Annotated in this window: 60 protein-coding genes (1 of these 60 running past the window's edge); 36 read left to right on the forward strand and 24 right to left on the reverse strand. The window is 35.4% G+C overall.

Annotation, left to right across the window (positions count from 1 at the left end; translation table 11 throughout):
• The 7 genes from ABN099_RS08055 to ABN099_RS08085 all read left to right on the forward strand — a co-directional run.
• The coding region (locus ABN099_RS08055) for a DUF637 domain-containing protein (RefSeq protein WP_349463134.1) at positions 1-3,001 on the forward strand (3,001 nt) is incomplete at its 5' end.
• Positions 2,998-3,522 carry a hypothetical protein gene (locus tag ABN099_RS08060; protein ID WP_349463135.1) on the forward strand — a complete coding sequence of 175 codons (525 nt, stop codon included), beginning with the start codon at positions 2,998-3,000 and terminating at the stop codon, positions 3,520-3,522. The genes ABN099_RS08055 and ABN099_RS08060, both read left to right, overlap by 4 nt.
• A 48-nt stretch (positions 3,523-3,570) precedes the next feature.
• Entirely contained in the window at positions 3,571-4,098 is a 528-nt protein-coding gene (locus ABN099_RS08065) for a hypothetical protein (RefSeq protein ID WP_349463136.1), read from the forward strand.
• Between the two features lie 487 nt (positions 4,099-4,585).
• Positions 4,586-5,383 carry a hypothetical protein gene (locus ABN099_RS08070; protein ID WP_349463137.1) on the forward strand — a complete coding sequence of 266 codons (798 nt, stop codon included), beginning with the start codon at positions 4,586-4,588 and terminating at the stop codon, positions 5,381-5,383.
• Positions 5,384-5,386: 3 nt separating this feature from the next.
• On the forward strand, positions 5,387-5,893 hold the full coding sequence (locus tag ABN099_RS08075; protein WP_349463138.1) for a contact-dependent growth inhibition system immunity protein: 507 nt from the start codon (positions 5,387-5,389) through the stop codon (positions 5,891-5,893).
• A gap of 65 nt (positions 5,894-5,958) precedes the next feature.
• Positions 5,959-6,486 (forward strand): hypothetical protein, encoded by a 528-nt coding sequence (locus ABN099_RS08080; RefSeq protein WP_349463139.1) that lies wholly within the window; start codon positions 5,959-5,961, stop codon positions 6,484-6,486.
• A 141-nt stretch (positions 6,487-6,627) separates the two neighbouring features.
• Complete coding sequence (locus ABN099_RS08085; RefSeq protein WP_349463140.1) at positions 6,628-6,960, forward strand: hypothetical protein; 333 nt, start codon at positions 6,628-6,630, stop codon at positions 6,958-6,960.
• Between the two features lie 118 nt (positions 6,961-7,078).
• Here ABN099_RS08085 and ABN099_RS08090 read toward each other — a convergent pair whose 3' ends face one another.
• On the reverse strand, positions 7,079-7,519 hold the full coding sequence (locus ABN099_RS08090) for a hypothetical protein (RefSeq protein ID WP_349463141.1): 441 nt from the start codon (positions 7,517-7,519) through the stop codon (positions 7,079-7,081).
• Between the two features lie 83 nt (positions 7,520-7,602).
• The gene (locus ABN099_RS08095; protein ID WP_349463142.1) at positions 7,603-8,505 is read right to left on the reverse strand and encodes a LysR family transcriptional regulator; all 903 of its coding nucleotides are present in this window, start codon (positions 8,503-8,505) and stop codon (positions 7,603-7,605) included.
• A 79-nt stretch (positions 8,506-8,584) separates the two neighbouring features.
• On the opposite strand from ABN099_RS08095, the gene ABN099_RS08100 reads away from it, so the two are divergent.
• The 3 genes from ABN099_RS08100 (at position 8,585) to ABN099_RS08110 (ending at position 10,575) form a co-directional block, all read left to right on the forward strand.
• Positions 8,585-9,457 carry an HARLDQ motif MBL-fold protein gene (locus ABN099_RS08100; protein ID WP_349463143.1) on the forward strand — a complete coding sequence of 291 codons (873 nt, stop codon included), beginning with the start codon at positions 8,585-8,587 and terminating at the stop codon, positions 9,455-9,457.
• Positions 9,458-9,535: 78 nt separating this feature from the next.
• Positions 9,536-10,324, forward strand: coding sequence for a MipA/OmpV family protein (locus ABN099_RS08105; protein WP_349463144.1), 789 nt, complete (start codon positions 9,536-9,538; stop codon positions 10,322-10,324).
• Positions 10,325-10,338: 14 nt separating this feature from the next.
• Positions 10,339-10,575 carry a hypothetical protein gene (locus ABN099_RS08110; protein ID WP_349463145.1) on the forward strand — a complete coding sequence of 79 codons (237 nt, stop codon included), beginning with the start codon at positions 10,339-10,341 and terminating at the stop codon, positions 10,573-10,575.
• Between the two features lie 146 nt (positions 10,576-10,721).
• Here ABN099_RS08110 and ABN099_RS08115 read toward each other — a convergent pair whose 3' ends face one another.
• The gene (locus ABN099_RS08115) at positions 10,722-11,630 is read right to left on the reverse strand and encodes a LysR family transcriptional regulator (RefSeq protein WP_349463146.1); all 909 of its coding nucleotides are present in this window, start codon (positions 11,628-11,630) and stop codon (positions 10,722-10,724) included.
• Positions 11,631-11,733: 103 nt separating this feature from the next.
• On the opposite strand from ABN099_RS08115, the gene ABN099_RS08120 reads away from it, so the two are divergent.
• Complete coding sequence (locus ABN099_RS08120) at positions 11,734-12,204, forward strand: DMT family transporter (RefSeq protein ID WP_349463147.1); 471 nt, start codon at positions 11,734-11,736, stop codon at positions 12,202-12,204.
• 62 nt (positions 12,205-12,266) lie between these two features.
• Complete coding sequence (locus ABN099_RS08125; RefSeq protein WP_349463148.1) at positions 12,267-12,743, forward strand: hypothetical protein; 477 nt, start codon at positions 12,267-12,269, stop codon at positions 12,741-12,743.
• A 148-nt stretch (positions 12,744-12,891) separates the two neighbouring features.
• On the opposite strand, the gene ABN099_RS08130 is transcribed toward ABN099_RS08125, so the two are convergent.
• The 4 genes from ABN099_RS08130 to ABN099_RS08145 all read right to left on the reverse strand — a co-directional run bounded on the left by ABN099_RS08130 (position 12,892) and on the right by ABN099_RS08145 (position 17,207).
• Positions 12,892-13,431: a toxin-antitoxin system YwqK family antitoxin gene (locus tag ABN099_RS08130; protein WP_349463149.1), complete on the reverse strand. Its 540-nt coding sequence runs from the start codon at positions 13,429-13,431 to the stop codon at positions 12,892-12,894.
• A 593-nt stretch (positions 13,432-14,024) separates the two neighbouring features.
• Complete coding sequence (locus ABN099_RS08135) at positions 14,025-14,342, reverse strand: hypothetical protein (protein WP_349463150.1); 318 nt, start codon at positions 14,340-14,342, stop codon at positions 14,025-14,027.
• A gap of 390 nt (positions 14,343-14,732) precedes the next feature.
• The gene (locus ABN099_RS08140; RefSeq protein WP_349463151.1) at positions 14,733-15,635 is read right to left on the reverse strand and encodes a hypothetical protein; all 903 of its coding nucleotides are present in this window, start codon (positions 15,633-15,635) and stop codon (positions 14,733-14,735) included.
• A complete protein-coding gene (locus ABN099_RS08145; protein ID WP_349463152.1) occupies positions 15,636-17,207 on the reverse strand; it encodes an AAA family ATPase in 1,572 nt (523 codons plus the stop codon).
• A 724-nt stretch (positions 17,208-17,931) separates the two neighbouring features.
• On the opposite strand from ABN099_RS08145, the gene ABN099_RS08150 reads away from it, so the two are divergent.
• A complete protein-coding gene (locus ABN099_RS08150) occupies positions 17,932-19,725 on the forward strand; it encodes an ATP-dependent nuclease (protein ID WP_349463153.1) in 1,794 nt (597 codons plus the stop codon).
• A gap of 322 nt (positions 19,726-20,047) precedes the next feature.
• Here the strand turns inward: ABN099_RS08150 and ABN099_RS08155 are convergent, their stop codons facing one another.
• Positions 20,048-20,464, reverse strand: a complete 417-nt coding sequence (locus tag ABN099_RS08155; RefSeq protein WP_349463154.1) for an SRPBCC family protein — start codon at positions 20,462-20,464, stop codon at positions 20,048-20,050.
• 259 nt (positions 20,465-20,723) lie between these two features.
• Between ABN099_RS08155 and ABN099_RS08160 the strand changes: the two genes are divergently transcribed.
• From ABN099_RS08160 to dhaT, 4 genes are all read left to right on the forward strand, one after another.
• Positions 20,724-21,368, forward strand: a complete 645-nt coding sequence (locus ABN099_RS08160) for a hypothetical protein (protein WP_349463155.1) — start codon at positions 20,724-20,726, stop codon at positions 21,366-21,368.
• A gap of 87 nt (positions 21,369-21,455) precedes the next feature.
• Positions 21,456-21,734 carry a hypothetical protein gene (locus tag ABN099_RS08165; protein ID WP_349463156.1) on the forward strand — a complete coding sequence of 93 codons (279 nt, stop codon included), beginning with the start codon at positions 21,456-21,458 and terminating at the stop codon, positions 21,732-21,734.
• 257 nt (positions 21,735-21,991) lie between these two features.
• Positions 21,992-23,113 carry a cupin domain-containing protein gene (locus ABN099_RS08170; protein ID WP_349463157.1) on the forward strand — a complete coding sequence of 374 codons (1,122 nt, stop codon included), beginning with the start codon at positions 21,992-21,994 and terminating at the stop codon, positions 23,111-23,113.
• Between the two features lie 296 nt (positions 23,114-23,409).
• Positions 23,410-24,573, forward strand: coding sequence for a 1,3-propanediol dehydrogenase (dhaT, locus tag ABN099_RS08175; RefSeq protein WP_349463158.1), 1,164 nt, complete (start codon positions 23,410-23,412; stop codon positions 24,571-24,573).
• A 93-nt stretch (positions 24,574-24,666) separates the two neighbouring features.
• Here dhaT and ABN099_RS08180 read toward each other — a convergent pair whose 3' ends face one another.
• Both ABN099_RS08180 and tehA read right to left on the reverse strand, forming a co-directional pair.
• Positions 24,667-24,897 (reverse strand): hypothetical protein, encoded by a 231-nt coding sequence (locus ABN099_RS08180; RefSeq protein WP_349463159.1) that lies wholly within the window; start codon positions 24,895-24,897, stop codon positions 24,667-24,669.
• A gap of 104 nt (positions 24,898-25,001) precedes the next feature.
• On the reverse strand, positions 25,002-26,000 hold the full coding sequence (gene tehA, locus ABN099_RS08185) for a dicarboxylate transporter/tellurite-resistance protein TehA (RefSeq protein ID WP_349463160.1): 999 nt from the start codon (positions 25,998-26,000) through the stop codon (positions 25,002-25,004).
• Between the two features lie 225 nt (positions 26,001-26,225).
• Between tehA and osmB the strand changes: the two genes are divergently transcribed.
• The 4 genes from osmB (at position 26,226) to ABN099_RS08205 (ending at position 28,253) form a co-directional block, all read left to right on the forward strand.
• Positions 26,226-26,447: an osmotically-inducible lipoprotein OsmB gene (gene osmB, locus ABN099_RS08190; protein ID WP_349463161.1), complete on the forward strand. Its 222-nt coding sequence runs from the start codon at positions 26,226-26,228 to the stop codon at positions 26,445-26,447.
• A gap of 311 nt (positions 26,448-26,758) precedes the next feature.
• Entirely contained in the window at positions 26,759-27,508 is a 750-nt protein-coding gene (ydfG, locus tag ABN099_RS08195; RefSeq protein ID WP_349463162.1) for a bifunctional NADP-dependent 3-hydroxy acid dehydrogenase/3-hydroxypropionate dehydrogenase YdfG, read from the forward strand.
• Positions 27,509-27,608: 100 nt separating this feature from the next.
• The gene (locus ABN099_RS08200) at positions 27,609-27,965 is read left to right on the forward strand and encodes a DUF1283 family protein (protein ID WP_349463163.1); all 357 of its coding nucleotides are present in this window, start codon (positions 27,609-27,611) and stop codon (positions 27,963-27,965) included.
• A gap of 51 nt (positions 27,966-28,016) precedes the next feature.
• Entirely contained in the window at positions 28,017-28,253 is a 237-nt protein-coding gene (locus ABN099_RS08205; RefSeq protein ID WP_349463164.1) for a DUF1161 domain-containing protein, read from the forward strand.
• Positions 28,254-28,569: 316 nt separating this feature from the next.
• Here the strand turns inward: ABN099_RS08205 and bioD are convergent, their stop codons facing one another.
• The 3 genes from bioD to ABN099_RS08220 form a co-directional block, all read right to left on the reverse strand.
• Positions 28,570-29,241, reverse strand: a complete 672-nt coding sequence (gene bioD, locus ABN099_RS08210) for a dethiobiotin synthase (RefSeq protein WP_349463165.1) — start codon at positions 29,239-29,241, stop codon at positions 28,570-28,572.
• A gap of 197 nt (positions 29,242-29,438) precedes the next feature.
• Complete coding sequence (mlc, locus tag ABN099_RS08215) at positions 29,439-30,650, reverse strand: sugar metabolism global transcriptional regulator Mlc (protein ID WP_349463167.1); 1,212 nt, start codon at positions 30,648-30,650, stop codon at positions 29,439-29,441.
• 129 nt (positions 30,651-30,779) lie between these two features.
• A complete protein-coding gene (locus ABN099_RS08220) occupies positions 30,780-31,694 on the reverse strand; it encodes a LysR family transcriptional regulator (protein WP_349463168.1) in 915 nt (304 codons plus the stop codon).
• Between the two features lie 124 nt (positions 31,695-31,818).
• Here ABN099_RS08220 and ABN099_RS08225 point away from each other — a divergent pair, with 124 nt between their 5' ends.
• Positions 31,819-33,081, forward strand: coding sequence for an MFS transporter (locus ABN099_RS08225; protein ID WP_349463169.1), 1,263 nt, complete (start codon positions 31,819-31,821; stop codon positions 33,079-33,081).
• Positions 33,082-33,563: 482 nt separating this feature from the next.
• Complete coding sequence (gene tus / locus ABN099_RS08230) at positions 33,564-34,493, forward strand: DNA replication terminus site-binding protein (RefSeq protein WP_349463170.1); 930 nt, start codon at positions 33,564-33,566, stop codon at positions 34,491-34,493.
• Positions 34,494-34,536: 43 nt separating this feature from the next.
• Here the strand turns inward: tus and ABN099_RS08235 are convergent, their stop codons facing one another.
• Positions 34,537-34,908 carry a hypothetical protein gene (locus ABN099_RS08235; RefSeq protein ID WP_349463171.1) on the reverse strand — a complete coding sequence of 124 codons (372 nt, stop codon included), beginning with the start codon at positions 34,906-34,908 and terminating at the stop codon, positions 34,537-34,539.
• Positions 34,909-35,058: 150 nt separating this feature from the next.
• Entirely contained in the window at positions 35,059-36,456 is a 1,398-nt protein-coding gene (fumC, locus tag ABN099_RS08240) for a class II fumarate hydratase (RefSeq protein WP_349463172.1), read from the reverse strand.
• Positions 36,457-37,037: 581 nt separating this feature from the next.
• Between fumC and ABN099_RS08245 the strand changes: the two genes are divergently transcribed.
• Entirely contained in the window at positions 37,038-38,729 is a 1,692-nt protein-coding gene (locus tag ABN099_RS08245; RefSeq protein ID WP_349463174.1) for a YdgA family protein, read from the forward strand.
• A gap of 104 nt (positions 38,730-38,833) precedes the next feature.
• On the opposite strand, the gene ABN099_RS08250 is transcribed toward ABN099_RS08245, so the two are convergent.
• Entirely contained in the window at positions 38,834-39,772 is a 939-nt protein-coding gene (locus ABN099_RS08250) for a VWA domain-containing protein (RefSeq protein WP_432807496.1), read from the reverse strand.
• A gap of 598 nt (positions 39,773-40,370) precedes the next feature.
• Between ABN099_RS08250 and add the strand changes: the two genes are divergently transcribed.
• Both add and ABN099_RS08260 read left to right on the forward strand, forming a co-directional pair.
• Positions 40,371-41,372 carry an adenosine deaminase gene (gene add, locus ABN099_RS08255; RefSeq protein WP_349463175.1) on the forward strand — a complete coding sequence of 334 codons (1,002 nt, stop codon included), beginning with the start codon at positions 40,371-40,373 and terminating at the stop codon, positions 41,370-41,372.
• Between the two features lie 135 nt (positions 41,373-41,507).
• Entirely contained in the window at positions 41,508-41,960 is a 453-nt protein-coding gene (locus tag ABN099_RS08260; protein WP_349463176.1) for a putative signal transducing protein, read from the forward strand.
• A gap of 78 nt (positions 41,961-42,038) precedes the next feature.
• On the opposite strand, the gene ABN099_RS08265 is transcribed toward ABN099_RS08260, so the two are convergent.
• The gene (locus ABN099_RS08265) at positions 42,039-43,028 is read right to left on the reverse strand and encodes a bile acid:sodium symporter family protein (RefSeq protein WP_349463177.1); all 990 of its coding nucleotides are present in this window, start codon (positions 43,026-43,028) and stop codon (positions 42,039-42,041) included.
• 22 nt (positions 43,029-43,050) lie between these two features.
• Positions 43,051-44,094 carry an oxidoreductase gene (locus tag ABN099_RS08270; protein WP_349463178.1) on the reverse strand — a complete coding sequence of 348 codons (1,044 nt, stop codon included), beginning with the start codon at positions 44,092-44,094 and terminating at the stop codon, positions 43,051-43,053.
• A 140-nt stretch (positions 44,095-44,234) separates the two neighbouring features.
• Here ABN099_RS08270 and ABN099_RS08275 point away from each other — a divergent pair, with 140 nt between their 5' ends.
• From ABN099_RS08275 to ABN099_RS08320, 10 genes are all read left to right on the forward strand, one after another.
• Positions 44,235-44,702 (forward strand): DUF2569 domain-containing protein, encoded by a 468-nt coding sequence (locus tag ABN099_RS08275; protein WP_349463179.1) that lies wholly within the window; start codon positions 44,235-44,237, stop codon positions 44,700-44,702.
• 92 nt (positions 44,703-44,794) lie between these two features.
• Positions 44,795-45,376 (forward strand): electron transport complex subunit RsxA, encoded by a 582-nt coding sequence (gene rsxA / locus ABN099_RS08280; RefSeq protein ID WP_064719850.1) that lies wholly within the window; start codon positions 44,795-44,797, stop codon positions 45,374-45,376.
• A complete protein-coding gene (gene rsxB, locus ABN099_RS08285) occupies positions 45,376-46,002 on the forward strand; it encodes an electron transport complex subunit RsxB (RefSeq protein ID WP_349463180.1) in 627 nt (208 codons plus the stop codon). The genes rsxA and rsxB overlap by 1 nt, the downstream gene beginning before the upstream one ends.
• Positions 45,995-48,427 (forward strand): electron transport complex subunit RsxC, encoded by a 2,433-nt coding sequence (rsxC, locus tag ABN099_RS08290; RefSeq protein WP_349463181.1) that lies wholly within the window; start codon positions 45,995-45,997, stop codon positions 48,425-48,427. Before rsxB ends, rsxC begins: the two co-directional genes overlap by 8 nt.
• A 6-nt stretch (positions 48,428-48,433) precedes the next feature.
• Entirely contained in the window at positions 48,434-49,510 is a 1,077-nt protein-coding gene (rsxD, locus tag ABN099_RS08295) for an electron transport complex subunit RsxD (RefSeq protein ID WP_349463182.1), read from the forward strand.
• 16 nt (positions 49,511-49,526) lie between these two features.
• Positions 49,527-50,153, forward strand: coding sequence for an electron transport complex subunit RsxG (gene rsxG / locus ABN099_RS08300; RefSeq protein WP_349463505.1), 627 nt, complete (start codon positions 49,527-49,529; stop codon positions 50,151-50,153).
• A gap of 1 nt (position 50,154) precedes the next feature.
• Positions 50,155-50,859: an electron transport complex subunit E gene (locus tag ABN099_RS08305; RefSeq protein WP_349463183.1), complete on the forward strand. Its 705-nt coding sequence runs from the start codon at positions 50,155-50,157 to the stop codon at positions 50,857-50,859.
• Positions 50,860-50,871: 12 nt separating this feature from the next.
• Positions 50,872-51,510, forward strand: coding sequence for an endonuclease III (gene nth, locus ABN099_RS08310; RefSeq protein ID WP_349463185.1), 639 nt, complete (start codon positions 50,872-50,874; stop codon positions 51,508-51,510).
• 112 nt (positions 51,511-51,622) lie between these two features.
• A complete protein-coding gene (locus tag ABN099_RS08315; RefSeq protein WP_349463186.1) occupies positions 51,623-53,566 on the forward strand; it encodes an exoribonuclease II in 1,944 nt (647 codons plus the stop codon).
• A gap of 164 nt (positions 53,567-53,730) precedes the next feature.
• Positions 53,731-54,276 (forward strand): RNA 2'-phosphotransferase, encoded by a 546-nt coding sequence (locus ABN099_RS08320; protein WP_349463187.1) that lies wholly within the window; start codon positions 53,731-53,733, stop codon positions 54,274-54,276.
• An 82-nt stretch (positions 54,277-54,358) separates the two neighbouring features.
• Here ABN099_RS08320 and ABN099_RS08325 read toward each other — a convergent pair whose 3' ends face one another.
• The 6 genes from ABN099_RS08325 to pgpB all read right to left on the reverse strand — a co-directional run.
• Positions 54,359-54,769 carry a hypothetical protein gene (locus ABN099_RS08325; protein WP_349463188.1) on the reverse strand — a complete coding sequence of 137 codons (411 nt, stop codon included), beginning with the start codon at positions 54,767-54,769 and terminating at the stop codon, positions 54,359-54,361.
• A 122-nt stretch (positions 54,770-54,891) separates the two neighbouring features.
• A complete protein-coding gene (gene yciH / locus ABN099_RS08330) occupies positions 54,892-55,215 on the reverse strand; it encodes a stress response translation initiation inhibitor YciH (RefSeq protein WP_349463189.1) in 324 nt (107 codons plus the stop codon).
• Positions 55,208-55,951, reverse strand: a complete 744-nt coding sequence (gene pyrF, locus ABN099_RS08335; protein ID WP_349463190.1) for an orotidine-5'-phosphate decarboxylase — start codon at positions 55,949-55,951, stop codon at positions 55,208-55,210. Before pyrF ends, yciH begins: the two co-directional genes overlap by 8 nt.
• A gap of 48 nt (positions 55,952-55,999) precedes the next feature.
• On the reverse strand, positions 56,000-57,172 hold the full coding sequence (lapB, locus tag ABN099_RS08340) for a lipopolysaccharide assembly protein LapB (protein ID WP_349463192.1): 1,173 nt from the start codon (positions 57,170-57,172) through the stop codon (positions 56,000-56,002).
• A 12-nt stretch (positions 57,173-57,184) separates the two neighbouring features.
• A complete protein-coding gene (locus ABN099_RS08345) occupies positions 57,185-57,502 on the reverse strand; it encodes a LapA family protein (protein WP_349463193.1) in 318 nt (105 codons plus the stop codon).
• Positions 57,503-57,661: 159 nt separating this feature from the next.
• A protein-coding gene (pgpB, locus tag ABN099_RS08350; RefSeq protein ID WP_349463194.1) for a phosphatidylglycerophosphatase B crosses the window boundary here: on the reverse strand, positions 57,662-57,671 show its final stretch. Its footprint extends 710 nt past the window's final position; 10 of the gene's 720 nt are visible here — the last part of the coding sequence; its start codon lies off the right edge, out of view; it ends in the stop codon at positions 57,662-57,664.

Consider the following 57,671-nt stretch of genomic DNA (forward strand, 5'->3'; position numbering starts at 1 on the left):
AATAAAAGAAGCGGATCCTTTCTTTAGTGATATTCATTACCCAAAGTTACAATCTAAATTATTCGCCAACAATAATATTATATTAAATGCTGCTCGTGATATTGATTTAACTTCAACTGTTTTGTCTTCACAAGATAAAGCGATTGTATTATCAGGTCGAGATATAAAACTGGGTGCAACCGCTTATTCCACTATCGAAAATCCCCATGAGGATGATCAAGATATTCAGTATGTCACCACAGCTATTACGGGAAATAAGGGTATTACACTTGCCTCTAATGACGCCATTACAACTCAAGGTAGCACCATTAAATCAGAGGGTGACATCACAATATCGAGTGGTGGAAATATTCAATTGGGATCGGTAAGAACGCATTTTCGTAAAGGATCAGGTTCTGATCTAGAAGATATTTATAAACATATCGGTACAGATATCTCGAGTGGTAAAAATTTAACCCTATTGTCTGAAGGCAGTATTTTATTTCAGGCATCAAAACTAACCGCTAATAACGCAATAGATATCGCAGCAAAAGGCGGATTTCTTTACGCACAAGCGATGGAAGAATCGAGTTATTACAAAGAGAAAAAGAAAAAATGTAATTGGTGGACTTTGTGTATTACCAAAAAGAAATACACGAAAACATTTTATAATACAAATAATAAAGTCACCGAGTTTATTGCCAATGGCGATATTAGCTTATTTGCTAAAGATGATATCACGTTAGAAGCAACCAAAATTAACACGGCAAAAAACGCCAAAATTACCAGTAAAACGGGAAAAGTTAATTTTAAAGCGGTAAAAAATACGGCATTTAAACAAGTTATTACCCATTCAAAAGATATTTATATCACCCAACGTAATCAGGGATATAACAAAGAAAACTGGGCATTACCTGAGCTTTATATTGGTGGAAAGCTCACTATTGATGCCCCAGCAGGTATTTCCGCTGATATTAAAACTAAGAAAAAACAGACGTTAGAACAGGTATTAACGGTTTTAAGTAATACCCCTGAATATGCTTGGCTTAACGATCTTCAACAGCATGAAAACGTCAATTGGAATTTAGTTAAAGAGACATATGCCAGTTGGGATGAAAAGAGCCAGCAATTAAATCCGGTTGTGGGTGCCATTATTGCGATAGCCGTTGGTGTTGCGACTTATGGAACATCTACTGCAGCAACAATAGGGGGAATGGCAAGTAAAGCAGCAACGGCTGCCGGTGCTTCAGCAAGTATAGCCTCTACAGCATCGGTTGCCGCGCAAGCAGGCTTTGCCTCTTTAGCATCACAAGCGGCTGTTTCTTTAGCTGAAAACAGAGGCGACCTTCTTAAAACCGTAAAATCTCTTGGTAGTAGTGACACCGTAAAATCGATTGTTACCAGCATGGCAGTTGCTGGCGCGTTGCAAGGTCTTGACCAATTTATGGGATGGGATAAGGCAATCCAAGGGGGAACATTACCCTCGACAGGAAAGTTACTTGCGACCGATAACGCCACTTGGAATCAAGTTGCACAGCGTGTTGCCGCTCACTCTGTGGTGAGTTCAACCCTTGGCACCGCAATCCAAGGCGGCAATTTTATTGATAATTTTAAAACAGCATTACTTAGCAATATTGGCAGTCAATTTCATGCTGAAGGCGCGAATTTGATTGGCAATAACGGTGCGGTATTAGGGCATGCAGGTAAGATTTTAAGTCATTCTGTGGTTGCAGGTATAAGTGCGGAAATTGCAGGAGGCAGTGTTACCGGCGCAGTAGCAGGCGCTTTGGCAGCAGAGATAGCGGCGATATCGCTACAAAGTAAATTATTTGAGCCTCAATTTGAGAGCGAATCAAATAAACAACTATATGAATTTAATAAATTTCTTAAAAGTAATTCTGAATTTAATCCTCAGATTGTTAGATTTATTGGTGGGCTAGCGGGTGCATTAGCCACTAATAAACCAGAAGGTGCTTATAGTGGAGCTAATAGTGCGGAGACTGTTTATCGATTTAATGATGAAACACATTATATCAGCCCATCTGATATAGAAGCAGGTGAAGATTTATATCTCGCAATGCGAGGTGATAAAGAAGCACAAAAAAGAGTTGATGCACGAAAAGAAGCATTAACTTTTTCATTAACAGTTGGTGCGCTTGGTTATTCTGTTCTTTATGTAGGCGCATATGTAATTGCTGTTGCCCCTCAATTATTAGCAACAGCTAAAACAGCGATTAGCACTTGTAAAACAACACCTTTTATTTGTTTAAATAATTCTTCTGTTCACCTATATAACGTTGTGGGAGCAGAAGCAACTGTAGCAGCACCTGCCGCAACTACAGGTTCATTTTATATAGCCTCTAAAAATGCGCATGAAATAAAAAATGTGCTCCATCAGGCAGAAGAACTTGTTACTACGTTTAATGAAGTTGCTAAGGTCGATGCTAAAGGTGCTAAAGAGGCTCTTAGATATACAGCGCAAGAGCTACGAAATGCGACCATAGCAGGAAAACCAGTTTTAACAAATTATCGAGTATTGGATTTAAGTAAGCTTAATAATACTGCATTGGATGTTGATAAGATTAGAGCTCAGACTTTTAGATATCTTAAAGCTGATTATAAAAAAGATAGTTCCGCTGTTTCTTATGCTATTGCGGCTGTAACTAAAGGGGAAAATACAGAGTATTTTCTAGCCGTTAGTGGAAAGGCATGGAGTGGTAGATCACCTCAATTAATTAATATTAATGGAATAATATATAAAGTAATTAGTCAAGATAAAAAAACAACACCTAGTGTATTAACAACAGATAATAATTTTAATCATGCTGAGCAAAAAATATTTGACTACTTACACAGAAATAATAATGGAGAAAAAATAAAAATAGCATTATCTATTCAGAACACATCGTTAAATATTCCAGGAATGTGTATTGGTTGTAATAAAATGAGTTTAAATTTTGCAAAACTAAATCAAAACTATGATATAACTATATATCATGGAACAATAGGAACTAACCCATGAAAAATAATAAACTAATAAATTATTTACATGCTATATATCCAGAGCTCTCTATCGATATTCATAAAATAAAAGGGTATTCTGATGATGAGATAAAGAAAATAGAGCGTCTTTATGATATTAAAGTAACAGATCAACTATATAATTTCCTAAGTTGTATGGGGCGTTGTGGCGGCGGTTTTTTTTGTGATTCTTCATTGTTGTTTTATCGACATAGTTTTTCTGTTAGGGGATATGTACAATTTCAAATTGGCAAATGTATGGACCTATACAATATACAACAATTTGATTTAATTAGACAGAAGCCTTTTTTCATCTCTATAGAATCAGAAACTCAATATCTATTTTTATTAACTTATTCAGATAATCCAAACCAAGTTTATCATTATGATGAAAATGAAGAGATAGTAAATAGAACAGATTGGACGTTTTATCAATATTTAAAAAGACTAATTAATATAGAGACTAGAAAGTGTGTAAACAAATATTGTGTTACAGGCGAGCTAATTAATATTTTAAAATAAATATAGTAGCGATCTTTTACTATTTCTTTATAAGTATTAAGGATTTTTATGAAAAACAATCAATTAATAAATAACCTACACTCCATTTATCCAGAGTTATCTATCGATATTCATAAAATAAAAGGGTATTCAGATGATGAACTGGAAAAAATAAGATGTTTCTATGATATAGAAATAATAGATCAACTATATTATTTTTTAAGCTGTATGGGTCGTTGCAGCGGCGGTTTTTTTGATGATTCATCTCTTTTGTTTTACCGTCATGAATTTTCTGTTAGAAATCATGTTCAATTTCAAATTGATGCATGTGAAAACTTGTGTATTATACAACAATACGATTTATTAGATCAAAAACCTTTCTTTTTTTCAATAGAATCAGAAACACAATATTTATATTTATTAACTTATTCAGATAATCCAAACCAAGTTTATAGTTATGATGGAAATAAAGAAGTGATAAAAAACACCCCTTGGGATTTTAATAATTACCTAAAATACTTAATAGAAAAATCAACTAGAAAAAATATAATTAATATTTTAAAGTATGATTTTATTGGTGAGTTGATTGAAATTTAATGATGTGAAATTATATGGTTTAAATGGGTTATAAATAAAATCACCTTATGCTAATTTTATGTAAGGTGATTTTTTATCATATCCATATAAAAATATTTTTTAACAATTGTAAATAATTAAATTAAAAATAGAATTATCTTAGCTGGTTTTATTTTTGAATAAAACTAATTATGCTAATAATTAACAAAGAGTAGCGATAATTACCTGAGCTTTATATTAGCGGAAAGCTCACAATTGATACACCAAAAGGCATATCTGCGGATATTAAAGCCCAGAAAGAACAATCACTATTAGTGCGGCTAATTCAGCAGAGTTAGTAGAACGTTATAATCGACAACTTTATTTAGAAGAAACAAAAGCAATTAATAAATTAGCCAATGGAGATAAAAATAAATTAGAGCGCTTATTAGCTGCGTCTTGTCGAAAAGTTTATTGCATTGCTCAGGAATCATTAGATTCATCTGAAAGAAATTATTATGAGTCTTTAATGAAGAAATACCCATATACACATGTGGAAGATTCATTACTTTCAGATTATTGGATCACAAAAGAGAGAACCAGGATAGGTGGAAATTATCCCCTATTTAGTGGTTATGAAAAAATTAAATTATTTACTTACACTGAAGCAGATAAATTAACCGATAGTGAAACATTTTCAAAAAATCAATGGATTGAAAATGTGAGTAAATTTACTGGATGGGATAAAAAAACACTTGAAAATTTAACTTCAGTAATTGCAATAGGTGCGTCAATAACTAGGCGTAATGGTAATAGAATTTATAGTCCTATAAGTTTTAATGCCAACAAAACGCAATTTATACCAATAAATGATATTTATTTTATTGACAAGTTGGGAAATAAAATCACAATGAAATGGATGTACCAAGGTACAATAGTAGAGCAAGGAATGACATTTGAGAATTACATTGGTCTATCAAATAAACGACTGACACGATTACATCTTAACGCTAAAATATTTGACTATTATGATGGTAATACAGGTGAATATATTAGTGTAAAGACATTAAATACCCAAACAGCCTCACGGATTAAAAATCCAAAATCAATAGAAAATACATTAAATACATACATTTCAAAAATAGATGGTTATAGTGGTGATGGTCGTGGAACTACAGAAATTTCTAAAAAAGATGTAAAGTTAAAAACATTAGAATTGGGGGTTCCAGAAAAAACCAATAAAGAACAATGGGATGCTATTAATAATTCTATCAAAAATGCATCATCAAAAAATATAAAAGTTAATATTACGATTATTGAGGAATAGTTGATGTTTAAATTAAAAAATAATAAATTAAGAGCAAGTGTTTATTATAATGATACTCATTATATTTTATTAACTTTTTCTGGTCATTCTATCTATATAATGGATCTAAAAAAAGGCTATACAGTTTTACCTAATCATATCATTGAAGCAGAGTTAGGTCATTATGCAAAAATTGCTCTGATTAAAAGCGAACAGATAAAAGGAAATTCAGATGAGTTTCATCAAATGTATAATGATAAAAAATCTTATCAAGACTGGATAAAAAAAATCATTAAAGAATATGGTTACAAAAATAAAACAGCACTCTTTAATAATATGAATCGATGTAGCTTAGAGCTTGTAGATGGTGAAATTACTATTAGTCCTCTAAACCATTTACGTATGGATCATTGGGTAGGTGAGGGAATACCCGATAGTGCAATTATTACATTAAAAACTAATTGTAGTGACGAGGTTTTAGGTGAGTCAATAAAAGAAGCATTTACACGTTGTATTAGTCGAAATACTTAATTTAATACTAAAATCATCTTATAGAAATTATATGTAAGGTGATTTTTTACTATATAAGTTTACCCATGAAAAATAATAAACTAATAAATGATTTACATGCTGTATATCCAGAGCTCTCTATCGATATTCATAAAATAAAAGGGTATTCAGATGATGAGATAAAGAAAATTGAACGTCTATATCGTATTAATGTAACAGAGCAACTATATGATTTTCTAAGTTGTATGGGGCGTTGCAGTGGTGGTTTCTTCGGCGATTCTTCATTGTTATTTTACCGTAATAGTTTTTCTGTCAGAGATCATGTGCAGTTTCAAATAGGGAGTTGTTCTGAACTTTGTAGTATACAACAACACAATTTATTAGTACAAAAACCTTTCTTTTTTTCGATAGAATCAGAAACGCAACATCTATTATTATTAACTTATTCAGATAATCCAAATAAAGTTTATCAGTATGATGAAAATGAAGAGGTGATAAAAAATACCCATTGGGATTTTAATAATTACCTAAAATACTTAATAGATAAATCAACCAGAAAAAATATAAGTAATATTTTAAAGTATGATTTTATTGGTGAATTAATCGAGATTTAATGATTTTCAAATATATATTTTAACTGCAAATGATTATAATAAATGGAAATAACCAATTCCGTTTATTACGTTAAAAAACAATACAACTTGGTTCCCATCATTGATGATCGGTACATTATTTATGTCAGATGGTAGGTTAAAATGAAATTAATTGGTTCTAGAACGGAAAGTATTATTCATGATAGCTTAATTAAAAGTGAACATTCTATTTTAAATAACAATATTATTAATCACTTTTTAAAGGCAAGGTTTAACAAAATAATAAGTGCATACTGTTTGGAACACACTATAGGGGAAGATTATGATCTATATACATTATTAGTCAACAGAGAATATGTTGTTGAATTTGAATTATCTAGGATTGATAATAAATTTAAAGATATTAATATAGATTCACTAAGTGTATATTCAAAAAGAATAAAAGATAAGCATTCACGGTTAAAATTACTTGTTGCAATAAACTTATCAAAATAGGATAGATAAATACTATTCCGTCGATTGTGATCGATAAATTAATAATTATTTTTCTCAAGTATATTTTGAATGAATGAAATCATCTTACAATAATAATATATAAGATGATTTCTTATTTTTATCCAGCATGACTTGTAATGTAATAAATTTTCCATTGGTTATTATTTGTATGTCTTAAGGTTATTCTGAGATCAGAGGGTCCTTTAAATTCTAGGTTAATATCACGCATTTCCACTTCCGTGCCATTAAACCAACGGCGTAAGCGATTTCCATTCGTCTGGTTTGGAAAACTATAAGCAAATTTATAATCAGCACCTCGTATCTCTTTGAGCGCATGATCTTTAAACTCTTCTAGCGTTTTTCCTGTGTAGCTATTTTTTTGTGTTAATTCAAATGCCCGTTCATACTCTTCATTGTTAATGTTATTAATAAAAGCAGTAGCAATTTGTCGCTGAGAAGAAAAGGAGTAGGGTAATTTAAGCCAATAAATAACGCCTAAAACGAATAGAGCCAATAAAAATAATAAAGAGCAAACAATCTGTTTGTATGATTTTTTCATGATGTATTAGATACTGAGTATAAGAATATTGTTAAATTATTTCATAAAAAAAAAGAAAAACTTAAATTTTTTATTAATAACCATTAGATATAGAAAGATTTAAGCTTTAATTTTACAGATGAAATTGTTTTTTTCTTCCAAGGTGATAACGATTTTCTGTGCATCAGAAATAATTTGCCAATCGCTAATTCATCATTAAGCTGTAATTCATAAACGCGTGATTTTTCTTGTAAAACATCTAACCACGGTTTTGGAACTATAGCGATATAAGGTGCTGTAGTAATAGCAGGGATCACCTGTGAATAGTCATTACATTTAAATCCAATACTTCGATTTAAACCTCTTCTACGCAATTGCCTATCTATCTCATTTTCATCTTGTCCCCAAGGTAAACAATATACATGTTGATAAGCAACTAACTGTTCAAGGCTTATTTTATCCATACCTTCAAAATTGGCACGTAATGGTTCGCCATAAATTACGACTAATCTTGCGCATCCCACATCATCAAAACGTAATGAAGATACCGGGTTTTGATAATCGCCAACAGCTAAAACCAAATCAACACTGCCATCCAACACTTCTTCTCGCCACGAACGTCGTTGAAAAGGTATGCATATTACCGAAAAATTTAACTGTGAAGATAAACTCGCTAACGTTGAAGTGACTACTCCCGTCAGTGCGGGAGGAATAACTATTTTAAACTCCTTTACTTCCTCATTGTTGTCTTTGAATAAATCATCATTTAGCGAAATAAATAATGGTACTAACCGCGTTTTTAGCGCTAAAGCAAAAGGCGTTGGTACCTGACAGTTATTTTCTCTTTTAAATAGTGGATCATTTAAAGCAACCCTAAGCCGGCTTAATGCATGACTTACCGCGGAAGAAGATATTCCAAGTTTTAGTGCAGCATCTCGGGTTGATCCTGTCTGAAGAAGGGCATACAGAACTTTAAGAAGATTAAAATCAAATTGAGCAATATTCATTTTAGTTACTTACTAATGAGCAGGATTCATTTTCTTTATACTAAAATCAGCTTTCAATTACAAATGATTAACGGAAAAAATGAAAAAACTAACACTATTAGCATTGGGAATGATTTTTACGCCGATAACAATGGCGGCTTTAAATCCAGCACAACCATTATCAGAAGTACCACCAATAAGCATATTTCAAGAATGGGCAAAACCTATTGCGCCTTTTAAAATAGCGCCTCAAGTTTGGTATGTCGGTACTAAAAATCTGACATCTATTCTGCTAACAACAGAAGATGGTCATATTTTAATTGATGCAGGGCTTAATGAAAGTGCATTACAAATAAAGGAAAATATAGAAAATATTGGTTTTGATGTGAAAGATATTAAATATATTTTAAATAGCCATGCAAGATTAGATCAAGCAGGAGGAATAGCATTACTTAAAGAACTTAGTGGTGCAAAAGTTGTATCGAATAAAATCAATGCACAACAATTAAAACTAGGTGGCGCAGAAGATTTTGCATTAGGTGATGCGTTATTATTCCCATCAGTAAATACTGATATAGAGTTGTTAGATAACGAGTCATTTATACTTGGCAATATTATTGTTACTGCTCTATTTACTCCGGGACATTTGCCGGGTAGCACATCATGGAAAGTAACATTCAAAAATGATGATGTCTTAATTTATGCAGATAGCTTAGCAACACCTGATTATTTTTTAAAAAACAATTTAAATTATCCGAAAATAGTAGAAGATCTAAAATATAGCCAAAATATTTTAGCTAATCAAAAGGTCGATATATTTATTGCCAGCAAAGGTGATAGATTTAATCTTGAAGATAAGTTAAACAAACTAAATAACGGTGATAAAAATGCCTTTTATGATAGCGAGGGATTAAAAGAATATGTTGAAAAATCCAAATCATCTTTAATGAAACAATTAAATCAATCACTCTAAAAATTATTTATTTTTTATTATTACTTTCTCTTTTTGTTAACTATTATTTCTATTTTATTATTTCTGTATAGGAACATTATGTCATTTAAACATATTGCAGCTACGCTGCCGCTTATTATTTCATCACCTTTAATGGCGAGTGATATTCAAATTGGATTAGGTTTGGGAATGTCCTCAGCTTATGAAGGATCTGATAAGTACATTGTTATTCCTGATGCTTTAGCACAATATACAGCAGCAACAGAAAGTTATGGCATTTTTAGCATCGGAACTCAAGGTGCAAAATGGCAATACAATCTCTTTGATAACTTCAATTTCGGAATAATTGGTAGTTATATGCAAGGAAGAAAAGAGGAAATAGGCTTTGCTGGCAATAAAAACAAAGATCTAAAAGGAATGGGGGATTTAAAAGGTGGTGCTGCCGCGGGAATAGAACTTAGTTATATAATAAATAAAAATATTATTTATATTAATTCACTTACTGCTCTGGGAAAGCGAGAGTATGGTGATGTTAATGTCGATAATGCAACACGCATTGAATTTGGTTTAAATTCACATTTTGATATAAATAGTGATTGGTCAATTGATTCAAATATCTCAACACGTTATGTAAATAAAAATTATAATCAGGCTTATTTTGGTGTTAGTTACCAACAATCTTTAAACACTGAATTTACAGAGTACATTCCAGAGGCGGGTTTTAAAGATGTAGGCGCTCTATTTGCAATAAACTACAGAATAAATAATGGCTTCTATTTGAACTTTAAAAATGGAGGGTACTATTTATTAGGAGATGCTGCCAATAGCAGCATTACTAAACAAAAACAGGGTCTAATAACTATTATTGGTTTATCATATTTATTCTAAATTAAGTGTATACAATGAAAGCGTTAAAGATATCTATTCTTATATCATCAGTACTAATATTATCTAGTTGTGTTGTTGGTCCCGGATGGTATAAAGAGGGAGTGCCTTATGATGATGCTCAAAATACATTAGCTAAATGTAAATTTGATATTGGCATTGCTAAAGTTAATTCTAATGAAAAAACAGAGCTTATTGCGGAATGCATGAAGTCTCAAGGTTATCGATATAAAAACTATTCACATAGTTATTAAATCAGCTATCGACTATAACAAGATAGCTAGAAAGTAAGCTATTTATCGATAGCAACATAAATTCATAAATATAACTAAATAGGTTTAGTGTTTTTACATTAAGCCTATTTTTATTCTTTAATTTTCACTTGCTTTATAACATTTACTTATAATAACTTTTCTTCTTTTAAAAGGTTTACCATAGTCTCCCTTAGCCAATTTAACGCACTGTCATTATCACTTCGTTGATGCCATATCATCTGAAACTCTAAGTCTGGGATCTCAAACGGTGGCTTAAAAATAGAAAAGTTTTCACTTATATTCTTTGGAAGTGCTTTCTTAGCGATGGTAAGTATTAGGTTAGTATTCTCTAATAGCTGCGGTGCAATTTGCCAATAAGGCACAGTAACAGCAATACGGCGTTGTTGGTTAATTAATTGAAGATGATGGTCGATTTCATTAGCATCAAAAGGCTTCATACTCACTAAAATATGAGGGAATGAAAGCCATTCGGCTAGATTTATTGTTGGTTTAGAATAAACCGTTTTATCGATAACACTGACTAAATTATCGGTAAATATTGTCTGTGAACAGAGGGTGTAATCTAGTGAATTAAATACCCCGAATGCGAGATCTAAGCTACCCTCATGTAGTTTACTTTGCATTTCTTCTCGACTGCAATGCCATATTTTTATATCAACTTCTGGAGCCTGTGAACACAAATAAGGGATCAACTTTGTTGAAATAAGTGCGGCACCATAATCAGACATCGCAATATTAAATCGTCGATGACAATGAATAGGCTGAAAGTCTTGCTGCTCAATAATGCTATCTAACTGCATTAGTGCTTGAGTTAATGGCTGATATAGTGATTCAGCTTTGCTTGTTAGCTGATATTGCCCATTTTGACGAATAAGTAGGGGGTCTTGAAATAGTTCTCGAAGATTATTTAGCGTATGGCTAACTGCTGGTTGGCTTTTATGTAGCACTTCTGCGGCTCTGCTAACATGGCGCTCTCTTAATAAAAACAGCAAAGTAACCATTTGATTTAAATCTAGTTTTCTTAAGTTATTCATTTCACGAATAGCGCCTTATAAAATTGTTCATTTCCCAATATAAACATCTCTCACTAATATAATGTTAAATCAATGTCGATAAGCCATTAGTCATGAGGTTTTTATGTCAACTCTTTCATTATCAGGGATTTTACTCGCAATGTTTGCACTACTTGCCGGTGCAGTTGTTCCTATTCAAGCTGCAAGTAATGCTATCTTAGCACGTCAATTAGGTCATCCATTATGGGCAAGTGCAATATCACTATTAGTTAGTATTATAGTATTAATTCCGTTACTCTTTATTTTTAAAGTACCAAGACCTAATTTTAGTGTAGAGCTTTTTAGTCAGCCAATTTGGATTTGGTTTGGTGGTATTGCAGGTATGCTTTATCTTACTTCTGCTTTAATTTTAGTACCTAAAATTGGTAGTACGACCTTTTTTGTGATGGTTATTGCTGGGCAATTACTTATTTCAGCATTGATAGAGCAGTTTGGTTGGTTTGGTATGAACCAAAATCCAATCCCATTAAGTAAGATTTTTGGTATTGGTTTAGTTATTTTAGGCGTTTTATGTGTGCAGTTTTCAAGAAAATAGATCTTATAGTTAAATAGATTTCGATCTAACCGTAGATAATCAATAAGGATATTGAATTAAAGATGATAGCTTTTTACCTAAAAAATATAATGAAAATTATCGGTTTTTTATTTTTAAGTGGGATGTTTGCTTCTATGGGATATGCAAAACAGACCAACACACCTGAAGAATTAGTATTAAATTTTCAAAATGATTATTTTAAGTGGAATAATTATGCCTATCAATTAGATAGCAATAACGTAAATGAACAATATTTATTAATTGAAAAAGAGTGGAATAAACTTTTATCTATCTACACATTACCAAATTTTGCAGGAGAATCCATTGCTTATGGTTCTGAATCTTCCCATGACTCTAATCTTGAAAATATCACATCGATAGAGATAGAAGGGACTACCGCTAAAATAAGAACACAGATGATAGAAAAGCATATTTCCTTAGTCTATGAATATCATCTAATATGTAAAGAGCATAGGTGGTATTTAACACAAGTTTATTATGTAGATGAGGATAGTGGAGAATTATACTCAGGGTTGTAGCGATAATATTATTTACTCTCTATCTGAAGACAGATACAGAGCGCAATATACGCTCTGTATCCATTTTAGTGCAGAAAAATCCATGCTGATTTACTCTGAGTTGCTGATCACCAGATATTCGAATAATGTTTGGAAATATCTCATCAGGCTATTTTAAAATTTTAACTTCCCCATCTAGCACCTGAGCTTTATTAACAACATTACCATTTTCATCCAATTGTTTTACAACACCGGTAATGGCACCATTTTCCATAAACCCTTGTAGATAAACACCATTTTTTGGTGTGTCATGATAAAACTTAAACGCACCATAAGGTACACCATTACGTATTGTCATTTCACTGTTTATCCTACCATTAGGCTGATATTTTTTTATCACACCGTTAACTTGGCAATTTTTCAGTGGCATGCTCATTTGTAATTTACCATTATTATAGTAAGCATTAACATAGCGATCGTAACAACCTTTAGTTACCCATGATTTATACTTCAGTTCTCCGTTAGGATAATAACGTAAATATTCACCATCTTTTGTTCCTTTAGGAATAGCAGGAACCTGAATTTGAGTCACTTCAATTGACTGCAAATTATTTAGAGATATTTCAGAAGTGTCAGCTAAATTAAGAAGAGCTGAACAACCAGAGAGTAATAATGTTGAACTTAATATTACAGAAAGCAAAATCCTCATATTTATCCTCGCATACTATAAAAGTACTTAATCATATTTAGAAAGAATCTTTGTTATATATTGGTATTATTAAAATAGGCACCAGAATAAAAAATCAAAATGAATATAGCTATAGGAAAGGGATTACAAATTAGGTAGCAATAGGATTAATAATTTAGTGAAGTGTTGAAGTTATCGGATTTATGTTATCAATTAATAAAGTGTCGTCCTAACTCAAGTGATTGCTCTTAGGTTATATTTTTTGATTTTGTTAACGGAATGTAATCGATGAGGAAATAAAGAACATCAATATATGAATGGTTTTCAGTAACCAATTTAACGCACTGTCATTATCACTTCGTTGATGCCATATTATTTTAAATTCTAAATATGAGCTCTCAAATGGTGACTTAAAAATAGAAAAGTTTTCACTAAAATTTTTGGGGAGTGCTTTCTTAACGATGGTAAGTATTAAATTAGTATTCTCTAATGTAAGCCGCTTTATCAATAACACTGACTAAATTATCGTTAAATATGGTCTGTGAACAGAGGGTGTAATCGAGTGAATTAAATACCCCAAAGGCAAGATCTAGACTGCCTTCGTGCAGTTTACTTTACATTTCTTCTCGACTGCAATGCCATATTTTCAAATCAATACTCGGTGCATGTTTACGTAAATATTGGACAAGTTTTACAGAGATAAGCGCAGATCCATAATCTGACATCGCAATATTAAACCTCCGCTGACAATAAATAGGTTGAAAGTCTTGCTGCTCAATAATGCTATCTAACTGCATTAGTGCTTGAGTTAATGGCCGATATAATGATTCAGCTTTGCTAGTTAGCTGATATTGCCCATTTTGACGAATAAGTAGGGGGCCTTGAAATAATTCTCTAAGATTATATTGAATTAAAGATAAGAGTAGTGTCATTAGGGTTAATTTTGGTAATTTAACAATGACGAGTGTTAAATCTCAATCAAGTGTGCATCTTCACTTATAGGAATGCTTCAATATTTAATATCTGCCATTCTAAACTATTTTATTAATCTGATTTCAGCCATTATCTACCAATTACCTTTTTTCTATGTTGTTTTTAGGTATTGCATTACTTAAGGTTAAAAAACAATAAAATAAACATTTTAGTTTAATCCTGAGAACAATACTACCCACTATTAAGTGGGCAGTATTAACCGAATAAGGTGTTATAGGGTGGTTTAAGGAAAAAGAAATGGGATGATAATTATGACATTAAACCATGTTGAATCAGGGCAATAAGAGCAATGGTTAATATCTTATTTATTTAAAATAAATTCATAACAATTAAGTTCTATTATATATGTCAAAAAAAAGTTTACCTAGCAAAAAATTATGATATTTATTTTTATCAAACCGTAGTATGAGAGCTTCACTATTTTCATTAAAATGATCTATATTTGCATGACTGATACTATCATACTCTTGTTTTGCATTAGCAAATTCGATAGCTTCCTCAAGTAAAAATTCATAACGCTCTTTTAGCAAAAAGGTTTTTAATGTGTTTTTTGATAAACAACACTGAGAATCATTAGCTATAATATCAATAGAGTGTGTTTCTGTACTAAAGATAGTTTGATTACCTATGTTGGTTATAGAGGAAGGAAAAAGATTAAAGCTTAATTTTTCTTGATCCCAAAGAGGATTGAGATGTTCTTTAACAAAGAAATCAATACTTCCTTTTAAGGTTGAATTACAAGTATTACAACTAGGTATTAAATTATTTAATGCTAAAGCAAGATGAGGGTAGTTGTCTTTATTATAAAAGTGGTCAAGTGTAGGTCTAAAACCTCTCCCATGTTTCTGATAAGTAAACGCATATGCTTGGTTACAATACGGACAAGTTCTTGTTTTTGATTTATAACAGAGTTTATAAGCATTCCAATTTCCTGTTTTTTTAATAAATTTATTATAGTTAAAAACAAATTTAATTTTAGTTTTAAACTCATCCCTTTCATTTTTATTTAAAAACCTTTGAAGATAATTGTTATATATAACAATACTTTCATACAAATTTTGCTGCGTTGAATTTATGATTAGCTCAGAAATTTCACGAATAAAACTCTTAACTATCATATCAATTGGCTTAAAAACACCTACATCATTAAGATACTGCGCTATTTTTTCCTCTAAAAAACGGGAATGTTCTGAATGTGCATTATCCCAATTTCCTATTATAGATATCATCATTTAAAATTCACTCGATATGTTATATTGAGAAAGCAAACGTTTAATTTCATTTTTAACCAAATTATTATCAATCTGTTCAATTAAATATTTGTCAGTATCCGTTATTTTTTTATTTTTAATATTTTCTATCAACTCATTGATTTTTTCACTAGAAAACTGACCTATAGTTTGTGTATCAAATGAATCATTCAATAATTGATAAAGTGGGGCTGCAAAACCACTAGTATTTTTATTTCTATTTAAACCTAACCGACAAATAAAATCTTTAGGTATATCTGTCGCAAGTATTGGAGAATGAGTTGCTAGTATTAACTGCAAACACTCAATATGAAGAGATTTTTTTATTTCAGAAAGCATTTTATTTAATGTATATACATATTGCCTTTGCCAGTCTAAATGCAGATAAGCATCCCCCTCATCAATAAGTAGAATAATTTTATTGATTCCTTTTTTATTTAATTTATGAATAGCTTCACTAATAGAAATGATTTGCTCTAATAATGCTAACTGACCTGAACTCATATCTGATAGTATAATATTAAAAAAATTATATATTGATGAGTTTTTGAAGGAGTCGTAATGCGGTATTGATTCTATATCTATATCAATAGAGTTATTATAATTAATGTTCTCCATTATATCATATTTCCCGAGCATCAAGCGGCATTCTTGTTGATTATTAAGAAATACCAGTAGATCTTGGAGATCTTGGAGGTCTTGACCATAGTCATATTGATTTGAAGAGTTTTTTATAATCCGTCTTGAAGTCAGGGGGATTCCCAGTTCTTTATCAAAAATACTCATCAATAGTTCATTAGACAATTGAGATTTTTGCATTATAGACTCAATAATACAAAAAACACAAAATACATGAATTTCATTATTTTTATTCATTATATTCAAGAAAAGATCATAAGCAATACTATTACGTATAGCCTTTATTTTCTTTTCAATAATTGAATTGTTTTTATATATAAATTTATTTTCTTCTATATCAACAGATAGATCCGAAATGTTTTTTTTATCCTTATAAAGATGTTTAATATCTTTTAATGAATAATCATAGTTATACAGATAGGCATCATCACCTTCATCATGAAGAGTTAACATTTTATCAATAATTAATTGCAATGCTTTATTGTAGTTTAAATCTATTCTTGCAACTAACTTAGGTTTTATATTAAATATATTGAGTATTTTATGATATTTATTACTATTATAATCTTCATATGATTTGCGTTTTTTAGGTGAAGCATTAATAAATGCTGAGCTTTTTTCATTTATTTCTGATCTATAGTGCAATGATGTAAAATAAATAGTTCCCCACTTATTTAATTCATTTTTTGATAACTCAACTCCATTTTTGTTGTATATAGAACAACCTTTATAATTTATAATATTGTTTTCATTATGACCACCATTAATTGCATTTATTATATTTTTTAATGTGTTGGTTTTTCCAGAACCATTGATGCCAATTAATAATGATATTGAGTCTATACTAAATATATCAGCTCCATTTTGTAACCTCATATTGATGACACTATCATCAAACTCTATTCTACTAATCATATCTGCCTCATAAATAAAAAACATATAAAGTACTAAAACTTTCCAATATATCAATTTCTACTCAAAATGTATTGCACTTATATGATTTGTTAGAGTTTTCGAAAGCATTATATAGCTTTTTAGGAACGTTTCCACGTCAACATTTGAAAATGAAAGTAGGGTGGTGCTATGCGGTCTATACACGGAAATAATGTATCTAATGGCGGTACAGTGTGTTTTTTCAGCCAAAGATAAGCTAATCCATATAGGTCGATACGGGTTTGTCCCTGAAGTGCTGTTAAACATAATTTGATGTTTGACTGCTTAGAATTGCATGTCCTGAAGGACTACACCACATCGTATATAAAGCTGTACTAGATCGATTATGAATAATAACAATAAGAAATGAGATACTTAATAAAATCTAACTACCTGAACTGGTAAAAGATTTTTTATATTTATGAACCAGAGAATTATTGATGCTTTTGTAACCTTTGAACATGTAACTCACAGTTTTGGTTCATAGATATAATGTTAGCTATAAGATCTTGATAAAATATGATATAAAATAATCAATGCAATAAGATATTAAATATATTTTCCAAGGAAATAAAATGGCAGATATAGACTTTAAATAAATTCCATAAGCGCATATCGCTAACAACCAACAGGATTGTTTTGAATTATTTTTGGTGAATTAAATTACAAAAAATTAAATTACAATTATTGACTTTAAGGAATTGATATGTCTGTATACATAACAAGTTTAGATATAAATAACTACCTTTCATGTAAAAATACTTCATTAGAATTATCTTCATTTACACCCCTTGTTGGATATAATAACGCTGGAAAATCAAATATTTTATCGGCAATAAAATGGCTATTAGAAAAAAGAACATTAACTATAGAGGAAATATTTAATAACCAAGAGTGTGAAGTTTCTGTATCTGCAGTTATAGAGGGTATTGATAATAATGCGCTCGCATTAATTACTAGTGAAAATAGGAAAAAAATCATCCCTTATATCTCTGAAGGAATGATAAAGGTTAGAAGAATTCAACGAAAAATATCTGGAGCAAAGGCTTCTGATATAAAATTTGAGGTTTTTGATACTAATAAAAATCCATCATCATGGGTTAGCAATCCCGGAGGAATAGAAGAATCTATTAAGAATATATTCCCAGAGATAATACATATTAAAGCTATGACTGATGCCGTTGAAGATTCTACAAAAAATAAAACCTCTTCAACAATTGGTAGATTATTATCCCAAATAATTGAAAGTGTTCAAGAACTTCATGCAAGTGAATTTAATGATTCTATAAGAAGATTAAGTGATTTGTTAGCATATAACGGTAGTGAAAGGTTTCAAACAATAAATGAAACTGACAATGGAATTAACTCAATAATAGGTTCGTATTTTCCTGATATTAGTGTAAAAATACATTTTCCAACCCCTAGCCTTGAAGAAATATTTAAATCAGGAACCTTAAAAGTTTTTGAGCATGGACAAGATATTCGTGATATGTCAATGTTTGGTCATGGTAGCCAAAGAACTATTCAGATGGCATTGATTCAATATCTTGCTAAAATTAAATCCGAATCCTCTACAAAGAAAAAACCTAATATTTTATTACTAATTGATGAGCCAGAATTATATTTGCATCCTACCGCCGTAGAATTATTAAGAGAAGCCCTTATAGTTCTATCAAAGAATGGATATCAAGTAATTATCACTACTCATTCAGGATTAATGATAACCTCCAAACAAGCAAATGTAGCTGTTCTAGTCAGAAAATCTCAAGAGAAGTGTACTGAAACAAGAAAAACACTTAAACAAGCTATTGCTGAAAAAATGAAAGATACAAAAGAAGCTCATCATTTTGATAAGATATTCAGTCTAACAAATTCATCTCAAATTCTTTTTTCAGAAAAAGTGATCATTGTTGAAGGAAAAACAGAACTAAAAGTAATTGACCCCATATATAGAGTTATTAAAGGTAATAGTCTTGGTGCAAACAAAATAGCATTATTATCTATTGATGGGAAAACAGCAATAAAGCGAACCAAAGAAATATTAAATTGTCTTGATGTTCCACATCGTGTAATTACTGACCTTGATTATATTACATCGGCTGTTGCACATGGTTATATTAAAAAAGAATGTGAAGATATAATAAAAATAAAGGCAATATTTATCAGTATGCAAAATGAAAAACCTGATGAAATAAGAATAGATAAGACTACCGGCTTTCCTTCTAAAATAAAAAATGGTAATACAGCTGCATATGCTTTTTCATGTTTAGCTAAACATCCTGATGCAACTATACCAATTGCTAATATAAAGGAAGAACTTAAAAAGGATAACATATACATATGGTCTTATGGTGCTATAGAAGATGTTTTTGGTTTTGATGAAAAAAACGAATCTGAATGGTTTGATTTTAAATCCAAACTGGATGACTCCGAAAATGATGAGTGGAAAACAATTGTAGAAAATCCTGATGATATTGAAGGTTTTATTAATTGGATTTAATATAAGGTAAATATCTTAAGATAATATTTGCCATCACAATAGAGTGGTGGCAATCATACGCTTATGATGATTTTATTAATTCCCGTATGAGGTGAGGAGCCAAAAGATTTCTACTAGTACAAATAATGAATGACCTAAGATATTTCCTCCACACTCGCTAGGGCTTTGAAGCGCTAAATCATTAAAAGGATCCATATCATGAAGTTATTGGTTATTACGTCCCGTTTAACATAATATACATTATGCGAACCTAAGTATCTAAATACGGATAGCCTCTAAAATCTCTGATTTGGGCTGGTTGACTATGTTGGTTCTTTTAAACTTAAAACTTATTGGCCAATGCTTTTTCTAAGTCTTGCAGATACGTTTTCTGCCTTTTCTTTTTCTGCCTTTTCTTTAAATACCACTTCACTAAAGGTTTTAATAAAATCTTTTTAGATATCACGACTTCAGTAAAGTCGATTTCAGTAACACTATTGTGAGAAGTAAAAACACCAATCCAATGACCTTTGATATTGTCATTTTCCATATCAAACTCCCATCGTCGATATGGCACTTTGGCAGTTACTGTAAATATGGTCGCAAAACCATCTTTGGTATGTTCGATAAATTTATGATCGTTTATCACTTCAATATTGCGTAAATCACTTCGCCACAGATAATTTTCTGTTGATGTGATTACTCGCCACAATTTTTCAATATCACACTGAAAAGTCGCTTTTATGTTTAGTGTTGCCATCAATACCCCCTAAACCACCTTTTCTTCTTATTCTATATTTTTACTGACTATTTATGTTCAGAAATTAGAAATACGATACCTAACACTATCCAATACATAAGAATATGTTATATTAAATTTAGCTAAGGTTTTTGATGTGAATGATTAATTAATATGGTTATTTTTTAGTTATTTATACGGAAATCTTGATATTTCCTTGAGACTACCCCCGTGGTATAGGACGGGGGTTCTAGATTTAATCCTTTAGAGCAGAGAAAAGATGCAACTCTCATTTGAATTATTAAGTTTTATCCTATCAATTGTTTCATTAATTGTTTCAGGCGGTGCTGTATGGCTATCTTTTAAATTCTATCAAATGTCTGACAATGCATCTAAAGAAGCAAAGAGATCATCTGACCAAATTAAATCAAGCACAGAAAAATTAGAAGGTTTATTTAGCCGCTTATACACCGATACTTTCACCATGATGAAAGATACAGTAACTGATATGAGACAGCATATTTATCACAATTCTGGAAATGGAGAATCATTAGAAGATAAATTGAATGAAATGAAAGAAAGTATTAATAGAGAAGTTAAAATGACTTTTGAAGAAACTATAGATGAAATAAATGAAAATGACAGTAAAATCAATACAATAGAGAAAAAACTAGAAGAAATCATAAACCAACAAATAAATGTTGTAATCGAAGAAAGATATAATCAGATTGCAGATGAAATACTTAGAATTTTAAATGAAAGTCAATACTACATGGTGTTTGAAATAGATAGTTTATTATCTCAAAAAGTTAAAGTTGATATGAGTGAAATAATAACTACTCTTGAAAAAATGAGAGAGCTAAATTTAATTAATACTGACGATAAAGAAATAAACCCATTCACTCAAATAAAAAGAATAAAATAATTGATTCGCACAATGCATTCTATGTGTAAAATAAAGAGATTTAGCATTCTGACTGGCTAATCGTATTAACCTACCAAAGGATATTTTATGGGCAACTATCAAGCATCATCTACGTATAAGCACCTCTATCAACAGTATGAAAATTTCATGGCTGCTATTGATGAAAATAAGTATCTTAAAAATGAAGATATCTTGTCATGGCTTAAAGAAATAAGAACTTATATCTTTGATCTTTATCCAGTTGAAAATGTCTTACATAGAGATATAGAAAATGACATTAAAAATTTTGGTTCAGAAACACAAGAAAAAACAATTCAGTTAACTTGTGCTACTCTGAAAAAAGCTTATGAAGATTACACATTTTAAATTACCCCGGAGGGGAAAAAAGATCCGCTAAAATGGTGGAGTTCTCCCCTATTATATTTATTATAGTGTTAGTTATAATCTGTAAGATATATCTTATGAATGCGAAAAAAATATACAAATTACATAGTTAAACCATAATCCATTTTACTACAGATATTCCCACATAAGTTATTGACCCGCGTTTGACACCAAACAAAAATATAACGGTGCATTACTTCTATAATTACCCGCTTATTTACTAACATAGATGTGGTCACATGGTTAATAAACTGAATCTTAACTGGCCTGAATTTTTAGAAAAATACTGGCAGAAAAAACCCGTTGTATTGAAAAATGCATTTCCTGATTTTGCCGATCCTATCACGCCAGATGAACTGGCTGGCTTGGCTATGGAGCCGGAAATTGACAGTCGCCTAGTCAGCTTCGCGGATAACAAATGGGAAGCGAGTCACGGCCCGTTTGAGGACTACAGCGAATTAGGTGAAAAAGGATGGTCACTGCTGGTACAGGCTGTCAACCATTGGCATATGCCTGCCGCTGAACTGGTGAAGCCGTTCCGTGTGCTGCCTGAGTGGCGCCTTGACGACCTAATGATCTCCTATTCAGTACCTGGCGGTGGTGTTGGACCGCATATTGATAACTATGATGTCTTCATCATTCAAGGAATGGGACGCCGCCGTTGGCGTGTGGGCGATGCCCTTCCAATGCGTCAATTCTGCTCACATCCCGCATTATTGCATGTTGATCCATTTGAACCGATTATTGACGTGGAAATGGCACCGGGAGATATTCTGTATATTCCGCCGGGATTCCCTCACGATGGTTTCACCTTCGAAGATACCATGAACTATTCTGTTGGCTTTCGCGGACCAACCGGACGTGATCTGCTAAGCGGTTTTGCAGACTACGCACTGGAAAAAGATCTGGGTGGGATAAATTATGGCGATCCTGACCTAACCGTGCGCGAAAATGCAGGAACCATGGAAACTTATGAGGTTGAACGCCTACGTGCCATGATGATTGAAATGATCAATAAACCTGATGATTTTGAACAGTGGTTAGGTCGTTTTGCAACCACCTTACGCCATGAGCTAGATATTGCACCTGCGGAACCTCCCTATCAGCCAGAAGAAGTGCTGAGCGCTTTGAATGCGGGTGAAAAATTGATACGACTGAGCGGACTGCGTGTTATGCGTATCGGAGAGCGTTTCTTCGTTAATACGGAAGGCTGGATCACCACAGAAATAAAGGGTGCAGATGCATTGTGCCAGTTTACCGAAACTGGAATAAATGAACTCGGTGAAGCGCTGGAAAACCCCGTTTTTGTTGCGGAATTAACCGATTTTATTAATCAGGGATATTGGTACTTCGAAGAATAAGTCACCTCTACCTGACAAGATAAAACACCTGCTAATGGGTGTTTTATCTTAACGTTCCAATATAACCTAGAAGCCTTCGGCAACACAGCCCACACTTTCAAGTTCACCATAAAATCCAAACCTAACCAAAATACCAAAAACAACACATTGTCGTGACCTATATCAATAAAATAAAATTAATTGAATCGATTCATCTAATAGGCTGACCTCTGCTATTGACTTAATAATTAACGAGGTGAAAATAAACTAATACTTTAATTTATCTGAATAATAATCTGATATTGGGAAGGTTTATAATGAGCTATCGTATGTTTGATTATCTAGTACCGAATGTTAACTTTTTTGGTCCTGGCGCACTTTCAGTTGTTGGTGAACGCTGTAAACTATTGGGGGGTAAAAAAGTCCTGCTGGTGACAGACAAAGGTTTGCGAGCGATTAAAGATGGCGCAGTAGATAAAACCGTCAGCTACCTGAAAGAAGCGGGTATTGATGTTGTGATATTTGACGGCACAGAACCCAACCCAAAAGACACCAACGTACTCGAAGGTGTTGCACTGTTTCGTAAAGAACAGTGCGATATGATAATTACCGTTGGTGGTGGTAGCCCACATGATTGTGGTAAAGGTATCGGTATTGCAGCAACACATGAAGGCGAACTTTATAGTTATGCTGGAATTGAAACGCTTACAAATCCACTGCCACCCATTATTGCAGTTAATACAACCGCAGGAACAGCCAGTGAAGTAACACGCCATTGTGTACTAACTAACACAAAAACTAAGGTAAAATTTGTTATTGTTAGTTGGCGTAACCTCCCTTCTGTCTCTATTAACGATCCGTTGTTGATGATCGGTAAACCTGCGGGATTGACTGCCGCAACGGGTATGGATGCCTTAACTCACGCAGTTGAAGCCTATATTTCCAAAGATGCCAACCCAGTAACTGATGCCTCTGCTATTCAGGCAATTCGCTTGATTTCCCGTAACTTACGTCAAGCAGTGGCACTGGGCACTAATCTTAAAGCGCGTGAAAATATGGCTTATGCCTCTCTTCTCGCTGGGATGGCATTTAATAATGCTAATCTTGGTTATGTACATGCGATGGCTCATCAGTTAGGTGGTTTGTATGATATGCCACACGGTGTGGCTAATGCCGTATTACTCCCTCATGTATTACGTTATAACCTGATTGCTAATCCAGAAAAATTTGCGGATATTGCTGAATTTATGGGTGAAAACATTAGTGGATTATCTGTGATGGATGCCGCAGAGCGTGCTATTGCAGCTATTGCTCGTCTTTCTGCAGATATTGGTATTCCACAACACTTACAAGAGTTAGATGTCAAAGAGTCTGATTTCCCATATATGGCTGAAATGGCACTCAAAGATGGCAATGCATTCTCTAATCCACGTAAAGGTAACGAGAAAGAGATTATTGAAATTTTCCGCCAAGCATTCTGATTTTTAAAAATATCTGCCAGTATCTTTTCTTTCGTGCTGGCAGACTTATTTACTCATTAGAACCCATTTCAGCCCTTTTCTTATCCATGTTTTTCAATTAAACACCACCCAATCAGCTCGACAAAAACCCTCAACAAAATCCAGTAGTTCTAAAACAAGCTCTTCATTTTCAAGGATACGCAATTGATTTAAACAGTCTCGCATGCTGACTTGAGATAAGCCTGTCTCTTTGTAAGTAATAAGTATTTCTCTTAACTCTAGTAAACTCTTGTTTAATGAGATATTTCTTTTTATATCACTAATAAATTCTTGCTGTTGATGCATTGTTGTAACCCATTGTAATAATGATATAGACTGCCACCATTCTAAAATAACCTATTTTTTGTTTAAGCTTTTTATTTATTTTTTAATAGTAAACTGGGAATTAATTATTCTATTTCTACATTGGTTTCCTGCACAGAAAACAACTGCTTTACACCTTTTAAGATCCAGAATAATGAACCCAAAATAAGGAGTAAAATTATTAGGTTTGAAAAAACAAATAATGATATTGATAGCAGTTTAATAAAAATACTGTCTGATGCCATACTCATATTTAATGAGGATTTAGCTAATGCAGAAATACCAAATGAAAAACTCCAAAAAGGTAATGAAAATGGCTGTTTAAAAAGCCAAGGCGCTAAACGTAACATAAAGAAAAGTTGCAACAATCCATAACCTAACAACATTTTGGCGAAAAAATCGACATGATTGTTATTTATCGCAAGATAAGCGCTACATGCAACTAATGCTGGCGCTAATTGAATACCAAATGATAATCGTGATTTCTCATCCATTAGCCCCTCGCTTCTTATTCTCTTTAATATTGCCGGCTCTAAACTTAACCAAGAAAATACACCGGCACCAAAAAAGAGAATACCTAAGTCATTAAAACCAAATGCACCACATGCCATAGTACAAATAAAGTTATTAGCAACAGTAGGTAAATATAAAGCAGGGGTTGTCGCTGCTTTAGGGTGTTCCCCTTTCCACTGATAACCCACTAACCAACAGGCATACAGTAATTGAACCGTTGCTCCGAGACTAAAAAGTACTAGCGAAATAACAGAAAAATAAGGGGTCAATCCTATCGCAACTAAAACGGTTGTTGCTGGTAGCAAACTAGAAAAACCACTGGCTACTGGATGTTTAAACTCATTAATAATACTCTGTTTATTGCAGAACAACTTAGTCAAAAAAAATAGCACCAAAACTAACCAAATAACACAACCGGCACCAATAAATATCTCGCCAATAGAGGAGGGATAATTATGCTCTTTAGCCGCGTATCGCCATGCCATTCCTGTTCCAATCATACCTAACACAACACCAAAATAACCTGATGCAAATTGTGATGAGAGGGATTTTATTTTATTTATTAATATCATATCGCTATTTTTACCCTAGTAATAATCATAAAGGTCTGTTACTCAATAACTGAAAATCAAATAATAATATAATTTATAAAATTTATTTTGATAAAGCGCATTTAAAATATATGTTTATAAGTGTCGTTTTAAGACTTTTCACCCTCTTCTTCCCGATTATTCTGATCCAAGTAATAATACTATAAGGATAGCTTTATATTGTCCTTTGTTTTGGAGTTTATAAAAATGAATATCATGGCAAAAAAAGTCGGGTCACTCGTCATTGTCTCTGTGATCCTTTTTTCGATTACCGCTTGTTCTAGCATGACTAAACGTGATCGTAATACAGCAATTGGTGCAGGTGCTGGCGCTATCGGTGGGGCAATCTTAACGGATGGCAGCGCTCTTGGTACTATTGGTGGCGGTGTATTAGGTGGAGTGATTGGTCATCAAGTGGGTAAAAAATAAACCTATCTAAATTATGCTAAGCTGGGTTTATCGTTACTGATAAATCCGGTTTGCTCTGTAGTATTTTTCTATTTAAATTAATAAAATAGATGAAATAAATGCCCATAACAGAGTGAGCAAATAAATAAAGAATTAAGCACTATCATCAATAGTTAAAAACAAAATTTCATTTGAAGATTTAAGATGAATATTTTTCTCTTTAGCAAAGTGCTTTGTTTTTAAACTGATTTTTCTTAAATACCTCTTTTCAACTTGACTCTTTTTATCGATAGCTTTCTACTTTCATTATTATAACGATTGAGGGTAATGAAATGATTATATTTATCACTGGTGCTTCTGCTGGTTTTGGTGAAGCAATCGCTCGTCACTTTATTAGTCATGGTCATAAAGTTATTGGTACAGCACGTCGTCTTGATAAGCTACAACATTTACATAAAGAACTTGGCGAGCAATTTTATCCTTTACAACTTGATGTGACTGATAAAAAAGCAGTAGCTGAACTCTATTCACATCTACCAGAAAAATGGCAAGATATTGATGTATTAGTTAATAATGCAGGTTTAGCATTAGGGTTAAATACCGCAGATAAAGCCAACCTTGATGATTGGGATACCATGATCGAGACAAATAATAAAGGTCTGGTTCATGTCACTCGCGCTATCTTGCCTTTAATGGTAGAAAAAAATAAAGGTCATATTATTAATATCAGCTCTACCGCTGCATCTTGGCCTTATATGGGTGGCAACGTTTACGGAGCAACAAAAGCTTTTGTTAAACAATTTAGCTTAGGATTACGTGCAGATCTTCAAGGTAAAAAAGTGCGTGTTACTGATATTGAACCAGGTCTTGTCGGTGGTACAGAGTTTTCATTAGTTCGTTTTAAAGGTGATAGTGATAAAGTTGAACAAACTTATGCTAATGCAAATGCATTAACACCTGAAGATGTGGCAGAAGCGGTATATTGGACAGCAACATTACCTGCCCATGTTAATATTAATACTCTAGAAATGATGCCAGTAAGCCAGTCATTTGCTGGATTAAGTGTTCATCGACAAAGCTAAGCGCACTGAAAACTCATTTTTCGTTAAGAAATAAGATATAATTGTTAGTATAGAATAGTCATTGGCATTGTAGCCGCATTTATTTTAGAGGATAGCAACTATGATAACTGTTTTTACCAAGAAAAAAACCACAGGAACCTTATTGTTCCTCTCTCTATTTTTTGGTTTATCTGTATCTTCTTTTTCTACTGTTGCCTCAACAAATGTCACCGTTAATGGTAATGGCTATGAAAACTCTTTAGATAAAGAGCAAGCAAGACAATTAAAAGAAGATTGGGATCAAAAACGTGACCTTCGTTCTCAAGTTAATCAACGTGAGAAAATTGAATTTAATAAGCTAGATAAAGCAATTGATGAGCGCGATGCCTGTTTGAAGAGTGCCAATATCTATGCTTATTGGGAGTCAGAAACAAGACGTTGCTTAGATAGCAATACAGGTCGCCCAGTTAACCCATAAACTAAATCTGTAAAACAATGATGTTTTGCAAAAAAACAAGGAGAGATTATTATGAAAAAATATCTATTTGCTGCCATGGTATCAATGTTTGCATTTGCACCATTAGCCGCTAATGCCGGTTGTGATGAAGTTGTTGATGCCATCCAACAAAAAATCGTGAATAACGGTGTACCAGCCGCTAACTTTACACTTGTCGTGGTAGAAAATGATCAAGTTGCACAAACTGAAGGTAAAGTCGTAGGTACTTGTGAAAGTGATAGCAAAAAAATCATTTACACCCGCCATTAATCATTAAGATTTTTATGACCATTTAAATAATAAAGGGCGTAATAATAATTACGCCCTTTTCAATGATTGAACCTATTGATTTTAAATGTGCTAATGCTTTTTGTGTGTTGCTATTATAAATTTTTGTCATTTTATATAAGCTAAAAAATAAAAACACCCAATGCGTTTCTTCATTAGGCGTTTAAATGTAGCGAGTTATGGTAAAGTTCAATGGAACATTTTACGCATATCTACCCATCTACTTATTTATTCTTTATACATTTTTTATAGCGAGTAATAATTTAATTCTATTCAATTACATCTTTATCTATTGATTCTAAGCAGGTTGAGCAATTTCTAACTGACTCAAATCAAGATAACAAGAGAGATCTCGTTCTTCAGGACGTAATAAATAAGGGATTTCACCAATTAACGGCGCTTGAATATGTTGTGATAATCTTTCAACAATTTTCGCGTAGTAAGGTAATCCTGGGTTAATTCTATTAGCAACCCAACCAACTAATTTTAAGCCATCATTCGCAATAGATTGTGCCGTTAAGATTGAGTGGTTAACACAACCAGGTTGAATACCAACAACCAAGACAACAGGTATTTGCTCTTTAACGACCCATTCAGAATAAAAAGTTGTATCATCAAGTAAATAGCGCCAACCGCCATTACCTTCAATGACAACACATTCTGCTTTTTGACTTAATTTATTTAATTCATTTGAAATCTGATCAAAATCAATTTCATTTTTACTTAAATAACAATTCTCTAGCAAAATAGGATTAATTTCGTCGTAGCGAACTTCAACGGGTGAAGAGTTATGAATAATCTGTGCATCACGATTACGTTCACCCTCTACCGTTTCATGTGATTCGGTTGCGATAGGCTTAAAGCCCACTGCTGTTGACCCGCTGCGATTTAATGATTGAAGAAGTGCTCGGGTTACAACAGTTTTACCTACGTTGGTATCTGTCCCCGTAACAAACAAACGTGTTAACATATAATTTACTTCCGTTATGACAGATAAAATCAGGTTCACAAAAAATGACAGAGATTACAGTTTAGGGTAACACTGTTTCTTGTGGCTTGAGATAGCTCAATTTTTTGTTTAATTGCTCTAAAATAGAGAATTCGTTAATGATCAATTGTCATATTTACGCATGTAAAACACTTTTGTTACGTTCTATTATGCTTATTTTATCCTTGCATCAATTCAATTAACAAAGAACCGTTATATAAGGCTTCTTTCACTAATGCCGCTGCGGGTAGCGTACCTTTATTACGCAGCTCGGTTTCTTCAATAATTAATGTCTGTGCATAACGAGGTAATACATGATTTTGGATATTACGCAGGAGTAAAGGAAAGAATATCGATTTAGCTCGGCAAAGTGGCGAGCCAATTAAGATCTTTTGCGGATTAAACGTATTTACCATAACAGCAAGAATAAAACCTAATCTATTAGCTACGAGGTTAATAATCTCAACCGCTTGTTTATCACCAACCAAAATCGCATCACACAATGATTCAGCGGTAATTGGGTAACGGTTTAGCAACGAATCTGGATTCGCTATTGCTAACACTTGTGCTTTTTTCAGCAAATAAGGAAGTGCAACTTCTGTTTCTAAACACCCTTTTGCACCGCAATAACAGCTATTTTGAGAATCGATAACTTTTGTGTGCCCAATTTCAACCGCACTATGGCTATGAGAATGAAGTGTTCTACCACCGGTGATTACCCCGGCACCCACGATATCATCGATAACTATTTGCAAAACATCCGTTGTTTTTTTAGCGCCACCATAAAGCGACTCAGCCATTGTCCATGCCGTTACATTGTGTTGTAAAAACACAGCAACACCTGTTTTTTTATGGATTTGTTCAGCAAGAGGAATATCTTTAACGCAATAATAAGGTGAACTATGAATAACACCGCTGATAGGATCAACAATGGCATTCATAGTGACGCTAATTGCAGTTAAACGCTCGACATAAGATTGATAGCGTTCAAAAAATTTATCTATTACCACTAAGAAATGATGTAGAAAATCATCACTGTAACTTTTAGGAAAATCAAACGTGTCTTCAACCACAAGGTTGCTATCTAGTTCTCGTAAACTAAAGAGTAAATTACCATCGTTGATCCGAATACAGAGAAAATGCCACCCTTTGCTCTCTAATTTTAATCCAACAGCGGGTCTACCACGAAAACCTAAACCAGGAAATTCAGTTTCATGAATAAGATGCGCTTCTACTAATTCACGGGTGATTTTAGTAATACTTGCAGGTGCGAGTTCAGCTTTTTTAGAAAGAGAAATACGGGAAATTGGACCATGTTCATCAATTAATCGGAAGACGGCTCCCAGATTAAACTGTTTTACGTGATCAATATGGCTAGGTTGGTTCCCCATTACGTGTCATCCTTAAGTAGAAGCTTTAATTAATCCGCAGCTCCAAATAAATATTTTTATCGATTATGTCGCTAATTTGTGATCGTTGTACAATACTACATAAAAATCGTGTTCTAAAACACAAGTTGATCAAGATTTTTGATAATCATAGATATTTTTTAATAGCATTTGTGTCAGTCTATTCGCGGCAGCAGGAATAGTTCTTTTTTTGTGAGACACCAACCAAACTTCAGAAAACGCCTGAGAATTTGCAAAACGTAAGTAATGTACCCCATCGACTTTCATTCGTGTAAACGATTCAGTCACAATTGAGATACCCAATCCAGCGGCAACTAATCCAAGAATAGTCATTGCTTCGCCAGCTTCTTGGGCTATTGTCGGCGTTATTCCCGATAAACTGAGTAACTGTATTATCTCATCATAAAGCGCGGTACCGACATCTCTTTCAAAAAATACGAAGGGATATTGTCCAATATCATGAATATTTACCCCAGTCTCTTTATAAGCCAACAAAGGATGGCCTTCATATACAGCAAGAATAAACGGTTCACGAAATAATAGCTGGTGGTGCAGAGTATCAGGTAGCACGGTGTTTCTCATAATACCGAGATCAATACGACCAGTAACTAATGGTGGGATTTGTTGTTTGGTATTCATCTGTTGCATATGAATGCCAACTTCAGGATAGTTTTCTCTGAATTGTCTCAGACTTAAAGTGACGAGATGCATAAAAGGCGTGGTAGAGGTGAATCCTATTGAAATCTCACCCAACTCACCTTTTTCCATACGTGAAGCTCGCATTGCAGCAGCACTTACTTGCGTTAATACCTGATAAGACTCTTTTAAAAACATTTGTCCAGCGGGTGTTAAAGAGACTGAACGGTTTGTTCTTTCAAGCAATCTAGCACCAATTTCTTTTTCAAGTGATTGTATTTGTTGACTTAAAGGTGGTTGAGAAATATTTAATCTCTCAGCAGCTTTACCAAAATGTAGCTCTTCAGCCACCGCAATAAAATAACGTAAATGCCTAAGTTCAATATTCATAATAGCTCACCCAATTAATGATACTTTAAAAGTATTATTCTTAATAATTAATATATTAGACAAAAAAATCAAATATTTCTAACATTGACATAAATCAAATTTAACTAATGGATGCTAAACTAACATGGACACTCGCAAAATAAGTAGCAAAAGCATAAAGTTATATGCAGATATGTCATCAGAACCCTCCCGTGCTGGTAATCCTAAACACTATATTCAACGAGATGATGCCCTTTACATAAAAGTGACAGTGTCATTTTTTATGGTAGGTCTCGCAACTTTTGCTTTGCTCTATTTTGTTCAACCTATTTTACCCGTGTTATCTACGGAGTTTTCAATCAGCCCAGCAACCAGTAGTCTTGCGCTTTCGCTTTCAACTGCATTAATGGCGTGTGGTTTATTAATCACAGGTCCTCTTTCTGATGCTTTTGGTCGTAAAAATGTCATGGTGATCTCCCTATTTTGTGCTGCATTTTTTACGTTATTAAGTGCAACAATGAATAGTTGGACAGGTATTTTAATCACACGAGCATTAGTGGGTCTTTCGTTAAGTGGTGTCGCTGCCGTTGCAATGACATATTTAAGTGAAGAAATTCATCCCGCCTATTTAGCGTTATCGATGGGTCTATATATTAGCGGTAATTCAATTGGTGGGATGAGCGGACGCGTATTAACAGGTGTATTAAGTGATTATTATTCATGGCGTTTATCTGTCGTTATTTTAGGTGTATTTGCTCTTTTGGCTGCGATCATATTTTGGAAGATATTACCCGCTTCCCGGCATTTCAGGCCGACGAAATTGAAACCACGAAACCTTCTTATCACCACCAAATTACATTTCAGAGATAAAGGTTTGCCCTTACTGTTTATTGAGGGTGGATTATTAATGGGTGGCTTTGTCACTTTATTTAACTACATTGGATATCGGTTATTAGATGCACCCTATTACTTAAGCCAAACCACCGTTGGCTTAATCTCTCTGGTTTATCTTAGTGGTACTTATAGCGCTTCTAAAGCAGGCTTGTTAACAACCAAATATGGTTTAGGTAAAGTGTTTATTACAGGTATTAGTATGATGTTAATCGGAATATTAATTACACTGATTGAATCATTACCTATTATTTTTATTGGTATGTTAATCCTCACAACTGGCTTTTTTGCTGCGCATGCTGTTGCAAGTAGCTGGGTGGGTCGCCGAGCTAAACGAGGTCGTGCTCAGGCGTCATCATTATACCTATTTACTTATTATGCAGGTTCTAGCTTGGCGGGCACTTTAGGTGGGATCTTTTGGGTTCACTCTGGTTGGCTTGGTGTAGGATTATTTATTGCATTATTGATGTCAGCTGCATTATTAATTGCATTACATCTTAATAAGGTTGCGCAGTGATTTTAGGCATCTACTATAAAATAATATAAAAGGCAAAAGTGAACTACTAATAAAGGAAATTGCTAATTATATCCGCTCTTTTTAAGGTAATAGGTGTGTATCTATCAATAAGGATAACAATATACCCTATTACCAAAACAGTTATTGTACTCTCTTTCTTATTGTTTGCTTCTTTTTCTATCGCATCAATGAAAAACTGCCCACCATCAAAACCTGATTGTGATAAATCAGTTGTAAGTGAAATGATGCTTTATTAACGGATGATAAAACAACCCATTATTGTACTAAAAATAATCAAAGTGACCTTTTAAAAAGAAATATGATAAGAAAAGTGCCAATTTTACGCCATACTGTGTTTATATACAGTATGGCGTTTTTTTGTTTTATTTAATCCCCTGTTGAACAATGTACTTAACGCTGAAGGTAATGTATGATTTAGACTTAAGGTTAATTGTATGTTGTAACTAAATTAGGTAAGTATAATGAGTAAATATGATTTAATCGCACAATTCAATAGCTGTTTTAAACACCTAGAAGATGAAATAGATAATCTAAATCAGCAGCTTAAATCGCTAACGTTGTTATCTTCTGCCGTTTTTGAATTACCTGATGTAAGTAAAGATGAAGAGCATGATGAAGTCTCACAAATCACGGTATCTCCATCTTACGATAAACAAGCACTTGAATTAGCCTTAAAGCTAATCGCTAATTTGTTTATTTATGATAATGCGCCTCATATCAGTAGCAAACGCGCAGTTCGTTTGCCTGGTGCCCTCTGTTTTAGTACCAGTAATAGTGAGTTTAAAACGGTTGATGCATTAGTTAAGCGCATTAATACTCTCAAAAAACAGTTGTCTGTTATTGTGACAAAAGAATCCGGTATTTCTAAAGAGGAGCGATTCGATTTTGTACATAATCAATTAAAAGGATTAATTACGTTAAACGCTTATCGTACCCTCACCCTACTTTCTGATCCCGATACTGTTCGTTTTGGCTGGGCGAATAAGAATATTATTAAAAATTTATCGCGTGCAGAAGTGTTAGCCCAATTAGAAAAAAGCCGTGAAGCAAATCGTGCCGTTCCACCTTATACCAGCGAACAATGGGCTGAACGCCTCGAAAAAGAGATTATTACTATTTCTCAGTTACCTGAAAATGCAAAATTAAAAATAAAGCGACCAGTTAAAGTGCAACCTATTGCTAGGGTTTGGTACTCTGAAATTCAAAAACAGGTTCAATATGCTTGCCCTCTACCTTTATTAGTATTTTATATTAATAAAGAGCAAGATTTTAAACCTGTTATTGGTGATCTTCCTGATTATGATGCGGATAACATCCAAATTCGTCATCGCCCTAAAGCAAAAAAGATAGAATTGCTTATTCCAAGAATGCATTTGTACCTTGAAAAATAGAGAGCCATTTGGCTCTTTCTATTTTTAGATGTTAGTTATCTTGTTATTTTTCAATTAATTGAATTGAGCTATCTTTGATAATAAGTAATAAATATTCGAGTAAATGTGCAAAATGACTATCATCAATATCTAAATCGATAGTAATAGTCTCTTCTTTATTTTGTTTATTGGGCTTAAAGAAGAAACAAATTTTATTACGTTCAAGCGTTATCTGTTTAATTGAATTAATCATTTCAATATCAGATAAATGAGTCATTAAACCAATTGAGTTATCAATGTCTTCATCTTCATCAAATCGTGACAAAATAATGAAATTATCAGGTGTACTAGGATCATCACCAATACCAATAACAGTGACATCAATTTCTGTATAACAATTTACTTCATTTGCTTTAAAGCGCATTGATTCATTCATAAATTTACCCAATTAAATTTGATAGCTTTAATACTAGATTTATTACCATAAAATCACACAATAGCCACTACGGTAAACTAACTAAAAATCCCGCCATAATGACGGGATTGAGCATTTGAATATTAATAGCCAATAAGAGATTTTATACTCTTATTTTTTCATGCTACCAACCATATCTTCTGGACGAACCCAGCTATCAAACTCTTCAGAAGTTAGGTAGTTCAGTTTCAATGCAGATTCTTTTAGCGTTAAGCCTTCTTTATGTGCGTTTTTCGCAATTTCAGCCGCTTTATCGTAACCGATATGAGTATTTAACGCTGTTACTAGCATTAATGATTCATGCAGTAATTTGTTGATACGTTCGCGGTTTGGCTCAATACCAATTGCACAGTGTTCATTGAAGCTACGCATACCATCAGCCAATAAGCGTACTGATTGTAAGAAGTTATCAATGATCATTGGGCGATAAACGTTTAGCTCAAAGTTACCTGATGCGCCGCCAATGTTAATGGCAACATCATTACCCATAACTTGAGCACAAAGCATCGTTAATGCTTCACACTGTGTTGGGTTAACTTTACCTGGCATGATTGAGCTGCCTGGTTCGTTTTCTGGAATAGCGATTTCGCCAATACCACAACGAGGACCAGAGGCTAACCAACGAACATCATTGGCAATCTTCATTAATGAAGACGCTAAACCTTTTAATGCACCATGTGAATGAACTAATGCATCACAAGTTGCTAATGCTTCAAATTTATTAGGTGCAGTCACAAAAGGCTGACCCGATAATTCTGCGATACGTTTAGCAACACGAACGGCGTACTCAGGATGTGTATTTAATCCTGTACCTACTGCTGTACCGCCAAGAGCCAGTTCACAGACATGAGGAACAGAATTATCAATATGTTTAATGCTATTTTCTAGCATCATAGCCCAGCCAGAAATTTCCTGACCTAACGTTAATGGCGTCGCATCTTGCAGGTGAGTACGACCAATTTTAACGATATCGTGGAAAGCTTCTGCTTTCTCTTTGAATACGTTCAGTAGTGATTTTAATTCAGGCAATAAATCCTGACGTAAAGCAATAACAGCAGCGACATGCATGGCAGTTGGGAACACATCATTCGAGCTCTGACTTTTGTTAACATCATCATTCGGATGGATTTTGCGCTCCATGCCACGGATACCACCAAGTATCTCACTACCACGGTTAGCCAACACTTCATTCATATTCATATTTGATTGAGTGCCAGAACCGGTCTGCCAGATTGCTAACGGGAATTCAGTTGGATGTTTACCAGCAAGAACTTCGTCTGCCGCAGCAATAATTGCATCAGCACGTTCTTTGGGTAACAAGCCTAAATCCATGTTAACACCGGCAGCTGCTTTTTTAGTTAAAGCAAGTGCGTGGATCAGTGCAACAGGCATTTTTTCTACTGAAATACGGAAGTGTTCTAGAGAACGCTGCGTTTGTGCTCCCCATAACTGGTCAGCTGGTACTTCGATTTGCCCCATTGAGTCTTTTTCAATGCGAGTGGCTGCCATTTCAATCTCCTTAAGTACACAGAATAATTGATTAATTCCGAATCACTTTATAGTAAATAACTCGGATACAGTTATCATGCCATAAATAGAATAATAAATATGAGAGCTAAAGCGAGCTTATGAAATTTATAACAGAATGAAATCTGTTGATTTTTTTGATGAAATACGATTAGCGCACTTATTTCACCTTACTCATTTTACGCTTTTAGCTATCTTATTTATATCCACATTAATTATAGGTTTATATTAAACTTCATACATAGCAACTCATCACAATTAAATATTATTTTAATCTGAAAGTGATAAAAAAGAGTGTATTTAACTAATATCCTATATTGATTAATGCCCATAATCATTTGGCTTTAAACTCATTATGTTAGCGAGTAACTAAGTAAGTTCTGATTGCGATTTTATTCCACTAAATCTATATTTACGGTTAATATAGGTGGCGATGTATATATGTAGATTATCTATATCAAAATTTAGTAATATTTATCACCAATTTATCGGGTTGTTTAAGGGTTACAAAACAGCTTTTATAACGTACATCGCCAGATGTACACTGAGGATGGACTAGAATTATGAAGAAATCACTTGTCGCTGTTGGTGTCATTGTTGCACTGGGTGTTGTTTGGACCGGCGCATCTTGGTACATGGGCAGCAAAATTGAGAGCCGCTTACAACAAGAAACAGATCGTGCAAATGTTCAGTTGGCTCAATTGACTCAAAATAACCAATTGGGTATTGATGTTAAATTAGAAGTTCGTGACTACAAAAAAGGGGTTTTTACCTCTAATGCAAATTTAGCTGTTGTTATTACAACAAATTCAGATTCAGACCAAGCATCAGATAACAAAACTGAAGAGATTCTGATGGCGACTGATATCAATCATGGTCCTTTCCCTCTTTCTGATCTGGCAAAATTTAATTTAGCACCAAAATTAGCAGCCGTAGATGGTACTCTGGTTAATAACGAAACCACAAAAGAGCTATTTAAGCTGACTAAAGATAAATCGATTGTTGGTACACATACTTCTTTAGGTTTTGATGGTTCTGCATCAGGTGAAGTGACAATCAGTGCTATCGATTTTGCTGACACCAGCGATAAAGTTAAGACATCACCAATTGCTATCACTTTCTCATCTGATAAAGATGCAACTAAAGTTGCAACTTCTATTAAGAGTGATGAAATGGTTATCACTAATCGTGATTCTGAAGTATTCACCATTAAAAATATCAATGGTGCGATTTCAGGTACTAAAGTTAACAATGACCAATATCTGTTTAACGAGCAATCACTAAAACTTGCTGAGATTTCACATACTAGTGAAGATAAAGCATCTAATTTCTCGCTAAAAGATATGTCTATCACGACCAAAAGTGATATCAAAGATAAGCTATTCTATGCTTCACAAGCTTACGACTTTAAATCACTAACTATTGGTGGTTTAGAATTCGGTGCTGGTAAATTTGCTTACTCTATTGATAAAGCAAATACAGATGCAATGTTGTTATTAACTAAGGCTTATAACAACTCATTACTACCTTGGAATAAATACAATTACGACAGTTCAGATGAGATTGAACAAGCGGTTCGTGATGTATTAGAGAAAGGGTTAGTTTTCCGTATCGACGATGCTTCTTTAACTAATACTAAAGGTACCACTAAGCTTGATTTTGCAATTGACCTTAATGCCTTTAGCATCAAAGATTTAGATAGCGTAAAAGACCCTGCTGAACTCTTTAATAAACTGTTCAAAAACATCAAGTTAAACGTTGATTTATCAATGCCAATGATGACTGATTTCCGTAATACGACTCAGTACCTTGATGCAGCGCGTTATCAAGACACTGCACTGACTGATGCTGATAAAGCAGAAATTCAGAAAGAAACTGCCGCTGATATTGAGAAAGTCAAAACTGAGTTACAACAAAATATTAATCAGATGTCTCAAGATGAAAAAGATGCACTACCACTGATGCTACTTTCTAAAGATGGTAATGCACTGAATCTGAGCCTAGATTATGCAGCTGATAAATTTACCATGAACGGTAAATCTTACAGCTTCAACGAATTTATGGAAGTCACTCAAGCACCTCAGATGTTAGGTCTGATTGGTATGTTAATTGGTGCTGGCGCGTCTTACAGTGATTATGATGAGTCTGACTATTCTGAATATCCAGAAGCTGAACCTGAAGAAATGACTGAAGATCCAGCCATTATTGAAGAGCAAGAGATCATCATTCCAGAACAACCTGCACAAGCTAATTAATTTTATTTCTTGTCAGTTGGTTTGAACTAAATATAACACCCCATCAGAACTGATGGGGTGTTTTTTTATTTATTGTTTAAACAGCAGAACAGCGCAATATCACGTTAACAATCGCGACAATCTTTATGACGCCCTACATCATCATGACAACAAGCATCTATTGTTTTATTGATTATTTCAGCAAGCGTATTTACTGTCGATATGATTGTAGAGAGTTGAACACAAACATGACTACAGTTTGAATCTCCTGTATCGGGATTAGGAATAACAGGCGGCATCAAACTATCACAGAGAATTTCTTGTAAAACTAATAAGAAATTAGCGATACCGGTGGTGTAAATATAAGAACGCCCACCTGTCTGTTCAGCTAAAAGAACATACTCTTTGGTTATATCATCTTTTGCTTTAATTGATGGGAAACGGTCTACATTTGTAACGCGAGCATCAGGTGTACCTTGGTAAGTGTGTACTTTAACACCCGACGTTTGCGCCACTAAAATAGCCTCACGGTTTTTAGTCATCGCAGCACGAGTTAAAACACCACCACCGCCTTCCATTCCCTCATCACCTAAAACGAAAATAGCGCGACGAGCACTATCGCGCCAATCAAAGTGTTTACATACATCAATAACAGCGCGGCATAAGTCTTCTTTATTTCCGGCATGATCGCGACCATCCGCCTCTTTAAATGGTTTTCTTGCCTGTAAACTGCTTCTATTAACACCTAATGCTACCAAATAGTCACTGACCGATTGATCGAATTTAGTGCCATCCCATACGCCTTCAATACCCAAAAATGTTACACGAAGACTTGATGGACAAAGTTCTAACGCCTTTTGAATCGCACCATCAATCTGATTGCTTAAATCTGTTGATTCATCAGACATCGAACCGCTGGTATCAATCACAACAACTAAATCTAATGCAACAGCCCCACTACCAGTAACAACCTGAGAGTCATAACTAGCCCCCATCGAAGGTGAAGGAGAAGTATTAGCTATATCACCATTTTTTTCAATTTCATTATTTGAAATATTATTCATAACCATCCTTTATATTTTGTTTATTAAATATAGATAACCACTCGTTATAAAATAATTTAATTATTTTCTAAAATTAACGAGAGCGTATTATTAAGGATTTTTAATTTGATTTAACCCTTATTTAATAAAAGAGAATTCTTTTTTTATATTTAAAGATAAGTAATTATTTATTGCGGTTTAAAATCATAATAAGTAATTTAATAGCGAACTAAAAAACAGTTAACTATTAATCAATGTCTGTAAATATTGCTCAAGTCACCATCTATCAAACCAGCTGATAGCTTGCATCAAATCTTATGATAGGTTTATTTTTCAGTAAGTTATCTAATGTTTCAATTGAGCTGATAATAAACGTCAGTTATATTGAAAAATGTGTTCGAAAAATAAGATAAAAAACAGATTTAATAGTATCTATTTGATAAACACCAATAAAAGTAATTCTATTTAGTATTAAAAATAGACAATATCGATTGAATTGATGGTGAATAATATAAAAATAGCCCATAATAATGCGCAACTATTTCTTATCATCCCAATTATAAGAAAATCACTTTAAACGATAGATTTTCATTATTATTATTAAAAAGGAAAATAACGCGTGATTGACACACAGTTGCCTTTAACCGATTTACATCGTCATTTAGACGGAAATATTCGTCCACAAACTATTTTAGATTTAGCACAACAACATAATATTGCACTGCCTGCTTATGAATTGGAAGCGTTGCGTCCTCATGTGCAAATTACTAAAAATGAACCAAGCTTGGTAAGCTTTTTACAAAAACTTGATTGGGGTGTTGCAGTTTTAGCTGATTTAGATGCTTGCCAACGCGTTGCATATGAAAACGTGGTTGATGTAGTTAATGCGGGTATTGATTATGCAGAGCTGCGTTTCTCCCCTTATTATATGGCGATGAAACACCAATTACCTGTTGAGGGTGTTGTTGAAGCTATTATTGACGGTGTTCAAAGTGCCCTACAAACTCACGATGTTGATGTTCGTTTAATTGGTATTTTAAGCCGTACCTTTGGTGAAGATGCTTGCCAACAAGAACTTAACGGGTTGTTACAACATCAAGACAAAATCACCGCGCTTGATTTAGCCGGTGATGAGCTAGGTTTCCCTGGTCACCTATTCTTACCTCATTTTAATCGCGCGCGTGATACAGGTTGGAACATTACTGTTCATGCTGGTGAAGCTGCTGGTGCTGAAAGTATCTGGCATGCAATTAAAGAGTTAGGTGCTACACGTATTGGTCACGGTGTTAAAGCCATTGAAGATCCTCGTTTAATGGATTATCTCGCTGAGCACCAAATTGGGATTGAATCTTGTTTAACCTCAAACATTCAAACCAGTACCATTAGTTCACTTGCCGAACATCCATTAAAAACCTTTTTAGCACACGGTATTTTGGCATCACTTAATACCGATGACCCTGCTGTTGAAGGTATTGAGTTAAAACACGAATATAACGTTGCAGCACCTGCGGCGGGTTTAACACCAGAACAGATCCGTCAAACTCAAATTAACGGATTAAAAATGGCGTTTATTAGCCAAGCTGAACGTGATGCATTAATTAAAAAAGTCAGTTCTCGTTAATATTTAATGAGTTCCACATTAAAACCACCTGTAAATCAGGTGGTTTTTTTATTTATTGAAAATAGATAGAAGTATTAATGCCTTTTAGACTAAAATTAATCTTTAAAGAGGCATTTTTATCATTAAGGGAAAACCATGTGGAATATTCACCCAACAAGAGGTCACTATAAATTGTTAGCTCAATATTTATCGCCAATCGATGCTTCAATTGAAGCAGGACTTCTTCAATCTGAAGGCATTGATGCCATTCTTTTAGATGAAAATATTGTTTGGAATAATCAAGTATATGCTCAAGCAACTGGCGGCGTGAAATTACTTGTTAATGATAAAGCATTTGAGCAAGCGCAAACCATACTTAATGAACTCTACCAAGGTAAATATAATATTAACGAACAACTAGAACCCATCGATTGTGAATTACAGGTTGCTGTAAAAAATAATAAAACAGATTATTTAAATATGGGTTTTGTTTTTTTAATTTACGCTGTATTAGGTTTACCCCTTCCCTTTAAATCGCAACAGCCATTATTATCAAATAACAAAGAGAATAGCGAAGAACATAATGAAAAAAAAAGCACCGATAAATAGTTAAATCGGTACTTTCTCATATTGAGTTAACAATCAATATTTAATGAATGTTATCGTTCACTACCCGTTTTAAATACGTTATTTCTTTTCAACTTCTTTACTTTGATTCGCATAACGTTGTGCTAATACAGCACAGACCATTAATTGAATCTGATGAAATATCATTAATGGTAGCAACATTATACCTACCGTTGCCGCAGGAAATAACACATTCGCCATAGGTACGCCATTTGCTAAGCTTTTTTTAGAACCACAGAAAACAATGGTTATCTCATCTGCTTTATTAAAACCAAGTAATCGTGCGCTATAAATATTAATTGCGATAATTATTGCTAATAGCACACAACTCACTATTGCAATAATCAATAGCGACCAACCATCAATTTTATGCCAAATACCTTCAACAACCGCTTCGCTAAATGCCACATAAACCACCAGCAAAATAGAAGAACGGTCTGTTCTATTCACTAATTTTTTATGCTTATCGACCCAACGACCAATTAATGGTCGAGATAAATGCCCAATGATAAATGGCACCATCAATTGCAGTAAAATAGATTGAATTGCACCCGCTGTATCAAAATCATCCGCAGAACCTTGGGTTTGCATTAAAAAACCCACTAGAACAGGTGATAGAAATACACCAAGAATACTTGACGCTGATGCACTACAAATAGCCGCAGCAACATTACCACCAGCAACAGAAGTAAAAGCAATGGCAGATTGAACCGTTGCAGGGAGTGCACAAAGATATAAAAAGCCCATATAGACCGTTGGTGACATCCATTCGGGCACAATCACTTGTAATCCTAGCCCTAGAATTGGAAACAGAATAAAGGTGCTGGAAAAGACAGTAAGATGTAATCGCCAATGACCTAACCCTGCGAGTATCGCCTCTCTAGAGAGCTTGGCTCCATGCAAGAAGAATAGCAGCGCTATCGCCCCTGTCGTTAGATATTGAAAGATAACTTTGATATCGCCTTGTGCAGGTAATAGCGTTGCCAGCGTTACCACACCAATCATTATCATTAGAAAAGGGTCTAGTTTTAGTTTTTGCCACCAAGACATTAGATTTTGCTCTCTCTTTAGCTTATAGCGTAATGGTCTGTTTTAAACGATTAGAAATTTCACCCGCTTCAATCAAACGCATAATTGCGGTTGCTTGTGTTGGTGTCACCGGATTTTCTTCACCATAAGCAATTGCACGATAAATTTGATCGTAATAGGCAGCGTAATTACCTGCAAGTGTAGGAACTGTTGTTGTGACTAATTCTCCTGACTCCGTCAGCATAGTGAGTTCACCATCATGATGTTCCATTCCCCAGTTATATGTCTCTGTTGGTAGATGACCAGCTTTAAGTGCATCTTCTTGGGGATCAAGACCATATTTTACATAACTACCTTTGGTACCATGAATAGCAAAAATAGGCGTAGATGATGCAACAAGCATAGAAGCATGAAGAACAACTTTAAGGTTGTCATAATCTAGTAGCGCATGAAAGTAATCTGCATTTTTGGCATTAGGGCGTAATTGTGCAATCTCAGCCGTAATGGCTTTAGGTTCACCAAATAAGCAAATCGCTTGATCTAAAAGATGAGGGGCTAAATCATACCAAAGCCCACCACCAAGACCGGCATCTTCTCGCCAACGTTGACGAACTGTTGGGCGGAAACGGTCAAAATGTGCTTCATAGGCAGTGACATCCCCTAACGTTTTATCCGCCAAAAGTTGTTTAACGGTTAAAAAGCCTGAATCCCAACGACGATTATGAAAAACAGAGAGTAACTTTCCTGCATCAGTTGCTTGTTGAGTTAGTTTTTCAGCTTCTTCAAGTGTTAGCGTAAAAGGTTTATCAACAACAACATGTTTACCTTTTGCTAATGCCTGAGAAGCGAGTGAATAGTGGGTATCATTGGGTGTTGGAATAATAATGAGATCTAACGAAGGATCATCAATTAATGCCTGAGGATTGTCATATACCGTAATATCAGGAAAATCTGGTTTAACTTTATTTTGGTCAGAACTTGAAATTGCACTAAGGTGCAAACCTTCTGTCGTTTTTATTAATGGTGCATGAAAGGTTTTACTTGCATAGCCATAACCGATGATCCCTACATTAAGTTTATCTGCCATTACCCTATCCTATTTTTTATTTTGGTTTGTTTTTTCTGTTAGCTAAAAATCACTTTACCTTTTACAGCTAACTAAATAATAACAAAGTTTGTGATAATATCGCGTTTAGTTACTTGCACCAAAATAGAGATCTTTAATTAATGAAATTAAAACCTACGTTAAACTCTGATTATAGTTCGTCATCAAAAGCGCCTATCTCCGGATGGTTACTCGCACCATTAGCTTATATGATCTTATCGATTATAGGCTCAGGGTTGATGTCTGTGCTGTATGTGATGAAATATTTTTCAGACTTTTCGATTCTCCACCAGCTTCCTATCCATTTAATGTCTAGCTGGTACCTTTCGGCATTAACCACTTGGGTAATGTTTGCCTTTACCGTTTATCTAGTTAGACAATTTTTTTATCGTGCAAAGAATTTTCCGCGTCTGTTTATTATCTGGTTGATGATAAACCTGTTACTCGCCATTAAGAGTTTTGGCTTTGCGCCGGTTGATGACCAACTTGCAGTGAAATCTCTTTTATGGTCTGTGGCTTCAACAGTCTGTTTTGTTCCTTATATCAAGTACGCTAAACGCGTTCGTGACACTTTCACACAAGATCGATAACTTCATACATTTCAGCTTGATATTATACTTGCCCGTTTAGCCTCTTTATTTTATGAGGCTTTTTCTCCATTTTTAACAATTTTGGCATAGCAATGACTGATTACTTGCTTCTATTCGTTGGCACCGTATTGGTAAACAACTTTGTACTGGTCAAATTCCTTGGTTTATGCCCATTTATGGGTGTATCAAAAAAACTAGAAACCGCAATAGGAATGGGGTTTGCAACAACTTTTGTCATGACATTAGCATCTATTAGCTCTTGGCTAATGGATAACTTTATTTTGGTCCCTTTGGACTTACTCTATTTACGGACACTCAGCTTTATTTTAGTGATTGCTGTCGTTGTACAGTTTACTGAAATGGTGGTTAGAAAAACCAGCCCGACGTTATACCGCCTATTGGGGATTTTCTTACCTTTAATTACCACTAACTGCGCAGTACTGGGTGTGGCATTACTTAATATCAATCAAGCACACACCTTTATGCAATCAGCAGTTTATGGTTTTGGCGCCGCAGTAGGTTTCTCACTGGTAATGGTATTATTTGCTGCTATTCGCGAAAGACTCGCTGTTGCTAATATCCCAGCACCGTTTAAAGGTTCTTCTATCGGTTTAATTACCGCCGGTTTAATGTCTCTCGCCTTTATGGGTTTTAGTGGTTTGGTGAAATTGTAATGAACTCTTTATGGATAGCAATTGGTGTACTTGGTGCACTAGGCCTTATTTTTGGTCTTATTCTGGGCTATTCCGCTCGTCGTTTTAAAGTGGAAGAAGATCCTATTGTTGAACGTATTGATGAAATTTTACCGCAAAGCCAGTGTGGTCAATGTGGACACCCAGGTTGTCGCCCTTATGCAGATGCAGTTGCTAATAATGGTGAAATGATTAACCGTTGTGCACCCGGTGGCGAGCAAGTGATGTTAAAAATCGCTGAGCTAATGGGGGTAGATCCACAACCACTTGATGGTGATGAAGAAGCATTAAATCCAATTCGCAAAGTGGCAATTATTGATGAAGACAATTGTATAGGATGCACTAAGTGTATTCAGGCATGTCCTGTCGATGCCATTGTAGGTGCAACACGCGCTATGCATACTGTGATTGAAGATTTATGCACAGGGTGCGATTTATGTATACCGCCTTGTCCGACAGACTGCATCACACTCGTTCCTGTAAAAGTAACAACATCAAACTGGAAATGGGATTTAAACACTATTCCTGTTAAGAACATTCCAGCAGAACCAGAAGAAACACCCGAAGATGAACCGTCTTTAAAGACGGAGGATAACACTCATGTTTAATCTCTTTTCACTCTTTAAAAAAGATAAAATCTGGGATTTTAAAGGTGGCATTCATCCTCCTGAAATGAAATTGCAGTCAAGCCGCACACCTATGCGTATCGCACAATTACCTGATGAAGTGATTATTCCTATCCATCAGCACTTAGGTGTACCGGGACAAGTATGTGTGAATATAGGTGACCATGTATTAAAGGGTCAGCCACTAACTAAAGGTGTTGGTAGAACCTTACCCGTCCATGCCTCTATTTCTGGTACTGTTACGGCAATCGAGCCATTCCCTAGTACACACCCTTCTGGCTTACCTGAAATTGCGGTCAGAATAAAATCTGACGGTAAAGATGAGTGGCGTGAACAATTTCCTCTTGCGGATTATCAATCACAAAGTAAAGAGACTTTGCTCACACGTATTCATAAAGCCGGCATTGCAGGATTAGGTGGCGCAGGTTTCCCTACAGCAGTAAAACTTAAAGGCGGTGGCGATTTAGTTAAAACATTAATTGTTAATGCGGCTGAATGTGAGCCTTATATCACCGCGGATGATCGCTTAATGCAAGAACATGCAGATGAGGTGATTGCAGGTTGTCAGGTATTAATCCACTTACTTTCTCCTGATGAAGTGTTAATTGGTATTGAAGATAACAAACCCGCAGCTATTGACGCATTGAAACAAGCATTAAATGCACAACCTGATGAAAAGCGCATTTTCATCAGAATTATTCCAACCAAATATCCATCAGGTGGAGCAAAACAACTCACCAAAATATTAACGGGCAAAGAAGTCCCTTCTGGTGGTCGTTCATCAGATATTGGTGTGTTGATGCAAAATGTTGGGACTGTTGTCGCAATAAAACGCGCCATTATTGATGATGAGCCACTCATTGAACGTGTTGTTACCATAACAGGTAAAGGCGCTAAAACACCGGGTAACTTCTGGGTACGATTAGGTACTCCTATTTACAAGGTGTTAAAACAGGCAGGTTTTGTTGCTGGCTCAGAACAGATGGTGATTATGGGTGGACCCTTAATGGGCTTTACCCTACCAGACTTAAATGCCCCTGTTGTTAAAATAACAAACTGCTTATTAATTCCATCTGTTGATGAGATGGATGCAGACAATCTTGAAGAAGCGTGTATCCGATGTGGTCATTGTGTTGATGCTTGCCCTAGTGGTCTATTACCTCAACAACTTTATTGGTTTAGCCAAAGTAAAGAACATGAAAAGGCAGAACAACATAATCTGTTTGATTGTATTGAGTGTGGTGCTTGTGCCTATGTCTGTCCTAGTAATATTCCGCTAGTACAATATTATCGCCAAGAAAAAGCTGAAATTCGTGAAATCGCGGCTGAAGCCAAACGAGCCAGTGAAGCTAAATTACGCTTTGAAGCGAAGAAAGTACGTATGGAGCGTGAAAAACTTGAACGTGAAGCTCGCCATCAACGTGCCGCAGTTAAACTTGACGATAAAGAACATAGCGAAATTCAGTCCGCACTTTCTCGCGTAAAAGAGAAACAGAGTATTGGTAAAATTATCTCTGTTAAAGCGGGTGAGTTACCTGATAACGCGGCGGCTATTGCTGCACGTAAAAGACGTAAAGAAGAAGCAAGAGCGAGACAAGCCGCTAAAGTGGCTGAACAAGAAACAGTTACAGTATCAGCAACAGATAATAGCACTGCTGAAGAGTCTGATCCGCGCAAAGCGGCGGTTGCTGCAGCATTAGCACGCGTTAAAGCTAAAAAAGCAGCTCAGCAAGCAGAAGTAGCTCCTGCTGTTGAAACATCAGCAACACACAGTGATACGCCGGCTGAAGAAGTTGATCCGCGCAAAGCGGCGGTTGCTGCGGCATTAGCACGTGTTAAAGCCAAAAAAGCAGCTCAGCAAGCAGAAGTAGCTCCTGCTGTTGAAACATCAGCAACACACAGTGATACGCCGGCTGAAGAAGTTGATCCACGCAAAGCGGCGGTTGCTGCGGCTATTGCGAGAGCAAAAGCCAAAAAAGCAGCTCAGCAAGCAGAAGCAGCTCCTGCTGTTGAAACATCAGCAACACACAGTGATACGCCGGCTGAAGAAGTTGATCCACGCAAAGCGGCGGTTGCTGCTGCTATTGCGAGAGCAAAAGCCAAAAAAGCAGCTCAGCAAGCAGAAGCAGCTCCGGTAGTTGAAACGCCAGCAACACACAGTGATACGCCTGCTGAAGACGTCGACCCGCGCAAAGCCGCTGTCGCTGCGGCTATTGCACGCGTTAAAGCCAAAAAAGCAGCTCAGCAAGCAGAAGCCACTCCCACTGTTGAAACACCAGCAACACACAGTGATGCACCTGCTGAAGAAATCGACCCGCGCAAAGCCGCCGTCGCTGCGGCTATTGCACGCGTTAAAGCAAAAAAAGCCCAACAGCTCGGTGCTAAAGAAGAAGTTACCTTGGATTAATAACAGATGAAATTTAGACCAATACAAAATAACAGTAGTAAGCTAAAAATTGCGAGCTCACCTTTTACGCACAATCAGCAATCCACCAGCCAAGTGATGTTGTGGGTAACGCTTGCTGCGTTACCAGGTATCTTTAGCCAAATCTATTTCTTTGGCTTAGGTACAATTTACCAAATAGGGTTAGCAATTATTGTTGCACTGGCGGCAGAAAGCCTTTGTGTCTGGCTAAAAAAAGAAGATCCTCGTACTTATCTTAAAGATAACTCTGCATTGCTTACTGGTGTGTTATTAGCCATCAGTATTCCACCATTAGCACCTTGGTGGATAATCGTATTAGGAACCTTCTTTGCTATCGTTATTGCTAAACATATTTATGGGGGATTAGGACAAAATCCTTTTAACCCAGCAATGGTTGGCTATGTGGTATTACTGATTTCATTTCCAGTACAAATGACTTCATGGATGCCACCAATGGAACTGCAAGCCGTCTCTTATAATGTAATGGACAGCTTAAGCATCTTTTTTAGCGGTCATACATCATCAGGCTTAACACTTGAAGATTTAAGACGCTCTGTTGACGGCATTACACAAGCAACACCTCTCGATAGCTTTAAAACTGGCTTACTGACGCACTCTATTGATGAAGTATTAGCAGCGCCAATATTACAAGGTGGATTTGCGGGCATTGGCTGGCAATGGGTTAACATCGCTTATTTAGTGGGTGGAATTATCCTGCTTTATAAACGTATTATTAGCTGGCACATCCCGGTTGCAATGTTAGCGCTATTAGCCGTGTGCTCTGTCATTAGTTGGGGAATTGACCCTACTCGTTATTCTCAGCCACTGTTACAACTTTTCTCTGGTGCAACGATGCTAGGCGCATTTTTTATTGCAACCGATCCTGTTAGCGCATCAACCACACCTAAAGGGCGTTTAATTTATGGTGCTATTATTGGCTTATTAGTTTGGATTATTCGTGTTTATGGTGGATATCCGGATGCGGTCGCATTCTCAGTACTATTAGCCAATATCGCAGTACCTTTAATTGATAGCTATACACGCCCTCGTGTTTACGGGCATTAATGCCAAGGAGAAAATGATGATCGATATTCTAAAGCGTCATGGGCTAACATTAGCTATCTTTGCAGCTTGTACAACCGGACTTACTGCCGTTGTTTATCATTTAACGGCACAGACCATTGCAGAACAAGCCGCATTAGAGAAACAAAAATTGTTGGATCAAGTGATCCCTCAATCTCTTTATAATAATAATCTCTCTAACGACTGTTATATTTTAACTAATAAAGCGCTAGGTAATGAAAAACCTCATAAGCTTTATGTTGCCCGTTTAGATGGTAAGCCTGTTGCTGCGGCATTAGAATCAACAGCTCCTGATGGTTATTCAGGGGCTATCGAGCTATTAGTGGGTGCAGATTTTCAAGGGAAAGTACTTGGTGTACGCGTAACAACCCATAATGAAACACCCGGATTGGGCGATAAAATCGAAACGCGCATTTCTGACTGGATCTACTCATTAAGTAATAGATTCATTACTGAAGAAAACGATCCTCACTGGGCGGTTAAAAAAGATGGTGGAGATTTTGATCAATTTACTGGTGCGACGATCACGCCTCGTGCTGTTGTTAATGCATCAAAACATACAGCATGGTTAATGCAATCATTACCTGAGCAAATAGCAACACTTCCTGTTTGTGAGGCAAAATAGAATGAATTCAGTTAAAGAACTATTTTCACAAGGGTTATGGAAAAATAACTCAGCACTGGTACAACTGCTTGGTCTGTGCCCTTTATTGGCGGTTTCTTCTACCGCAACCAATGCATTAGGATTGGGTCTAGCCACAACATTAGTGCTGGTATGTACTAATGTTGCCGTTTCTAGCTTACGTCGTTGGGTTCCTTCTGAAATTCGTATCCCAATTTATGTTATGATAATCGCGTCTGTTGTTAGCGCTGTTCAATTACTCATCAATGCTTATGCATATGGTTTATATCAATCTTTAGGGATCTTCATTCCACTGATTGTAACTAACTGTATTGTTATTGGTCGAGCTGAAGCCTTTGCTGCAAAAAATGAAGTATTTCCATCCGCAATTGATGGTTTAGCAATGGGATTAGGCGCAACAGCAGCACTGTTTGTATTAGGTGCACTACGTGAAATTTTAGGTAACGGCACTCTGTTTGATGGTGCTGATTTACTACTGGGTGAATGGGCACAAGTGTTAAGAATTGAGATAATTCATTTAGACTCTCCTTTCTTACTTGCCATTTTGCCACCGGGTGCCTTTATTGGTTTAGGCTTTATGTTAGCCGCTAAGTACCTTATTGATGAAAAACAGAAAAAACGTTCATCATCTGCAACTAAAACCTACGAAAAAGAACAAGGTTGTGGCAGTCATATCGTTAAAAATTAATTTGTGAGCATAATGAATCAAGTAAAACGTATTGAAATTCTAACTCGGTTGCGCAATGACAACCCGCACCCTACGACAGAGCTAAAATTTGACTCTCCGTTTGAATTATTAATCTCCGTGTTATTATCAGCGCAAGCAACTGATGTGAGCGTAAATAAGGCAACAGCAAAACTGTATCCTGTTGCTAATACGCCTCAAGCAATCCTAAACTTAGGTGTTGATGAGGTAAAAAAATATATTAAGACTATTGGCTTATTTAATACCAAAGCAGAAAATGTGATTAAGACCTGTCAAATTTTGGTAGATAAACACAATAGTGAAGTACCCGAAAATAGAGATGCATTAGAAGCATTACCCGGTGTAGGAAGAAAAACAGCTAACGTTGTTCTTAATACCGCATTTGGTTGGCCAACGATTGCCGTTGATACTCACATCTTCCGCGTCTGTAACCGAACAGGCTTTGCCCCCGGTAAAAACGTCAATGAAGTTGAACAAAAACTGTTAAAAGTTGTTCCTGAAGAGTTTAAAGTAGATTGCCATCATTGGTTTATCCTTCATGGTCGTTATACCTGCATTGCACGAAAACCACGGTGTGGCTCTTGTATTATTGAAGATCTCTGCGAATTTAAAGAAAAAACAGATCCGGAATAATATTTTACCGTTTTATCTGTTTTTCTGATGCATACTACTTGCGTCACTACGCACAATCGAATAAAACTATTGCCCACTTTTATTATTAAAACTGCCGACTTTCCGGAAAAATATGTTTCAAGACAATCCGCTGCTTGCACAGCTAAAACAGCAACTCCATGCCCAGACACCGCGCGTGGAAGGCCTTGTAAAGGGAACAGATAAAGGCTTTGGCTTCCTTGAAGTTGATGGTCAGAAAAGCTATTTTATCCCACCTCCTCAGATGAAAAAGGTCATGCATGGCGACCGTATTCTCGCCGCTGTTCATACCAATAATGATAAAGAGTCTGTAGAGCCAGAAGAACTTGTAGAACCTTTTTTAACGCGTTTTGTCGGACGTGTTCAAAGAAAAGAAGGTGATAATCGTCTGTGGATCATTCCAGATCATCCTCTATTAAAAGACGCGATTCCTAGCCGTCCAGTTCAAGGCTTAGAGCACACTTTTGTTGATCAAGATTGGGCAGTCGCAGAGATGCGCCGTCACCCACTTAAGGGTGACAAAAACTTTCAGGCTGAACTCACGCATTTCATTACTGATAAAGATGACCATTATGCCCCTTGGTGGGTAACATTAATGCGTCATCAATTAGAACGTGATGCACCCGAAATGGGAACAGAGCCGTTAACACTGCATGATGTTCAACCTCGGGAAGATTTAACCGCCCTCTCTTTTGTCACCATTGATAGTGCATCGACAGAAGATATGGACGATGCACTCTATATTCGCAAAGAAGAAAACGGTCAACTAACACTGTTTATCGCTATTGCTGATCCTACTGCTTATATTCTGCCAAATAGTGAGTTAGATAAAATTGCGGCACAACGCGCATTAACTAACTATTTGCCGGGCTTTAATATTCCGATGTTGCCACGTGAGTTATCCGATAACATCTGTTCATTACGTCCAAATGAAAAACGCCCTGCATTGGTTTGCCAAGTCTCTATTGCCCAAGATGGTGCGTTACTTGAAGATATTCATTTCTACTCAGCATGGGTTGAATCTAAATCAAAACTGGTTTACGACAATATCTCTAACTGGTTAGAAGGCGAAGCCACTGACTGGAAACCTGAGAACGACGTTGTTCATCAACAAGTGATGTTATTAAAAGAGATGTGTGACAAACGTCATCAATGGCGTGAAACCCATGCATTAGTCTTTAAAGAGCGTCCTGACTACCGCTTTATTCTTGATGAAGGCGGTAATGTATTAGATATCGTTGCTGATAAACGCCGTATTGCTAATCGTATTGTTGAAGAAGCGATGATCACCGCAAATATCTGTGCCGCTAAAGTGTTAGAAAAAGAGCTAGGCTTTGGTGTTTATAATGTTCACACTGGTTTTGACCCGCTATATATCGACCAAGTTGTACAGACATTAAAAGATAATGGCGTAGAAACCACATCAGAAAGTCTATTAACCTTAGAGGGTTTCTGCCAATTACGTCGTGAACTCGATAGCCAACCTAATCAGTTCCTTGATAGCCGTATTCGCCGTTACCAAAACTTCGCTGAAATAAAAGCAGAGCCAGGTCCTCACTTTGGTTTAGGTCTTGAAGCTTATGCTACGTGGACATCCCCTATTCGTAAATACAGTGATATTTTAAATCACCGTTTACTTAAGGCGATTATTAGCAAAGGCAATGCAGAAAAACCGCAAGAAGATGCTTGTATCCGTATTGCAGAGCGTCGTCGTGCAAACCGCATGGCAGAGCGCGATGTCGGTGATTGGCTATATGCCCGTTTCTTAAAACCATTTGCAGGTACTGAAACCCAATTTAACGCGGAAATTATCGATATTACTCGTGGCGGTATTCGTGTGCGTTTAGTTGAAAATGGCGCGGTTGCCTTTGTTCCAGCACCATTCTTACATGCTGTGCGTGATGAAATTCAGTGCAGCCAAGAAACAGGTACTGTCATTGTTAAAGGTGAAACCGCTTATAAACTCAATGATATCATTCCGGTACGCATTGAAGATGTTAAGCTTGAAACCCGAAATATCGTTGCCCGCCCTATCTAATAAGCATTAAAACGAGATACAATAAAGCTGATAGTTCACTTATGACTATCAGCTTTTTTTATGCCTCTTAGTTTTTTATTTTGAAAAATGAAGAGTACTAAAAGGAAATGTTTTTATGATGCCGTTGCACCATAAACTCAGTAAATAACTAATGGATTAAATAAATGAAAGACAATGTACAAATTAGCCGCTTTTTAAGTTATATCTTACGCCATTCACCTGAAAGTATTGGTTTATCGCTTGATAAACAAGGCTGGGGTGAAATAGCACAGCTGATTAAATTAGCGCAAAAACAGGGTAATCAACTCACTTACGCACTGATTGAAGATGTCGTTAAAACCAATGATAAAAAACGTTTTGCGATCTCCGAAGATGGGCTATTTATTCGCGCTGTTCAAGGACACTCATTAAAAACCACCGTTGAATATCAACCTATTACGCCGCCTAATATGCTTTATCACGGCACAGCGAGCCGCTTTATTGATAGTATTTTTGATAAAGGCTTAATTCCTAACGGTCGCCAATATGTGCATCTTTCTGATGATTATAAAACCGCCGTCAATGTTGGTGATCGTCATGGAAAACCCGTGGTATTAAGAGTAGATAGCCAACAGATGTTTAAAGAAGGCATCGAATTTTATCAAGCTGAGAATGGTGTTTGGTTAACACTTGAAGTACCCGTGAAATATCTGAAAATAGATGAGCGGTAATAAACGAAAAAAGGTGACATTGTCACCTATATAAAACACTATTCTATTATTTAACTATAAACATGGTATTCATCATCACAGCCTAATCAGGGTATCCTGTAATGGTTATTTTGGTTCCTGCCTTATCTTCTTCTAAAAGAAAATCAGTGCTTCCACCTGAGAACTGTTGCTCAATCACCAAACGACGTGGGTTTTCCCATTTATAAACGACTGAGATACTTCCATCAGCATACTCTTTTTGGTTGTTCACATTCCGTTTTAACGTTTTTTCAAGATACGCTTCATCATGTTCACTAACATATTTTTTATAAGCCGCAAGAAGATCCATACCTTGATAAACACAATGAGTTAATGCGCCATTTTCATAAATTTCGTCCATGGTTTGTTTTGGTGATGTGCAATATTTATCATTCACAACAATCATGTCAGTTTTATCTTCTGCAAAAAGCGCAGAAGAGTACAACACCGCAAATATCATCAAATACGCTTTCATAAAATACCTTTTAAAAGAATTATCTATTTAGTGTGATAATAATTTATATATAACAATAAAAATGCGCCAATTTTTATTAAAAATCAGCGCACTATTCATTCTGTTGTTGGTGAATAAATTAATCAGCCACCAGCAAGTTTAACTTTCATACCTTTGGCTTCTAATAGCGATTTAATTAAGTCGCGTTTATCACCTTGAATTTCTATCATGCCATCTTTAACACTACCACCACAACCACACTTCTTTTTTAATTCAGCGGCTAATTTGGCAAGTTCAGCATCATCTACATCAAGGCCAGAAACAACACAAACCCCTTTGCCTTTGCGCCCACTAGTTTGACGCTGAATGCGTACAATACCATCGCCAGCAGGACGTTCTGGCTTTTGTTCTTCTTCTTTAATTCGTCCTGTATCCGTGGAATAGACCAAACGGGAGTTATTATCCACGTTGAACTCCTTTTATTGCTGTATTAATTTGATGTAATGTTTCTAATGGATTTTCACTGCGAGTAATTGGTCGCCCTATTACCATATAATCAACACCAGCAATAATGGCTTGTTCTGGTGTCATCACTCGGCGCTGATCGCCCACATCACTACCTGTAGGTCGAATTCCGGGTGTGACTAATAAGAAATCATCACCGCACACCTGTTTAAAACGCGTTGCTTCATGCGCTGAACACACCACACCATCAAGACCACACGCTTTAGTTAACAGAGCCAAACGTTCGGCTTGTTCAGCAGGCGTTAAAGTAATGCCTAATTCCGTGAGATCAGATTGATCCATACTCGTCAGTACCGTCACTGCCGTTAATAGCGGTGCATCGTTACCAAATGATGCAAGACTCTCTTTTGCGGCTCGCATCATACGGCTACCACCACTGGCATGAACGTTAACCATCCACACACCTAAATCAGCTGCGGCAGCAACCGCTCTTGCGACTGTATTTGGAATATCGTGAAATTTTAAGTCTAGAAAAATTTCAAATCCTTCTTTTTGTAACTGAGTAACAAATTGTGGACCAAAACGGGTAAACATCTCTTTGCCTATTTTTAGACGACAAGATGAAGGATCGATACGCTGGGCAAAATCCAACGCACTTTGCTGATCTTCATAGTCTAATGCCACAATAACTGGCGCGCAGGTGAATTCGGGCGATTTTTTATCACAAGAAAATGACATTTTAGGGCCTTTATTTATCAAGAGACGGTTTCAATAAAAGTGACATCGTCACTGACCATCTAAGCCACGGATTGGCTTAACGGTATCCCACGAACGGCAGGATGGACAATGCCAATATAATGCATGAGAGGTAAAACCACATTTATGACAACGATAATCCGGTTTAGTACGAATTTGCTCACCGACCATATAACGTAACAAAATCAGGCTCTCTTTTGCTCTGCCTTCTTCTGCTTCAGATAAGTGATAACGCATTAAACGGTAGAAAAGCCGCATAGTAGGATGACGTTCTAATTGGCGATTAATATAAAGCTGCGCCGCTTCAATGCCTTCTCTTGCTTCAATAATATCGGCAAGATAAAGCTCTGCAATTGCCCCACTATTACTTTCAACGCATTGACGTAAATAATTTTCCCAACGTGGGTCATTATCATTTTGAGTGTTAAAACATTCAAATAGCATTGGCAGCGTTTCACTTACCATCTCTTTATCTTGCTCAATCACTCTCATCAGTACATCAATGGCTTTTTGTTTCTCGCCTCGAGCAATATAGATACGTCCATACATAATAGAGACACGTGCACAGAGGGGATCCATTTGCCCTGCTTTTTGTAAAAAGCTCAGTGCGCTATCAAGATTATCGCTACTCATTTCTTGCAACGCTAATTCACAATAAAAATGGGAAATTTGCTCTTTTAATTCATGTTGACCGAGTTTAACTAGCTTCTCTGCTGTTTCTATCGCTTTACCCCAGTCACTAGTCAATTGATAGATAGCTAACAACGATTGCAATGCGCTTTGACGAAAGTCTTGTTCATCAATAAGTTGTTGAAACATATTTTCAGCGCGATCATACACACCCGCGGCAACATAATCGCGACCAAGCTGCTGAACAGCCAAAAGGCGTTGTTCAAATGACAACGCGGCACTTTCCATTAAAGATTGGTGAATACGAATTGCTCGTTCGACTTCGCCACGAGAGCGAAAAAGATTACCTAAAGTGAGATGAGCTTCAAATGCAGAGCTGTCTTCTTTTAGCATCTCAAGAAAGAGATCGACCGCTTTGTCTTGTTGATCAGAAAGTAAAAAGTTAACACCTGCCACGTATTCTCGTGATAAGCGGTCGGCATTCTGCTGTTTATCCTGTTGGGCACCACGGCGTCCCATATACCAGCCGTAAGCCGCTGCGACAGGTAATAACAGAAACAGCAATTCAAGCATCAGCTATCGTCCTTATTTCGCTGCAGAAGCAACAGTTGGACGATGTTCTTGGCTTTCTTGTTTAGTTTGGCTACTTTCAAGACGTTTAATCTTACGTTTTGCTCTTACTAAAGACAGACGCACTCGCAGATAGAAAAGACCACTAACAATCCAACCGAGTACAAAACCAACACCAAACAATGTTGCTAACAAGGTAGAGATACGATATTCACCTTGTGCAATAAGATAATTAAAAGTAACTACCTGATCATTATTCGAGCCCAAAGTCATGGCGATCACCACGAGGGCGAAAACAAGAATAACCAAAATAAAAAGTAGGACTTTTTTCACATTATTTCCTTTTTTATTCGCTTTTCTTTAGAGGACAGATAAAGGTAGCATTTTCATCACTCACAAAGAAAGTCATTTCTTAGAATCATCTGATTTTCGTATATTTTTTCACATAAATAGCGAAAAATAAATTCTGTATCTTAAAAATACGGCTTATCGTCAGGATTTG

Source organism: Proteus hauseri (genome assembly GCF_040139125.1).
Classification (GTDB): domain Bacteria; phylum Pseudomonadota; class Gammaproteobacteria; order Enterobacterales; family Enterobacteriaceae; genus Proteus; species Proteus hauseri_B.

What these genes read in the sequence shown, in the direction of transcription:
- ABN099_RS08060 (WP_349463135.1), top strand. Translation starts at nt 2,998, where the DNA reads ATGAAAAATAATAAACTAATAAATTATTTACATGCTATATATCCAGAG.
- ABN099_RS08065 (WP_349463136.1), top strand. Translation starts at nt 3,571, where the DNA reads ATGAAAAACAATCAATTAATAAATAACCTACACTCCATTTATCCAGAG.
- ABN099_RS08070 (WP_349463137.1), top strand. Translation starts at nt 4,586, where the DNA reads ATGAAGAAATACCCATATACACATGTGGAAGATTCATTACTTTCAGAT.
- ABN099_RS08075 (WP_349463138.1), top strand. Translation starts at nt 5,387, where the DNA reads ATGTTTAAATTAAAAAATAATAAATTAAGAGCAAGTGTTTATTATAAT.
- ABN099_RS08080 (WP_349463139.1), top strand. Translation starts at nt 5,959, where the DNA reads ATGAAAAATAATAAACTAATAAATGATTTACATGCTGTATATCCAGAG.
- ABN099_RS08085 (WP_349463140.1), top strand. Translation starts at nt 6,628, where the DNA reads ATGAAATTAATTGGTTCTAGAACGGAAAGTATTATTCATGATAGCTTA.
- ABN099_RS08090 (WP_349463141.1), bottom strand. Translation starts at nt 7,519, where the DNA reads ATGAAAAAATCATACAAACAGATTGTTTGCTCTTTATTATTTTTATTG.
- ABN099_RS08095 (WP_349463142.1), bottom strand. Translation starts at nt 8,505, where the DNA reads ATGAATATTGCTCAATTTGATTTTAATCTTCTTAAAGTTCTGTATGCC.
- ABN099_RS08100 (WP_349463143.1), top strand. Translation starts at nt 8,585, where the DNA reads ATGAAAAAACTAACACTATTAGCATTGGGAATGATTTTTACGCCGATA.
- ABN099_RS08105 (WP_349463144.1), top strand. Translation starts at nt 9,536, where the DNA reads ATGTCATTTAAACATATTGCAGCTACGCTGCCGCTTATTATTTCATCA.
- ABN099_RS08110 (WP_349463145.1), top strand. Translation starts at nt 10,339, where the DNA reads ATGAAAGCGTTAAAGATATCTATTCTTATATCATCAGTACTAATATTA.
- ABN099_RS08115 (WP_349463146.1), bottom strand. Translation starts at nt 11,630, where the DNA reads ATGAATAACTTAAGAAAACTAGATTTAAATCAAATGGTTACTTTGCTG.
- ABN099_RS08120 (WP_349463147.1), top strand. Translation starts at nt 11,734, where the DNA reads ATGTCAACTCTTTCATTATCAGGGATTTTACTCGCAATGTTTGCACTA.
- ABN099_RS08125 (WP_349463148.1), top strand. Translation starts at nt 12,267, where the DNA reads ATGATAGCTTTTTACCTAAAAAATATAATGAAAATTATCGGTTTTTTA.
- ABN099_RS08130 (WP_349463149.1), bottom strand. Translation starts at nt 13,431, where the DNA reads ATGAGGATTTTGCTTTCTGTAATATTAAGTTCAACATTATTACTCTCT.
- ABN099_RS08135 (WP_349463150.1), bottom strand. Translation starts at nt 14,342, where the DNA reads ATGACACTACTCTTATCTTTAATTCAATATAATCTTAGAGAATTATTT.
- ABN099_RS08140 (WP_349463151.1), bottom strand. Translation starts at nt 15,635, where the DNA reads ATGATGATATCTATAATAGGAAATTGGGATAATGCACATTCAGAACAT.
- ABN099_RS08145 (WP_349463152.1), bottom strand. Translation starts at nt 17,207, where the DNA reads ATGATTAGTAGAATAGAGTTTGATGATAGTGTCATCAATATGAGGTTA.
- ABN099_RS08150 (WP_349463153.1), top strand. Translation starts at nt 17,932, where the DNA reads ATGTCTGTATACATAACAAGTTTAGATATAAATAACTACCTTTCATGT.
- ABN099_RS08155 (WP_349463154.1), bottom strand. Translation starts at nt 20,464, where the DNA reads ATGGCAACACTAAACATAAAAGCGACTTTTCAGTGTGATATTGAAAAA.
- ABN099_RS08160 (WP_349463155.1), top strand. Translation starts at nt 20,724, where the DNA reads ATGCAACTCTCATTTGAATTATTAAGTTTTATCCTATCAATTGTTTCA.
- ABN099_RS08165 (WP_349463156.1), top strand. Translation starts at nt 21,456, where the DNA reads ATGGGCAACTATCAAGCATCATCTACGTATAAGCACCTCTATCAACAG.
- ABN099_RS08170 (WP_349463157.1), top strand. Translation starts at nt 21,992, where the DNA reads ATGGTTAATAAACTGAATCTTAACTGGCCTGAATTTTTAGAAAAATAC.
- dhaT (WP_349463158.1), top strand. Translation starts at nt 23,410, where the DNA reads ATGAGCTATCGTATGTTTGATTATCTAGTACCGAATGTTAACTTTTTT.
- ABN099_RS08180 (WP_349463159.1), bottom strand. Translation starts at nt 24,897, where the DNA reads ATGCATCAACAGCAAGAATTTATTAGTGATATAAAAAGAAATATCTCA.
- tehA (WP_349463160.1), bottom strand. Translation starts at nt 26,000, where the DNA reads ATGATATTAATAAATAAAATAAAATCCCTCTCATCACAATTTGCATCA.
- osmB (WP_349463161.1), top strand. Translation starts at nt 26,226, where the DNA reads ATGAATATCATGGCAAAAAAAGTCGGGTCACTCGTCATTGTCTCTGTG.
- ydfG (WP_349463162.1), top strand. Translation starts at nt 26,759, where the DNA reads ATGATTATATTTATCACTGGTGCTTCTGCTGGTTTTGGTGAAGCAATC.
- ABN099_RS08200 (WP_349463163.1), top strand. Translation starts at nt 27,609, where the DNA reads ATGATAACTGTTTTTACCAAGAAAAAAACCACAGGAACCTTATTGTTC.
- ABN099_RS08205 (WP_349463164.1), top strand. Translation starts at nt 28,017, where the DNA reads ATGAAAAAATATCTATTTGCTGCCATGGTATCAATGTTTGCATTTGCA.
- bioD (WP_349463165.1), bottom strand. Translation starts at nt 29,241, where the DNA reads ATGTTAACACGTTTGTTTGTTACGGGGACAGATACCAACGTAGGTAAA.
- mlc (WP_349463167.1), bottom strand. Translation starts at nt 30,650, where the DNA reads ATGGGGAACCAACCTAGCCATATTGATCACGTAAAACAGTTTAATCTG.
- ABN099_RS08220 (WP_349463168.1), bottom strand. Translation starts at nt 31,694, where the DNA reads ATGAATATTGAACTTAGGCATTTACGTTATTTTATTGCGGTGGCTGAA.
- ABN099_RS08225 (WP_349463169.1), top strand. Translation starts at nt 31,819, where the DNA reads ATGGACACTCGCAAAATAAGTAGCAAAAGCATAAAGTTATATGCAGAT.
- tus (WP_349463170.1), top strand. Translation starts at nt 33,564, where the DNA reads ATGAGTAAATATGATTTAATCGCACAATTCAATAGCTGTTTTAAACAC.
- ABN099_RS08235 (WP_349463171.1), bottom strand. Translation starts at nt 34,908, where the DNA reads ATGAATGAATCAATGCGCTTTAAAGCAAATGAAGTAAATTGTTATACA.
- fumC (WP_349463172.1), bottom strand. Translation starts at nt 36,456, where the DNA reads ATGGCAGCCACTCGCATTGAAAAAGACTCAATGGGGCAAATCGAAGTA.
- ABN099_RS08245 (WP_349463174.1), top strand. Translation starts at nt 37,038, where the DNA reads ATGAAGAAATCACTTGTCGCTGTTGGTGTCATTGTTGCACTGGGTGTT.
- ABN099_RS08250 (WP_432807496.1), bottom strand. Translation starts at nt 39,772, where the DNA reads ATGAATAATATTTCAAATAATGAAATTGAAAAAAATGGTGATATAGCT.
- ABN099_RS08260 (WP_349463176.1), top strand. Translation starts at nt 41,508, where the DNA reads ATGTGGAATATTCACCCAACAAGAGGTCACTATAAATTGTTAGCTCAA.
- ABN099_RS08265 (WP_349463177.1), bottom strand. Translation starts at nt 43,028, where the DNA reads ATGTCTTGGTGGCAAAAACTAAAACTAGACCCTTTTCTAATGATAATG.
- ABN099_RS08270 (WP_349463178.1), bottom strand. Translation starts at nt 44,094, where the DNA reads ATGGCAGATAAACTTAATGTAGGGATCATCGGTTATGGCTATGCAAGT.
- ABN099_RS08275 (WP_349463179.1), top strand. Translation starts at nt 44,235, where the DNA reads ATGAAATTAAAACCTACGTTAAACTCTGATTATAGTTCGTCATCAAAA.
- rsxA (WP_064719850.1), top strand. Translation starts at nt 44,795, where the DNA reads ATGACTGATTACTTGCTTCTATTCGTTGGCACCGTATTGGTAAACAAC.
- rsxB (WP_349463180.1), top strand. Translation starts at nt 45,376, where the DNA reads ATGAACTCTTTATGGATAGCAATTGGTGTACTTGGTGCACTAGGCCTT.
- rsxC (WP_349463181.1), top strand. Translation starts at nt 45,995, where the DNA reads ATGTTTAATCTCTTTTCACTCTTTAAAAAAGATAAAATCTGGGATTTT.
- rsxD (WP_349463182.1), top strand. Translation starts at nt 48,434, where the DNA reads ATGAAATTTAGACCAATACAAAATAACAGTAGTAAGCTAAAAATTGCG.
- rsxG (WP_349463505.1), top strand. Translation starts at nt 49,527, where the DNA reads ATGATCGATATTCTAAAGCGTCATGGGCTAACATTAGCTATCTTTGCA.
- ABN099_RS08305 (WP_349463183.1), top strand. Translation starts at nt 50,155, where the DNA reads ATGAATTCAGTTAAAGAACTATTTTCACAAGGGTTATGGAAAAATAAC.
- nth (WP_349463185.1), top strand. Translation starts at nt 50,872, where the DNA reads ATGAATCAAGTAAAACGTATTGAAATTCTAACTCGGTTGCGCAATGAC.
- ABN099_RS08315 (WP_349463186.1), top strand. Translation starts at nt 51,623, where the DNA reads ATGTTTCAAGACAATCCGCTGCTTGCACAGCTAAAACAGCAACTCCAT.
- ABN099_RS08320 (WP_349463187.1), top strand. Translation starts at nt 53,731, where the DNA reads ATGAAAGACAATGTACAAATTAGCCGCTTTTTAAGTTATATCTTACGC.
- ABN099_RS08325 (WP_349463188.1), bottom strand. Translation starts at nt 54,769, where the DNA reads ATGAAAGCGTATTTGATGATATTTGCGGTGTTGTACTCTTCTGCGCTT.
- pyrF (WP_349463190.1), bottom strand. Translation starts at nt 55,951, where the DNA reads ATGTCATTTTCTTGTGATAAAAAATCGCCCGAATTCACCTGCGCGCCA.
- lapB (WP_349463192.1), bottom strand. Translation starts at nt 57,172, where the DNA reads ATGCTTGAATTGCTGTTTCTGTTATTACCTGTCGCAGCGGCTTACGGC.